Source organism: Mesorhizobium sp. f-mel (assembly GCF_053850215.1).
Window position 1 is genome coordinate 1 of sequence record NZ_JBSPTO010000024.1, and the last position, 57,671, is coordinate 57,671.

General features: G+C 63.5%; 47 protein-coding genes (1 of these 47 running past the window's edge). 22 read left to right on the plus strand and 25 right to left on the minus strand.

Annotation, left to right across the window (positions count from 1 at the left end; all coding sequences use genetic code 11):
• Positions 1-115: 115 nt before the first annotated feature.
• A complete protein-coding gene (gene cueR, locus ACWUKX_RS23650) occupies positions 116-601 on the minus strand; it encodes a Cu(I)-responsive transcriptional regulator (RefSeq protein WP_456009317.1) in 486 nt (161 codons plus the stop codon).
• 162 nt (positions 602-763) lie between these two features.
• Here cueR and ACWUKX_RS23655 point away from each other — a divergent pair, with 162 nt between their 5' ends.
• Positions 764-1,381 carry a L,D-transpeptidase gene (locus ACWUKX_RS23655; RefSeq protein ID WP_029347736.1) on the plus strand — a complete coding sequence of 206 codons (618 nt, stop codon included), beginning with the start codon at positions 764-766 and terminating at the stop codon, positions 1,379-1,381.
• 195 nt (positions 1,382-1,576) lie between these two features.
• Here ACWUKX_RS23655 and ACWUKX_RS23660 read toward each other — a convergent pair whose 3' ends face one another.
• From ACWUKX_RS23660 to ACWUKX_RS23680, 5 genes are all read right to left on the minus strand, one after another.
• Positions 1,577-2,146, minus strand: coding sequence for a NifU family protein (locus tag ACWUKX_RS23660; protein WP_029347737.1), 570 nt, complete (start codon positions 2,144-2,146; stop codon positions 1,577-1,579).
• 367 nt (positions 2,147-2,513) lie between these two features.
• Complete coding sequence (locus tag ACWUKX_RS23665) at positions 2,514-3,005, minus strand: universal stress protein (RefSeq protein WP_029347740.1); 492 nt, start codon at positions 3,003-3,005, stop codon at positions 2,514-2,516.
• Positions 3,006-3,094: 89 nt separating this feature from the next.
• Positions 3,095-4,207, minus strand: coding sequence for a tryptophan--tRNA ligase (gene trpS / locus ACWUKX_RS23670; protein ID WP_456009318.1), 1,113 nt, complete (start codon positions 4,205-4,207; stop codon positions 3,095-3,097).
• 496 nt (positions 4,208-4,703) lie between these two features.
• Positions 4,704-6,317, minus strand: coding sequence for a murein biosynthesis integral membrane protein MurJ (murJ, locus tag ACWUKX_RS23675; RefSeq protein WP_456009319.1), 1,614 nt, complete (start codon positions 6,315-6,317; stop codon positions 4,704-4,706).
• A 46-nt stretch (positions 6,318-6,363) separates the two neighbouring features.
• Positions 6,364-9,165: a [protein-PII] uridylyltransferase gene (locus tag ACWUKX_RS23680; RefSeq protein ID WP_456009320.1), complete on the minus strand. Its 2,802-nt coding sequence runs from the start codon at positions 9,163-9,165 to the stop codon at positions 6,364-6,366.
• A 242-nt stretch (positions 9,166-9,407) separates the two neighbouring features.
• On the opposite strand from ACWUKX_RS23680, the gene ACWUKX_RS23685 reads away from it, so the two are divergent.
• From ACWUKX_RS23685 to ACWUKX_RS23695, 3 genes are all read left to right on the plus strand, one after another.
• Entirely contained in the window at positions 9,408-11,912 is a 2,505-nt protein-coding gene (locus tag ACWUKX_RS23685; RefSeq protein WP_456009321.1) for a heavy metal translocating P-type ATPase, read from the plus strand.
• Positions 11,913-11,955: 43 nt separating this feature from the next.
• Complete coding sequence (gene copM, locus ACWUKX_RS23690; protein WP_095521043.1) at positions 11,956-12,357, plus strand: CopM family metallochaperone; 402 nt, start codon at positions 11,956-11,958, stop codon at positions 12,355-12,357.
• 79 nt (positions 12,358-12,436) lie between these two features.
• Entirely contained in the window at positions 12,437-13,282 is an 846-nt protein-coding gene (locus ACWUKX_RS23695) for an aldo/keto reductase (RefSeq protein ID WP_456009322.1), read from the plus strand.
• 51 nt (positions 13,283-13,333) lie between these two features.
• Here ACWUKX_RS23695 and mutS read toward each other — a convergent pair whose 3' ends face one another.
• Entirely contained in the window at positions 13,334-16,084 is a 2,751-nt protein-coding gene (mutS, locus tag ACWUKX_RS23700) for a DNA mismatch repair protein MutS (RefSeq protein WP_456009323.1), read from the minus strand.
• Between the two features lie 141 nt (positions 16,085-16,225).
• Here mutS and ACWUKX_RS23705 point away from each other — a divergent pair, with 141 nt between their 5' ends.
• Positions 16,226-18,505, plus strand: coding sequence for an NADP-dependent malic enzyme (locus tag ACWUKX_RS23705; protein WP_456009324.1), 2,280 nt, complete (start codon positions 16,226-16,228; stop codon positions 18,503-18,505).
• Positions 18,506-18,563: 58 nt separating this feature from the next.
• Here the strand turns inward: ACWUKX_RS23705 and ACWUKX_RS23710 are convergent, their stop codons facing one another.
• Positions 18,564-19,556, minus strand: a complete 993-nt coding sequence (locus tag ACWUKX_RS23710; protein WP_456009325.1) for an adenosine kinase — start codon at positions 19,554-19,556, stop codon at positions 18,564-18,566.
• A 195-nt stretch (positions 19,557-19,751) separates the two neighbouring features.
• Between ACWUKX_RS23710 and ACWUKX_RS23715 the strand changes: the two genes are divergently transcribed.
• Entirely contained in the window at positions 19,752-20,447 is a 696-nt protein-coding gene (locus tag ACWUKX_RS23715) for a sulfate transporter family protein (RefSeq protein WP_456009326.1), read from the plus strand.
• A gap of 133 nt (positions 20,448-20,580) precedes the next feature.
• Here the strand turns inward: ACWUKX_RS23715 and ACWUKX_RS23720 are convergent, their stop codons facing one another.
• The 6 genes from ACWUKX_RS23720 to ACWUKX_RS23745 all read right to left on the minus strand — a co-directional run bounded on the left by ACWUKX_RS23720 (position 20,581) and on the right by ACWUKX_RS23745 (position 25,089).
• Positions 20,581-21,576, minus strand: coding sequence for a proline racemase family protein (locus ACWUKX_RS23720; RefSeq protein WP_456009327.1), 996 nt, complete (start codon positions 21,574-21,576; stop codon positions 20,581-20,583).
• Entirely contained in the window at positions 21,573-22,376 is an 804-nt protein-coding gene (locus tag ACWUKX_RS23725) for an isocitrate lyase/PEP mutase family protein (protein ID WP_456009328.1), read from the minus strand. Before ACWUKX_RS23725 ends, ACWUKX_RS23720 begins: the two co-directional genes overlap by 4 nt.
• A 69-nt stretch (positions 22,377-22,445) precedes the next feature.
• The gene (locus ACWUKX_RS23730) at positions 22,446-23,294 is read right to left on the minus strand and encodes a hypothetical protein (RefSeq protein WP_456009329.1); all 849 of its coding nucleotides are present in this window, start codon (positions 23,292-23,294) and stop codon (positions 22,446-22,448) included.
• A gap of 85 nt (positions 23,295-23,379) precedes the next feature.
• Entirely contained in the window at positions 23,380-24,036 is a 657-nt protein-coding gene (locus tag ACWUKX_RS23735) for an HAD family hydrolase (protein ID WP_456009330.1), read from the minus strand.
• Positions 24,037-24,048: 12 nt separating this feature from the next.
• Complete coding sequence (gene dut / locus ACWUKX_RS23740; RefSeq protein ID WP_065006001.1) at positions 24,049-24,534, minus strand: dUTP diphosphatase; 486 nt, start codon at positions 24,532-24,534, stop codon at positions 24,049-24,051.
• An 84-nt stretch (positions 24,535-24,618) separates the two neighbouring features.
• The gene (locus ACWUKX_RS23745; protein WP_456009331.1) at positions 24,619-25,089 is read right to left on the minus strand and encodes an Lrp/AsnC family transcriptional regulator; all 471 of its coding nucleotides are present in this window, start codon (positions 25,087-25,089) and stop codon (positions 24,619-24,621) included.
• Between the two features lie 112 nt (positions 25,090-25,201).
• Between ACWUKX_RS23745 and ACWUKX_RS23750 the strand changes: the two genes are divergently transcribed.
• From ACWUKX_RS23750 to ACWUKX_RS23760, 3 genes are all read left to right on the plus strand, one after another.
• Positions 25,202-25,456 (plus strand): DUF6356 family protein, encoded by a 255-nt coding sequence (locus ACWUKX_RS23750; protein WP_456009332.1) that lies wholly within the window; start codon positions 25,202-25,204, stop codon positions 25,454-25,456.
• A gap of 14 nt (positions 25,457-25,470) precedes the next feature.
• On the plus strand, positions 25,471-26,271 hold the full coding sequence (locus ACWUKX_RS23755; RefSeq protein WP_127208567.1) for a class II glutamine amidotransferase: 801 nt from the start codon (positions 25,471-25,473) through the stop codon (positions 26,269-26,271).
• A gap of 169 nt (positions 26,272-26,440) precedes the next feature.
• The gene (locus ACWUKX_RS23760) at positions 26,441-27,814 is read left to right on the plus strand and encodes an amidase (RefSeq protein ID WP_456009333.1); all 1,374 of its coding nucleotides are present in this window, start codon (positions 26,441-26,443) and stop codon (positions 27,812-27,814) included.
• Here ACWUKX_RS23760 and ACWUKX_RS23765 read toward each other — a convergent pair.
• Positions 27,808-28,884 carry an NAD(P)/FAD-dependent oxidoreductase gene (locus tag ACWUKX_RS23765; RefSeq protein ID WP_456009334.1) on the minus strand — a complete coding sequence of 359 codons (1,077 nt, stop codon included), beginning with the start codon at positions 28,882-28,884 and terminating at the stop codon, positions 27,808-27,810. The genes ACWUKX_RS23760 and ACWUKX_RS23765 overlap by 7 nt on opposite strands.
• Positions 28,885-29,005: 121 nt before the next feature.
• On the opposite strand from ACWUKX_RS23765, the gene ACWUKX_RS23770 reads away from it, so the two are divergent.
• On the plus strand, positions 29,006-30,613 hold the full coding sequence (locus ACWUKX_RS23770; protein WP_095521055.1) for a peptide chain release factor 3: 1,608 nt from the start codon (positions 29,006-29,008) through the stop codon (positions 30,611-30,613).
• Positions 30,614-30,796: 183 nt separating this feature from the next.
• On the opposite strand, the gene ACWUKX_RS23775 is transcribed toward ACWUKX_RS23770, so the two are convergent.
• A complete protein-coding gene (locus tag ACWUKX_RS23775) occupies positions 30,797-31,270 on the minus strand; it encodes a VOC family protein (RefSeq protein ID WP_095521056.1) in 474 nt (157 codons plus the stop codon).
• A 272-nt stretch (positions 31,271-31,542) separates the two neighbouring features.
• Between ACWUKX_RS23775 and ilvD the strand changes: the two genes are divergently transcribed.
• The 4 genes from ilvD to ACWUKX_RS23795 all read left to right on the plus strand — a co-directional run bounded on the left by ilvD (position 31,543) and on the right by ACWUKX_RS23795 (position 36,446).
• A complete protein-coding gene (gene ilvD / locus ACWUKX_RS23780) occupies positions 31,543-33,387 on the plus strand; it encodes a dihydroxy-acid dehydratase (protein ID WP_456009335.1) in 1,845 nt (614 codons plus the stop codon).
• 232 nt (positions 33,388-33,619) lie between these two features.
• Positions 33,620-34,912: an amidohydrolase family protein gene (locus ACWUKX_RS23785; RefSeq protein WP_455839910.1), complete on the plus strand. Its 1,293-nt coding sequence runs from the start codon at positions 33,620-33,622 to the stop codon at positions 34,910-34,912.
• Positions 34,913-35,024: 112 nt separating this feature from the next.
• Positions 35,025-35,279 (plus strand): hypothetical protein, encoded by a 255-nt coding sequence (locus tag ACWUKX_RS23790; protein WP_292183716.1) that lies wholly within the window; start codon positions 35,025-35,027, stop codon positions 35,277-35,279.
• Between the two features lie 246 nt (positions 35,280-35,525).
• Complete coding sequence (locus tag ACWUKX_RS23795; protein ID WP_456009336.1) at positions 35,526-36,446, plus strand: DMT family transporter; 921 nt, start codon at positions 35,526-35,528, stop codon at positions 36,444-36,446.
• 121 nt (positions 36,447-36,567) lie between these two features.
• On the opposite strand, the gene ACWUKX_RS23800 is transcribed toward ACWUKX_RS23795, so the two are convergent.
• A complete protein-coding gene (locus ACWUKX_RS23800; protein WP_456009367.1) occupies positions 36,568-37,470 on the minus strand; it encodes a phosphotransferase in 903 nt (300 codons plus the stop codon).
• Positions 37,471-37,628: 158 nt separating this feature from the next.
• Between ACWUKX_RS23800 and ACWUKX_RS23805 the strand changes: the two genes are divergently transcribed.
• Positions 37,629-38,261 carry a class I SAM-dependent DNA methyltransferase gene (locus ACWUKX_RS23805; RefSeq protein WP_456009337.1) on the plus strand — a complete coding sequence of 211 codons (633 nt, stop codon included), beginning with the start codon at positions 37,629-37,631 and terminating at the stop codon, positions 38,259-38,261.
• A 263-nt stretch (positions 38,262-38,524) separates the two neighbouring features.
• On the opposite strand, the gene ACWUKX_RS23810 is transcribed toward ACWUKX_RS23805, so the two are convergent.
• The 3 genes from ACWUKX_RS23810 to ACWUKX_RS23820 form a co-directional block, all read right to left on the minus strand.
• On the minus strand, positions 38,525-39,517 hold the full coding sequence (locus ACWUKX_RS23810; RefSeq protein WP_455839913.1) for a class I SAM-dependent methyltransferase: 993 nt from the start codon (positions 39,515-39,517) through the stop codon (positions 38,525-38,527).
• A 394-nt stretch (positions 39,518-39,911) separates the two neighbouring features.
• Positions 39,912-42,365: a GcvT family protein gene (locus tag ACWUKX_RS23815; protein ID WP_456009338.1), complete on the minus strand. Its 2,454-nt coding sequence runs from the start codon at positions 42,363-42,365 to the stop codon at positions 39,912-39,914.
• Positions 42,362-43,246, minus strand: coding sequence for a phosphotransferase family protein (locus tag ACWUKX_RS23820; protein WP_127318217.1), 885 nt, complete (start codon positions 43,244-43,246; stop codon positions 42,362-42,364). Before ACWUKX_RS23820 ends, ACWUKX_RS23815 begins: the two co-directional genes overlap by 4 nt.
• A gap of 435 nt (positions 43,247-43,681) precedes the next feature.
• On the opposite strand from ACWUKX_RS23820, the gene ACWUKX_RS23825 reads away from it, so the two are divergent.
• The 7 genes from ACWUKX_RS23825 (at position 43,682) to ACWUKX_RS23855 (ending at position 51,387) form a co-directional block, all read left to right on the plus strand.
• Positions 43,682-44,458, plus strand: coding sequence for a DeoR/GlpR family DNA-binding transcription regulator (locus ACWUKX_RS23825; protein ID WP_065005987.1), 777 nt, complete (start codon positions 43,682-43,684; stop codon positions 44,456-44,458).
• A 76-nt stretch (positions 44,459-44,534) separates the two neighbouring features.
• Positions 44,535-45,461 carry a LysR substrate-binding domain-containing protein gene (locus ACWUKX_RS23830; protein ID WP_065005986.1) on the plus strand — a complete coding sequence of 309 codons (927 nt, stop codon included), beginning with the start codon at positions 44,535-44,537 and terminating at the stop codon, positions 45,459-45,461.
• A gap of 126 nt (positions 45,462-45,587) precedes the next feature.
• Positions 45,588-46,739 (plus strand): ABC transporter substrate-binding protein, encoded by a 1,152-nt coding sequence (locus tag ACWUKX_RS23835; RefSeq protein ID WP_456009339.1) that lies wholly within the window; start codon positions 45,588-45,590, stop codon positions 46,737-46,739.
• Positions 46,740-46,925: 186 nt separating this feature from the next.
• Positions 46,926-47,924, plus strand: coding sequence for an ABC transporter ATP-binding protein (locus tag ACWUKX_RS23840; RefSeq protein ID WP_287087537.1), 999 nt, complete (start codon positions 46,926-46,928; stop codon positions 47,922-47,924).
• Between the two features lie 235 nt (positions 47,925-48,159).
• On the plus strand, positions 48,160-49,125 hold the full coding sequence (locus ACWUKX_RS23845; RefSeq protein WP_456009340.1) for an ABC transporter permease: 966 nt from the start codon (positions 48,160-48,162) through the stop codon (positions 49,123-49,125).
• Positions 49,115-49,930, plus strand: a complete 816-nt coding sequence (locus ACWUKX_RS23850) for an ABC transporter permease (RefSeq protein WP_456009341.1) — start codon at positions 49,115-49,117, stop codon at positions 49,928-49,930. Before ACWUKX_RS23845 ends, ACWUKX_RS23850 begins: the two co-directional genes overlap by 11 nt.
• Before the next feature lie 29 nt (positions 49,931-49,959).
• Positions 49,960-51,387, plus strand: coding sequence for a gamma-aminobutyraldehyde dehydrogenase (locus ACWUKX_RS23855; RefSeq protein WP_456009342.1), 1,428 nt, complete (start codon positions 49,960-49,962; stop codon positions 51,385-51,387).
• Positions 51,388-51,546: 159 nt separating this feature from the next.
• Here ACWUKX_RS23855 and ACWUKX_RS23860 read toward each other — a convergent pair whose 3' ends face one another.
• The 5 genes from ACWUKX_RS23860 to ACWUKX_RS23880 all read right to left on the minus strand — a co-directional run.
• Entirely contained in the window at positions 51,547-51,729 is a 183-nt protein-coding gene (locus ACWUKX_RS23860; protein ID WP_456009343.1) for an alpha/beta fold hydrolase, read from the minus strand.
• A gap of 475 nt (positions 51,730-52,204) precedes the next feature.
• Positions 52,205-52,519, minus strand: a complete 315-nt coding sequence (locus ACWUKX_RS23865; protein ID WP_455839921.1) for a formate dehydrogenase subunit delta — start codon at positions 52,517-52,519, stop codon at positions 52,205-52,207.
• Positions 52,509-53,339, minus strand: a complete 831-nt coding sequence (gene fdhD / locus ACWUKX_RS23870; protein ID WP_455839922.1) for a formate dehydrogenase accessory sulfurtransferase FdhD — start codon at positions 53,337-53,339, stop codon at positions 52,509-52,511. Before fdhD ends, ACWUKX_RS23865 begins: the two co-directional genes overlap by 11 nt.
• 2 nt (positions 53,340-53,341) lie before the next feature.
• Positions 53,342-56,254 (minus strand): formate dehydrogenase subunit alpha, encoded by a 2,913-nt coding sequence (gene fdhF, locus ACWUKX_RS23875; RefSeq protein ID WP_456009344.1) that lies wholly within the window; start codon positions 56,252-56,254, stop codon positions 53,342-53,344.
• A gap of 12 nt (positions 56,255-56,266) precedes the next feature.
• Positions 56,267-57,671 carry the 3' portion of a formate dehydrogenase beta subunit gene (locus ACWUKX_RS23880; protein WP_456009345.1) on the minus strand. Its footprint extends 152 nt past the window's final position, so 1,405 of the gene's 1,557 nt are visible here — the last part of the coding sequence; the start codon falls outside the window, past its right edge — the gene reads right to left on this strand; its stop codon occupies positions 56,267-56,269.

Consider the following 57,671-nt stretch of genomic DNA (forward strand, 5'->3'; position numbering starts at 1 on the left):
TCCTAAGCGTCGAAGAGACGATGCAAGCGCTTGGGAAGGCAAAGTCGATCCGGTATCGCCCGCCGGGGTCGTAAGGCCCCCTTTGCGGCCTCGCGGAGTGTCGGAGGCTAGTCGCTCATGCCGCCGCGGAAGCGATTTTATCTCCAGCCTGCGCAGCCCCCGCAATATCCTCCAGGATCGGGCAGTCCGGCCTGTCATCGCCGTGGCAGGCATGGATCAGCTTCTGCAAGGTCGAGCGCATCGACTGCAGCTCGCGCACCTTCTCCTCGATTGCCGTCACATGCGCGGCGGCGATCTCGCGCATGTCATGGCTGGCGCGGCTACGGTCGTGGTAGAGCGCCATCAGCTGGCGGCAGTCGTCGATCGAAAAGCCGAGATTGCGCGCGCGGCGCAGGAAAGTCAGCCGGTGGATGTCGTCGCCGCAATAGTCGCGGTAGCCGTTGCCGGCGCGCGCCGGACGGATCAGGCCGATCTCCTCATAGTAGCGAATGGTCTTGGCCGGCAGGCCGGAACGCTGGGCGGCATCTCCGACATCATGATGAGTTCCTTGACTTCCGGCGGCTTGGTGGGCCGCCCCATTGAATTTCCTACATAATCTCATGATCGCCGTTGCCGAAAGGCCACAGTTGAGGACTTACCGGCATGTAAGCCCCTGCATATAGGCATCGCGCGCTTGGCAAGCAAAGCAAATGCCAGCATGAATGATGGCGACAAAGCGGCCGTCTCGAGCCGCTCTATTTCGGGCGGGGCATCGGACCTTTTCATGCGCATGAAGTCATTCGCAATCGTCGCCGCACTTGCGCTGTCGACGGCTATTGCTGGTTGCAGCACCATCGGCTCGCAGATATTCACTAACAACTATGGCCCGATGACCGATGCGGGCTATCAACTGCCGCGCATTCCGATCGAAAAGGTGCCGTTCAAGTATCGCCGGCAGGTCGTTAGCTACGACACCGATGAAAAGCCGGGCACCATCGTGGTCGATACGCAGAACAAGTTTCTCTATTATGTCATGGGCGGCGGCGAGGCGATGCGTTACGGGATCGGCGTCGGCCGCGAGGGTTTTGAATGGCGCGGCACCGCCCGTATCGCGGTGAAGCGCGAATGGCCGACCTGGACGCCGCCTTCGGCGATGATCAAGCGCCAGCCGGAGCTCGCCAAGTTTGCCGGCGGCATGGAGCCCGGATTGACCAACCCACTCGGTGCGCGCGCCCTATATCTGTTCAACAAGGGCGGCGATTCGGGCTACCGGCTGCATGGCAGCCCGGAGTGGAACTCGATCGGCAAGGCGATGTCGTCGGGCTGCATCCGGCTGATGAACCAGGATATCATCGACCTCTACGACCGCACCTCGGTCGGCGCTAAAGTGATAGTCTTGTAACAACTTTCATACGCGGACCGTCTAGGCAACAAATGGACGTCGCAGAACAGAAAACCGGGCAGTTTGGCCCGGTTTTTTGTTATCGCGCCAGAGCAATCGCTTCAGACAAAAGACCAATTGTCGATCCCGGCGCAACCCGAAGCGATTGCCCTGGCTATCGCGTGAAGGCGGATTGGCGTTCTTTGAGCCGAGTCTCTAAGAGACCTGTTCGACCTGCTGCACCTCGGGCACAAAATGCCGGAGCAGGTTCTGGATGCCGTGCTTCAGCGTCGCCGTCGATGACGGGCAGCCGGCGCAGGCGCCCTTCATGTGCAGGAACACGGTGCCGTTCTCGAAGCCGCGGAAGGTGATGTCGCCACCGTCCTGGGCGACGGCCGGGCGCACCCGCGTGTCGAGCAGTTCCTTGATGGTGATGACCAGTTCCTCGTCGGCCTTGTCGTAGAATTCGCCGGTCTGGCTGGTCTCGGCAGCGGGGCCGGCCTTGGCCATCACCGGCGCGCCGGACATGAAGTGCTCCATAATGGCGCCGAGGATCGCCGGCTTCAGATGCTGCCAGTCGGGCCCGTCCTTGGTCACGGTGATGAAATCATAGCCGAAGAAGACGCCGGTGACGCCGGGGATCTCGAACAGCCGGCCGGCCAGCGGCGAAGCCGTAGCGGCGCTGTCGGCATCGCGGAAATCGGCGGTGCCTTCGACAAGCACTTCCTTGCCGGGCAGGAACTTCAATGTCGCCGGATTCGGCGTCGATTCGGTCTGGATGAACATGGATATCTCCGTGCCCATTCGGGCAGATAGTTTGGAATAATTCTAAATAGGCCTTATCGGCGGGACATTCAAGCCAAAGGCATCGCCGGAACGGCCGCCCGAGAGAATGAATTTTCTTCTACCGCGCCGCGCGTTCAATTGGACGCGCAAAGGACGCTCAGCACTTTGATTTTGCGTCAGGTTAGGGATTTTGCCCCAAGGTGTGTTGAGATTCGGGTCAGGCCGCGTCGGAGACGAAGACGCGCGCGAAGCGACCAGACTGGGTGGCTTCCGAGAACCGCAGCGGAGCGTACTTTTGGGTACGTGAGCACCGGAAGCGCAGGAAACCGCCATTCGCACTCCGGCATCACCTTAATATCAACATACCTTAGGCCAGGCTGTCGATCTCTTCGTCCGACAGGTTCTGCGGCACCACCGTCACCGGGATGGGAAAGGCGGCGCCCTTGCCGGCGACCGCGCCGACCAATGGCCCCGGGCCCTCTTTACCGGCGCCGGCCGCCAGCACGAGGATGGCGATATCCTGGTCTTCCTCGATCAATTTGTGGATCTCTTCCGTCGGCTTGCCTTCGCGCACCACCAGTTCCGGCTCGATGCCGAGCTTTTGGCGCACCTTGTTGGCGTACGCATCAAGCGCCGCCCGCGCGGTGGCGGTGGCCTCCTCGCGCATGATCTTCTCGACACCCAGCCAATGCTGGAAATCGTCCGGTTCGATCACATAGAGCAGCACCAGCACGCCGCTGGTGCTCTGCGCGCGCTTCGAGGCGTAGGCGACGGCCCGCTCGCATTCGGGCGTGTCGTCGATGATCGCCAGGAATTTGCGGCGATGGCCGGCTTCGCGGCTGAGGCGTTTGGAGACCATGTTCACCCTGTTCCTGGTTTCGATCGCAATCTGCCACCGCCACAGCCCGGCCGCAAGCGACCCGCGGGTGCAGCGATGTTGGGTGCAGATCAGCCTTGCAGCAGGCCGATGATGTCGCGCACGGTCTTCATCGTCGCTTCGGCCAGTGTGCCGGCGCGTTCGCCGCCATCCCCCAGCACTGCGTCGACATATGCGCGGTCGTCGGAAATGCGGCGCATCTCGCCGGCGACCGGCGCCAGCTTTTCCACGGCAAGGTCGGCCAGCGCCGGCTTGAATACCGAAAACTGCTGGCCGCCGAACTCTTTCAGCACCGCCTCCTTCGATACCTCGGCCAGACCCGCATAGATGCCGACCAGGTTTTCGGCTTCCGGCCGGCCGGCAAGGCCGTCCAATTCACTTGGCAATGCCTCGGGGTCAGTCTTGGCCTTGCGGATCTTCTTCGAGATGCTGTCGGCATCGTCGGTCAAATTGATGCGCGACAGGTCCGACGGGTCCGACTTCGACATCTTCTTGGAGCCGTCGCGCAGCGACATGATGCGCGCCGCCGGTCCGCCGATGATCGGCTCGGTCAGCGGGAAATAACCGTTCACCGTCTCCTCGCCGACCTTCATCTCGACGCCGACGCCAAGGCCGGCGATGCGGTCCGAAAAGTCGTTGTTGAATTTTTGCGCGATGTCGCGTGTCAGCTCCAGATGCTGCTTCTGGTCATCGCCGACCGGCACGTGGGTGGCGCGGTAGACGAGGATGTCGGCCGCCATCAGGCTCGGATAGGCAAGCAGCCCGAGCGATGCATTCTCGCGGTCCTTGCCGGCCTTGTCCTTGAACTGCGTCATCCGGTTCATCCAGCCGATGCGGGCCACGCAGTTGAAGATCCAGGCAAGCTCGGCGTGTTGCATGACCCGCGACTGGTTGAAGACGATGTGCTTCTTCGGGTCGATGCCGGAGGCGAGAAACGCCGCGGTGATCGAGCGTGTCTGGTCCTTGAGATCGTCATGGACAAGCTGCGCGGTCAGCGAATGCAGGTCGACGACGCAATAGATGCAATCGGAGGTGTCCTGCAGGGCGACGAATTTCTTGATGGCGCCGAGATAGTTGCCGAGATGCAGATTGCCGGTCGGCTGGACGCCGGAAAAGACAAGTGGCTTGAAGGCAGGCTGATTGAAGGCAGGCTGATTGAAGGCGGGCTGATTGGAGTCAGTCATGGTGTTTCCCGGGCTTGTGGAGGGCCGTTTCGCACGCGGCGAAAGTCTTTCGACGGCGCGCTTATGGACGAGAGCGGGGAGCGGATCAAGAGGTTGTCGGCTAGCACGGCGGGGCAAATCGCTTCGGGCCAGATTGCTTGTTCCATACTGTTTGAGGCATCGCGCTTGTTGCGCTTGTCGCTCGGCTTGACAGGCCGACGCTGCCCCTCATTGTCCTGCCGGACATTTCTCCCCGTAAAGAGACGGGGAGAAAGACGCCGTCATCGCCGGTTTCACCGGTCGCTAACGTTGCAGGAAGGCCGCCGGCATTTGCGGCCAGCTACTTTCCCCCCGTAAAACGGGGAGATTGCCATGCGTGAAGCTCTGGAGCGCCGGCGCAATCGTGAGACGCCGCTGGAACGGCGGCACGGCTTCGGGCCGAGTTCGGGATTGAGCTTAGCAAGCAAGCACGCAACCCGCTGCCGCGCTCGGTCTATGACACAACTGTCCTGTGAGACTAATGCTTGTCGACAGAGCCGCTATCGTTCGGCTCACTGACAGGCGGCGATCCCTTCCGCCTGACATTGCGCCGGATCATGCCGAAATCGGCGCCGCCGGTGGCGAAGGCGGTGACGAAATAAAGCAACGCTCCGCCGGCAACCAGCGCGAGAAGCGTCGTAGCCTTGACGACCAGCGGTGAGCCCGAGGCCAGTTGGGCGGCAAACCAGTGCTCGGCAAAATAGAGCGCCGCCCCCATCACCGCCGCCGACAGCACCAGCCGTGGGATGCGTCTCATGAGTGGTACGTCGCGGCCCCAGTGACCGCGCCGGATCAGCACGCCGAGCAGCATCAGCGCATTGACCCAGCCGGCGACGGCCGAGGCGACGGCGATGCCCGGCGCGCCCATCTGCGGAAACAGCGTCAGCGCGGTGGTGATGTTCACCGCCACCGAGATGGCGGCGAAGATCATCGGCGTGCGCGTGTCTTCGCGGGCGAAATAGCCGGGCGTGAACGCCTTGATCAGCACAAAGGCCGGCAAACCCAAGCCGAAGATCGCCAGGATTGCCGCCACGATTGGCGTCGAGTTGTTGGCGGCAAATGCCCCGCGTTCGTAGACCAGCCCCACGATCGGCTCCGACATGACCAGCAGTGCCGCCGCCGCCGGCAACGTCAGGAACAAGGTGAACTCCACCGACCGGTTCTGCAGATTGGCCGCTTCGATCAGATTGCCTGACTTCAGCGCCCGCGACAGCTCGGGCAGAAGCACGATGGCGACGGCGACGCCGACGACGCCGAGCGGCAGCTGGTAGATACGGTCGGCATAGGCGAGAGACGACACCGCACTGTCCTGCGCCGAGGCGATCGCGGTGCCGATCAGCTGGTTGATCTGAGTGATGCCGCCGGTGATTGCCGCCGGCAGCGCCAGGATCAGCAGCCGCTTGACATTTCGCGTCATCTTTGGCCTGCGGAAACCGATCGAGATGCCGGCATGGCGCACCGCCACCCAGACGATCGCCAGTTGCACCAGCCCCGCCGCCAGCACGCCCCACGCCAACGCGAAGCCGACGGTGCGCGCGTCCGATCCCTTGTGCCAGGAATAGGCGAGCACGCCGATCAGGATGATGTTGAGGAACACTGGCGCCACCGCCGCGGCGAAATAGCGGCGCAGCGAATTCAGCATGCCGGCCATCATGGCGCCGAGCGACATGCAGATCAGGTAGGGAAACATGATGGTCGCAAGCCGGACCGTCATCTCGAACTTTCCCGGCGTGTCGGCAAAGCCCGGCGCCACCAGGTAGCGCACGATCAGCGGCATCGCCAGTTCCATGGCGATGGTCAGCGCCAGCAGCGCCGTGAACAGCACGCCGAACACCTCTTCCGAAAAGCGCTTGGCGCCATCGGTGCCGTGGGTCTCGATTTCTTTGGCGAACAGCGGCACGAAGGCGGCATTGAAGGCGCCTTCGGCAAACAGCCGGCGAAAGGTATTGGGAAACTGGAACGCCGCGTTGAAGGCGTCGGCAATCGGCCCGGTGCCGAGTGCGGCCGCCATCAGCATCTCGCGGCCGAAGCCGAGGGCACGGCTCATCAGCGTGCCGGAAGCGACCGTCGCGAACTTTTTGACAAGGCTCATGCGTCTGGAGACTGCCTGCAGGATTGGGACAAATAAATGGTGGTTTTCACTCGGCCGCGGCCTTGGCCTTGCCGCCGCGCTCCGGCACGGTGCCTTCGAGAACCGCGATCAGCCTGTTTTGGATGGCGGCCATGCGCGTCGGGCTGTCGATCTTCTGGCCGGTGAGATCGGTTACATAGAAGGTATCGATGACCTTTTCGCCGAAGGTGGTGATGTGTGCCGACGCGATGTCGAGCGACAGGTCGGACAACGCCCCGGTGATCTCGGACAGCAGGCCCGGCCGATCCAACCCCTCGACCTCGATCACCGAGAACCGGTTCGACAGCGTATTGCGGATTTCGGCGCGCGGCGGGATGCGGAAGACCTTGGCGCCGCGCCGCGGCTTGGTGCGCTTCTCGATCATCTCCGGCAGCCAGCTCTTGCCCGACAGCACATCCTCGATCAGGCGGCCGACGCGCCCGGCGCGGCGGCGTTCGTCCTCGTCGCGGTCGAATTCCCTCGAGATCAGGATGGTGTCCAGCGCGCGGCCATCGGCGGTGGTGAAGATCTGAGCGTCGACAATGTTGCCGCCGGCCGCCACACATGCCCCGGCAATGACCGAAAGCAGGCGGGGATGGTCCTGCGCCAGCACGGTGATCTCGGTCACCGCCTCGAACTGATGGGTCTTGATCATCGTGGTGAGCTTCTTGCCCGCCGCATCCGCCTCGCGGATGAATTCGGCGTGGCGAAGCTGGTCGGCGAGATCGACCGTCAGCAGATAGTTCTCGTAGTGCAGGCCGACATAGCGCTTGCGGGCTTTTTCGGACCAATCGGCAAGCGCTTCGGCCAGCCGCTCGCGTGCCGCCGCCGTTCGCTCGGCGCGCGACACTTCCGAAAATCCCCCGGTCAACAGCAATTCGGTCTCATAGTAGAGCGTGCGCAGCAATTGGCCTTTCCAGCCGTTCCAGACGCCCGGCCCGACGCCTCTGATATCGCAGACGGTAAGGATGAGCAGCAGCTTCAGCCGTTCGACCGACTGCACGATCGCGGCGAAATCCTCGATTGTCTTGCGGTCGTTGAGATCGCGGGTCTGTGCCGTCATCGACATGACGAGGTGGTTCTCGACCAGCCAGGCAACTGTTTCGGTGTCGGCCGCCGACAGCCCCATATGCGGGCAGATGCGCCGCGCGATCCGGGCACCCACTTCGGAATGGTCCTCGGGCCGTCCCTTGGCGATGTCGTGCAAAAGCACCGCGACGTAGAGCGCCTCGCGGCTTTTCTTCAGCCCCGGCATCAGCGTGTGGGCAAGCGGGTGGATCTTTTCACCGTCGCCACGCTCGATCTCGGCCAAAACGCCGATACAGCGGATCAGGTGCTCGTCCACCGTATAGTGGTGGTACATCGAGAACTGCATCATGGCGACGATCTTGCCGAAATCCGGGATCAGCTTTGCCAGCAGTCCCGCCTCGTTCATGCGCCTGAGATTGAGTTCGGCATTGCGGTCCGACGTCAATATGTCGAGGAACAGCCGGTTGGCTTCCTCGTCGCGCCTGAGCGCCTTGCCGACGAGGCCGAGCGAACGGGTCAGCAGCTTCAGCGCATCGGGGTGAAATTCCAGCCCGTGCTTGTCGGCGAACCAGAACAGCCTCAAGAGATTGACCGGATCGCGCTCGAACACCAGGTCGTCGGCGACGTTGATGCGGTGGTTGTCGATAATGAAATCGGACGTGCCGGCAAGCTTGCGCTTGCGGCGCGAGAAGGTGAGGAAGATGCGGTTGAAGCCCGGCACATGCTTGGCCTGCTCTTCCTCGAGTGCAGCGCAGAAGATGCGGGTGAGATCCCCGACATCCTTGGCGACGAGGAAGTAATGCTTCATGAAGCGCTCGACCGCCGACAGGCCTGGATGTGTGGTGTAGCCCAGCCGCTCGGCGATCTCGCGCTGGATGTCGAAATGCAGCCGTTCCTCGGCTTTGCCGGTGAGGAAATGCATGTGGCAGCGCACCGCCCACAGGAAATCCTCGGCCTTCTGGAACTCCCGGTATTCGGTGCCGGTGAAGACGCCCTTGTCGACCAGCTCCTCGCCGGTGCGCACCCGGTAGAAATACTTGCCGATCCAGAACAGCGTCTGCAGGTCGCGCAGGCCGCCTTTGCCGTCCTTGACGTTGGGTTCGACCAGATAGCGGCTTTCGCCGGCCTTGGCATGGCGCTCGTCGCGTTCGGCAAGCTTGGCCTGCACATATTCGGGCCCGGTCGTGCGCACCACCTCGCGGTCGAAACGCTGCAAGAGCTCGTCATAGAGCTTCTGCTCGCCCCACAGGAAACGCGCTTCCAGGATCGAGGTGCGGATGGTGATGTCGGTGCGCGACAGCCGCAGGCATTCGTCGATGTTGCGGGTGGCGTGGCCGACCTTCAGCCCCAGATCCCAAAGTATGTAGAGCATGTATTCGACGATTTGCTCGCCCCATGGCGTCTGCTTGTAGGGCAGCAGGAAGAGGAGATCGATGTCGGATCCCGGCGCCAGCGTGCCGCGGCCATAGCCGCCGACCGCGACGACGGCCATGCGTTCGGCCGATGACGGATTTTTGACGCGATAGACATGGGTGGCGGCGAAATCGTAGAGCGCGCGGATGATCTCGTCCATGAGATGCGACAGCCGGGCGGCGCAGGCGGTGCCACTGCCGTCGTCCATCAGCATGCGTTCGGCGATGCTGCGGCCGGCGGTCAGCCTGCCCTTGAGAAGCTGGAGAACACCGGCGCGCGCAGCCTTGCCGGAGCCGTCGCCTGCCGTGGCCGCGGTCAGCGCCGTCATCTCGCAGCGCAAGGCTTGGCTGTCGATCAGTTCATCGAGCTTTAGAGAGATTCTTGCCATAAGTGCCGTTCGGCCTCGCCGTTTTGGCGGCGTCTATAGCGCGTTTTCGCGGCGCTGGGTATGGGTCGGACGGACACGCTCTCCACGGAGTCGTCGATGGCATGCGGCGGCGGCTGGATGCGGGATTGTCCGCCGGCGGTTTGGCGCGTGCCTCGGCAAGAAAAACAGAAATTGGTCCTTGACCTTCCAGTCACTGGAAGCACTACCTCCGTTTCAGAACCGAGACACAGGGGCATTTCCGCATGACGCATTCCGACCATGACCATCACGCCCATAGCGGCTGCTGCGCGGCAAAAGCTGTTCCGTCCGTCGCCGACGCCGTCATTCGCGATCCGGTCTGCGGCATGACCGTCGATCCGGCCGCCGGCAAGCCGACAGCCGAGCATGGCGGCCATCTCTATCATTTCTGCAGCGAGCGCTGCCGTTCAAAATTCACGGCCGAGCCGGAAAAGTACCTTAGCGCCACCGACCCGGTCTGCGGCATGCGTGTCGACCGTGCCGCCGCGAAGCACTTTTCCCGGCATGAAGGCCAGGGCTTCTATTTTTGTTCGGCCGGCTGCAAGGTGAAATTCGAGGCGGAGCCGGCAAAGTATCTTGGCGACAAGCCAGAGCCGCAGGCGATGCCGAAAGGCACGCAATACACCTGCCCGATGCATCCCGAAATCGTCCGCGACAAGCCGGGCGCCTGCCCGATCTGCGGCATGGCGCTGGAGCCGATGGGCGTGCCGACCGGCGATGAGGGGCCGAACCCGGAACTGGTCGACTTCACGAGGCGGTTCTGGGTGAGCGCCGTGTTGTCGGTGCCATTGCTGATATTCGCCATGGCGCCAATGCTCGGCGTGACGTTTAGCGCCTTCATCGAGGATTCGGCGAAGATCTGGGTGGAATTGGCGCTGGCCAGCCCGGTTGTGCTGTGGGCGGCATTCCCTTTCTTCCATCGCGGCTGGGATTCGGTTCTCAACCGCAGCCCCAACATGTGGACGCTGATTTCGCTCGGCGTTGGTGCCGCCTATCTCTACAGCGTCGTCGCCGCGCTGTTCCCGGATATTTTTCCGCACCAGTTCCGCGGTCATGAGGGCACGGTGCCGGTCTATTTCGAGGCGGCCGCCGTCATCGTGGCGCTGGTTTTCCTCGGCCAGGTGCTGGAGTTGCGCGCCCGTGAGAAAACCGGCTCGGCGATCCGCGCGCTGCTCGACCTCGCGCCGAAGACCGCGCGGCTGATCGGCGAGGACGGTTCCGAAAACGACGTGCCGCTCGACACGGTCAAGGCCGGCGATCGCCTGCGCATCCGCCCCGGCGATGCCGTGCCGGTCGACGGCATCGTGCTGGAAGGCCGCTCTTCCATCGACGAATCGATGCTGTCAGGCGAGCCGCTGCCGGTCGAAAAGACCGAAGGCGACCCGCTCACCGGCGGCACGCTCAACAAGAACGGTTCGCTGATCATGCGCGCCGAGAGGATCGGCGCCGAAACCACGCTGGCGCGGATCGTCGAGCTCGTCGCCAAGGCGCAGCGTTCGCGCGCGCCGATCCAGGGTCTGGCCGACCGCGTCTCCTTCTATTTCGTCCCGGCCGTCGTGGTGGTTGCGATCGTTGCGTTCATCGCCTGGGCGATCTTCGGGCCGCAACCCAGCCTGATCTTTGCCATCGTCTCTGCGGTCTCGGTGCTGATCATCGCCTGTCCTTGCGCGCTGGGGCTTGCCACGCCTATGTCGATCATGACCGCCACGGGGCGCGGCGCGCATGCCGGCGTGCTGATCAAGGATGCCGAGGCGCTCGAACGCTTTGCTTCGGTCGACACGCTTATCGTCGACAAGACCGGCACATTGACCGAAGGCCGGCCGAGATTGACCGACCTCGTCGCGGCCGAAGGCATAACGCAGGATGATCTGCTGGCATTTGCCGCCGGGCTCGAAAAAGGCTCGGAGCATCCGCTGGCCGAGGCGATCGTCGAAGGCGCCCGTGAACGCGGGGTAAAGATTCCCGACGTCGGCGGTTTCGAGGCGGTGACCGGCAAGGGCGTTTCCGGCACGGTGTCGGGAAAGAACGTCGCGCTCGGCAACGCCGCGATGATGGCCGATCTCGGCATCGATATCGCATCCATCTCGACCAGCGCCGAAGCGCTGCAGGCCGAAGGCAAGACCGCGATGTTCGTCGCCGTCGGCAAGAAACTGGCCGGCATCGTCGCCGTCGCCGACCCGATCAAGGCAACGACATCAGAAGCGATCAAGGCGCTGCACGACCGCGGCCTCAAGATCATCATGGCGACCGGCGATAACGAACGCACGGCGAAAGCCATCGCCAGCAAACTCGGCATCGACGAGGTGCGTGCCGGCCTGCTGCCGGAACAGAAGAGTGCGCTGGTCGAGGAGTTGCGCGCCAGGGGCGCCGGCGTCGCCATGGCCGGCGACGGCGTCAACGACGCGCCGGCGCTGGCCGCCGCCGATGTCGGCATCGCCATGGGCACCGGCGCCGATGTAGCGGTCGAAAGCGCTGGGATCACGCTGGTCAAGGGCGATCTCAACGGCATCGTCCGGGCCCGCACGCTCGCCCAGGCGACGATCCGCAACATCCGCCAGAACCTGTTCTTCGCCTTCCTCTACAACGTGCTTGGCGTGCCGGTTGCCGCCGGCGTGCTCTATCCGCTCACCGGCACGTTATTGTCGCCGATGATTGCGGCAGCGGCGATGAGCCTGTCCTCGGTTTCGGTCATCACCAACGCGTTGCGGCTCAGGACGTTGAGACTCTGAGCCAAGCCTCCAGATAGAAATTCGTTCAAAAAGGAGATCACGAATGACCTTGGCCAAGAAGATCGTGCTGCTGCTGATGGCGGCCGGAATGCTGCTTGCCGTTTTCCTCGAAAGCATTCCGTCGCAAGCCCAGGAGATGAAACACGACAAGGGGGCGCACGACATGGGCGCGATGGGCGCGCAAAGCCCCTCGACCAACGGGTACAAGGCGGCGATGGACAAGATGCACACCGCCATGATGGCGATCGAACCTTCCGGCAATACCGATGTCGATTTCGCCCGCGGCATGATCCCGCATCATCAGGCCGCAATCGACATGGCCAAGATCGAGCTTGCCAATGGCAAGGATCCGGAAATGCGCAAAATGGCCGAAGCGGTGATCGCGGCGCAGGAAGCCGAGATCAAGCAGATGCAGGATTGGCTGGCCGCCCATCCGGTGGAGTAGCACCAGGCAGCTCGCGGGAAATCCGGGGTGGATTTCTCCCGAAGGGTGTGCTGCCATCGGGCGTCGATTGGAGCGCGCCATGCCATCAACGATAAGAACCACCACATTGCCCTCGGGCGAAGCCCTTCCCGTGCTGGGTCAAGGCACGTGGAGGATGGGCGAGGATTTCAGCCGCCATGACGATGAGGTCAACGCGCTGAAGCTCGGGCTCGATCTCGGCATGACGCTGATCGACACCGCCGAAATGTATGCCAGCGGCGGGGCCGAGGAGGTGGTGGCGGATGCCATTGCCGGGCGCCGCGACGAGGTGTTCCTGGTCTCCAAGGTGCTCCCGTCCAACGCCTCGCGCATCGGCGTTCCGGCGGCCTGCGACAGAAGCCTCAGGCATCTGCGCACCGACCGTATCGATCTCTATCTGCTGCACTGGCCCGGCAGCCTGCCTCTGGCGGAAACGGTCGAGGCCTTCGACGCGTTGAAAAAGGCCGGCAAGATCCGCCACTGGGGCGTCAGCAATTTCGACACTCATGAGATGGAGGAACTGGTCAGCCTGCCGGCCGGCGACAGCGTCCAGACCAACCAGATCCTCTACAATCTGTCCCAGCGCGGCCCCGAATTCGACCTTGCGCCCTGGAGCCGGCAACGCGGCATTCCGCTGATGGCCTATTCGCCGGTCGATCAGGGCGTATTGGCGCGCAATACCACGCTCGAAGCCATCGCCGCCCGCCACAATGCCACGGCGGCTCAGTTGGCGCTGGCCTGGCTGATGGCACAGGACGGCGTCATCGCCATCCCAAAGGCCGGCAGGCAAGAGCATGTCCGCCAGAATGTCGCTGCGTTGGACATCGAGCTCACCTCGGAAGATTCCGCAGAAATCGACCGTGCCTTCCCGCCACCGACCCGCAAGCGCGGGCTGCAGATGATTTGAGGTGGCGCAGGACCTAGGGTCGCGTTCCCTGCGCTATCGTACGAAGCCTGACTACTTCCCCGCCATTCCCTTCAGCCGATACAGCGCTTCCAGCGCCTCCCTCGGCGTCATCTCGTCGGGATTGATCTCCCCTAGCGCCGCGCTTAGTCCATCGCTCTTTGCCGGCTTCGGCGCCTCTCGTTTCACCGCCACCGAAAACAGCGGCAGATCGTCGACCAGCCGGTTTGCCTTGCCCGAAACCTCGCCCGCTTCCAGCTGGTGCAGCACTTCCCTGGCCCGCCCGACCACCGCTTCCGGCAAGCCGGCCAGACGCGCCACCTGCACGCCGTAGGAGCGGTCGGCGGCACCCTTGCCGACCTCGTGCAGGAAGACCACGTCGCCCTCCCATTCCTTGACCCGCATGGTGACGTTGTGCAGCCGAGCGAGTTTGCTGGCCAGCGCCGTCATCTCGTGGAAGTGGGTGGCGAAGATCGCCCGGCAACGGTTCTTCTCGTGCAGATACTCGACCGCCGCCCAGGCGATCGACAGGCCGTCGAAGGTAGCTGTGCCGCGGCCGATCTCGTCCAGGATCACCAGCGCGCGTTCGCCGGCCTGGTTGAGGATCGCCGCCGTTTCGACCATCTCGACCATGAAGGTCGAGCGGCCGCGCGCCAGATCGTCCGAGGCCCCGACACGTGAAAACAGCCGGTCGACGACGCCGATATGGGCTGATGCCGCCGGCACGAAGGAGCCGGTCTGGGCGAGGATGGCGATCAGCGCGTTCTGCCTGAGGAAGGTCGATTTGCCGCCCATATTGGGGCCGGTCAGCAGCCAGATCGCGCCGTTCTTGGCATCGCCTTCCGGCGATAGATCGCAATCATTGGCGACGAACGATCCTTCGCCCGAACGCCGCAGAGACTGTTCCACCACCGGATGCCGTCCGCCCGAAATTGCGAAGGCGAGGCTGGCGTCCACCACGGGCCGGCACCAGGCTTCGCTTTCGGAAAGCAGCGCAAGTGCCGCCGACACGTCGAGCACGGCAAGCGCTTCTGCGCCGCCGCGGATCTTGTCCGCCTGGCCGACCGCTTCCGCCGTCAGCCTGTCGAAGGCGGCAAGCTCGATCGCCAGCGCCCGGTCGGCGGCGTTGGCGATCTTGGATTCCAGCTCGGCGAGTTCGGTCGTGGTGAAGCGCATGGCATTGGCCATGGTCTGACGATGGATGAAGCGCGCCCTCGCTCCATCGCTGCTCGTCATGATCGCATGGTGGTTGGCGGTGACTTCGATATAATAGCCAAGCACATTGTTGTGCCGGATTTTCAGCGAGCGGATGCCGGTTTCCTCGATCAGCGAGCGCTCCAGCCCGGCAATCACCTTGCGCGATTCATCGCGCAGTGCCCGCATTTCGTCGAGCTCAACGTGGTAGCCGCTGCGGACGAAGCCGCCGTCGCGCTTGAGCAGCGGCAGCTCGTCACTGAGCGCCTGCGTCAGATGCTCGGCCAGCGGACGTGGCAGCGCCTCGATCGCCGCCAGCGCCGCCGCCAGTTCTTGCGGAAGGGCGGTCGCCCCGAACAGTTCGGCAATAGTGCCGGCAGCCTCGAACCCGGCACGCAGCGCGCCGAGATCGCGCGGGCCGCCTCGGTTGAGCGCCAGCCGCGACAGGGCGCGAGGCATGTCGGCGACGCTCTTCAGGCTCGCCCGCACCGCCTGGCACAGTCGTGTCTCCGACCGGAAGAACGACACCGAATCCAACCTTGCACCAATTGCTGCCGGATCGGTCAGCGGCGCCATCAGCCGGTCGGCGAGCAGTCGCGCCCCACCGCCGGTCACCGTGCGGTCGATCGCCTTGAACAGCGAGCCCTCGCGGCTGCCGGAAAGGGTGCGCAGCAGCTCCAGATTGGCGCGTGTCGCCGGATCGATGAACAGCGTCGAACCCTGCTCCTCGCGCTCGGGCCGCGACAGCGGCGGCCGCTCGGCCTTCTGCGTTTTTTCGACATAAGCGATAGCGCCTGAGATCGCCGATAGCTCGGCGCGGGAAAACGTGCCGAAACTGTCCGGCGTCGCCACCTCGAAGAAACGGGCGATGCGCCCGGCGGCTGATGCCGAGTCGAACAGGCTCGGCGGCTGCGGATTGGCGACCCGGCCGAGCACGTCGAACACCGGTTTCAGCTCGGGATCGTAAAACACCGGCTCGGCGACAATCAGCTCGCGCGGGTCGACGCGAAAGACATCGGCGAGCAGCCGGTCTGCGGTGGTCTCGGCAACGCGGAAGGCGCCGGTCGAGATCTCGATCCAGGCCAGCGCAAAACTTCCTTGGTTCCCTGTCGCGCTGCCGCGCTCCCCGCCTCTTGGCTCGGCCCCGCCCTTGACCCGGCCAAGCGCCATCAAAAAGCTCGATTCTGACGGCGCCAGCAACTTGTCCTCGGTGATGGTGCCGGGCGTCACCAACCGCACCACGTCGCGGCGCACCACCGACTTGCCGCCGCGTTTCTTCGCCTCGGCCGGATCCTCGATCTGCTCGCAGACGGCGACGCGGAACCCTTGTCCGATCAGCTTCTGCAGGTAGTCGTCGGCGGCATGCACCGGCACGCCGCACATCGGGATGTCGAGGCCCTGGTGCTTGCCGCGCTTGGTCAGGACGATGCCGAGCGCCCGGCTCGCCTTCTCGGCGTCGTCGAAGAACAGCTCGTAGAAATCGCCCATGCGGTAGAACAGCAGCGAATCCGGGTCCGCCGCCTTGATCTCGATATACTGCTCCATCATCGGCGTCGCCGGCGCAAAGGCCGGCGTAGCGCTGTCGCTGCGAATGGGCGTTTCGTCGTTCAAGAAGCTGCTTCCAAAATTCCCGAGCTATCTGCTTGGCGGTTTACAGCGGCGAAGTGTAGCCTTAATCCCGAACGTTCCACAAAAGAAAGCATTGCGCCCGTCTCGACGAGGTGCTGCACGGGTGAGGAAATCGAAAGCATCATGGCCAGGAAAACCGAAAACCCCGGGCCCTCCGTCAGTGCGCAGGAGGCGCTGGAATTCCACGCCATGGGCCGTCCCGGCAAGCTGGAGATCGTCGCCACCAAGCCGATGGCCACCCAGCGCGACTTGAGCCTCGCCTATTCGCCGGGCGTCGCGGTTCCGGTCCTCGCCATCGCCGAGGATCCCAGCCGCGCATTCGACTACACGGCGCGCGGCAACATGGTAGCGGTCATTTCCAACGGCACCGCCATCCTCGGCCTCGGCAATCTCGGCGCGCTGGCCGCCAAGCCGGTGATGGAAGGCAAGGCGGTGCTGTTCAAGCGCTTCGCCGATGTCGATTCCATCGATCTCGAGGTCGACACCGAGGATGCCGACGAGTTCATCAACTGCGTGCGCTTCCTCGGGCCCTCCTTCGGCGGCATCAACCTGGAAGACATCAAGGCGCCGGAATGCTTCATCATCGAGCAGCGGCTGCGCGAACTGATGGACATACCGGTCTTCCACGACGACCAGCACGGCACCGCCATCATCTCGGCCGCCGGCCTGATCAACGCGCTGGAAATCACCGGCCGCGACATGAAGACCACGAAAATGGTCTGCAACGGCGCGGGTGCGGCTGGCATCGCCTGCATCGAGCTGATGAAGGCAATGGGCTTTGCGCCTGAAAACATCATTCTGTGCGACACCAAGGGCGTCGTCTTCCAGGGCCGCACCGAAGGCATGAACCAGTGGAAGTCGGCGCACGCCGTCAAGACCGACGCGCGCTCGCTAGCCGAGGCGCTGGACGGCGCCGACGTGTTTCTCGGCCTGTCCGCCAAGGGCGCACTGACCACCAAGATGGTGCAGTCGATGGCCGAGAAGCCGATCATTTTCGCCATGGCCAATCCCGATCCGGAGATCACGCCGGAGGAAGTCGCCGAAATCCGCACCGATGCCATCATGGCCACCGGCCGTTCGGACTATCCGAACCAGGTCAACAACGTGCTCGGCTTCCCCTACATCTTCCGCGGCGCGCTGGACGTGCGGGCGACCACCATCAATGATGACATGAAGATCGCCGCGGCGCGGGCGCTGGCCGAACTGGCGCGCCAGGATGTGCCCGACGACGTCGCCGCCGCCTACCAGGGCATGCGGCCGAAATTCGGCCCCAACTACATCATCCCGGTGCCGTTCGATCCGCGCCTGATCTCGGCCATTCCGATCGCGGTCGCCAAGGCAGCGATGGAGTCCGGCGTCGCGCGCAAGCCGATCCTCAACCTCGACCGCTACGCGCAGGAGCTTTCCGCCCGCCGCGATCCGATCGCCTCGACGCTGCAGCGCATCTACGACCGCGTGCGCCGCCAGCCCAAGCGCATCGTTTTCGCCGAGGGCGAGGAGGAGCAGGTGATGCGCGCCGCCGTCTCCTACGTGAACCAGCGGCTCGGCACCGCCATCCTGCTCGGCCGCGACGACATCATCAAGGAGAACGCCAGGAACGCCGGCATCGAGCTGAACAAGCAAGGCATCGAGATCATCAACGCCAGGCTGTCGCGCCGCAATGGCGTCTACACCGACTATCTCTACGAGCGCATGCAGCGCAAGGGCTTCTTGTTTCGCGACTGCCAGCGCCTGATCAACAACGACCGCAACCATTTCGCCGCCTGCATGGTGGCGCTGGGTGATGCCGACGGCATCGTCACCGGGGTCACCCGCAACTACTCCACGGCGCTCGACGACATCCGCCGTGTCATCGACGCCAAGCCCGGCCACCGCGTCATTGGCGTTTCGATCGTGCTGGCGCGGGGCCGAACCGTGATCGTCGCCGATACCGCCGTGCACGACATGCCCAATGCCGAACAGATCGCCGACATCGCCGAGGAAGCCGCCGGCTTTGCCCGCCGCATGGGTTATGAACCAAGGCTCGCCATGCTCGCCTATTCCACCTTCGGACATCCGCAGGGTGAGCGCTCAGAGCGCGTCCAGGAAGCGGTGCGCATCCTCGACAAGCGGCGCGTCGATTTCGAGTATGACGGCGAGATGGCCGCCGACGTGGCGCTCAATGCGCGCGCCATGGCGCAATACCCGTTCATCCGGCTGACCGGCCCTGCCAATGTGCTGATCATGCCGGCCTTCCACTCGGCCTCGATCTCGACCAAGATGCTGCAGGAACTCGGCGGCTCGACGGTCATCGGCCCGCTGCTGGTCGGATTGGACAAGCCGGTCCAGATCGTCTCGCTCAACGCCAAGGACAGCGACATCGTCAACATGGCGGCGATCGCGGCGTATACGGCGGGGGCGTGAAGAGCGGACGTCTCTGCCTTCTCCCATAACGGAGAGAAGGAAGAGACGACGTCGAGCCCTACAGCAGCCCTGCCTGCTCAGCCTCGTGGCGCAAATTCTGCCGCGGCCTTGGCCCGATCTGCTGGATGACCAGTCCGGCCGCCAGCGAGCCGAGGTCGCCGCAATCCTTCAGGCTGCGCCCTTGCGTGTAGCCGTAGAGGAAGCCGGCCGCATAGAGGTCGCCGGCGCCGGTGGTGTCGACCAATTCGCGGATTTTGGTCGCATCGATGGCGACGGTCTCGTCGCCGCGCACGATTACCGAGCCCTTTTCCGAGCGGGTGACGGCGGCGATCTTGCAGTCCTTGCGGATCTGCGCCAGCGCCTCGTCGAAGGAGGCGGTCTGGTAAAGCGACTTGATCTCGTGGCTGTTGGCGAAGACGATGTCGACGGTGCCTGAGCGCATCAGCTCCAGAAACTCGTCGCGATAGCGGTCGACGCAGAACGAATCCGACAGCGTCATCGACACTTCGCGCCCGGCGGCATGGGCGAGCTTCGCCGTCTGCCGGAACGCTTCCTTGGCGCGCGGCGGGTCCCACAGATAGCCCTCGAAATAGGTGACGGCGGCGCCCGAGGCCTTGTCGGGCTCGACATCCTCCGGCCCGAGCTCGACGCAGGCGCCGAGATAGGTGTTCATCGAGCGCTCGCCGTCCGGTGTGACGAAGATCATCGAGCGCGCCGTCGGCGGTTCGCCGTTGAGCGGCCTGGTGTCGAAGGCGACGCCCTGCGCATGCATGTCGTGGGCGTAGATTTCGCCGAGCGTGTCGTTCGAGACCTTGCCGAAGAAAGCGGCGCGACCGCCGAAGCTGGCGACACCTGCCGCTGTGTTGCCGGCGCTGCCGCCGGAGGCTTCGATGGCCGGGCCCATGCGGCTGTAGAGGAGCTCGGCGCGCCTCGTGTCGATCAGGTTCATCGCGCCCTTGATGATGCCGTTCGTTTCCAGAAATGCCTCGTCGCACTGGGCGATGATGTCGACGATGGCATTACCGATACAAAGCACGTCATAGTTCGGCATCAATGATGTCTCCGCGAAAACCACCGGCTTTCTGGCACGCCGGCCGCGGGCGGGTCTAGCGATTTGATGCGGCTTTGCCTAGGGTCGGGATCTATTAATCTGGTCGAACGGCGGATGCACTGCAACACGCTGTCCGCCTGTGTCTTGCCTGTCTCCGCCTGCCTCGGAGATACCAGCCATGGAATTGGAAACGCCGTGATCTCTAGCGCCGCCCGCGCCGCCGCCAGCCGGCTGTTTTCGCCCGAATTCCGCTCGGTGTTCGCAAAAACGCTGAGCCTGACCTTGTTGGCGCTCGCCGCGCTGTGGTTCGCCATCGAGGGCCTGTTCGAATGGCTGGCCTGGCCATGGATCGACGCATGGCTGCCCAGCCTGCCGTCCTGGGCCGGATGGCTGGGCTTCATCGTCGCCGGCATCGGTCTCGCGCTGGGGCTGGCGCTGCTGATCGCGCCGGTGACGGCGATCATCGCCGGCCTGTTCCTCGACGACGTCGCCGAAGTGGTCGAGCGCACCGACTATCCCAATGACCCGCCCGGCCGCGCCATGCCGGCACTGCGCTCGATGGTGCTGGCGATAAGATTCTTCGGCGTCGTCATCGTCGGCAACATCGTGGCCTTGCTGCTTCTGCTGGTACCGGGCATCAACATCGCTGCCTTCTTCATCGTCAACGGCTATCTGCTGGGGCGTGAGTTCTTCGAGTTCGCCGCCATGCGTTTTCGCCCGGAGGCCGAGACACGGGCGTTGCGCAAAAAACATGCCGTCACGGTGTTCCTCGCCGGCCTGGTTATCGCTGCCTTCCTCGCCGTGCCGCTGCTCAACCTTCTGACGCCGCTCTTCGCCGCCGCCATGATGGTGCATTTGCACAAGGCGATCAGTGCGCGGGAAGCGGCTTAGGGGTGCTGATATTCGGGTGATGCCGGCTTGCGCCTGTGCTTCCGGTAAGCACCCAAACGTTACGCTCCGTTCCGGTTCTCGGAACCCACCGTTCTCAGCGCGGGCTGACCCGAATCTCAGCACACCCCCGGCGCTAGCGTAAAAGAAAACCGCGTCCCAACTCGTCGTCGGGTTCGACGATGAATTCGGCCCGGCCGCAGTAGTAGGCGCGGCCGCCGACTCGGGCGATAATGGCGTCATGCAGCCCGGCTTTCGCGGTCCTCGCCACGCTGCCGGAAAAGCGCGAGCCTGCAACACTCTCGAACAGCCGCGTCTGGCCGGCGATTTCGCCCTTGGCATGCATTGCCGCCAGCCGCGCAGTGACGCCCGAGCCGGTCGGCGAACGGTCGACCTCGGCCTCGGCGAAGACGCAGATGTTTTTGGTCGGGGTATCGGAAAATGCGTCCTGTCCGTCGGTCAGGATGGTGCCGTAGAGAAAGGCAAGGTCGGCATGGTCGGGATGCGACAGCGGAAACTCGGCCTTCAGTTTCCCGGTCAGCATTGTCGCCGCATCGACGAAATCGCGCACGCGGTTCCTGCCGAATTCCAGCCCGAACTGGCGGCAATCGGCGAGCGCATAGAAGGCGCCGCCATAGGCGATGTCGAAGCCGATCGAACCGAAGCCCGGCAATTCAATCTCCTGGTCGCGGGCGAACAGAAAGGCCGGCACGCTTTCGAACGACACCGCGCCGGCCTTGCCGTCCTGCACCTCGACCGAGGCGACGACCAGCCCGCACGGCGCTTCGATATTGACTGTCGTCACCGGCTCCTGCCGCGCCACCAGCCTCTCGTCGACGGCGTAGCGGCCGAGCGCGACGATGGCGTGGCCGCACATCGTCGAATAGCCCTCATTGTGCATGAACAGCACGGCGAGGTCGGCGCCGGGCAGGTCGGGTTCCACCAGCAGCGCGCCATACATGTCGTAGTGGCCGCGCGGCTCGAACATCAGGATCTTCCTGAGATGATCGAGGTGGTCGCGCACATAGGCGCGCTTTTCCAGGATCGTGCCTGCGGGGATCTTGGGATAGCCGCCGGTGACGATCCGCAGCGGCTCGCCGCCGGTGTGCATGTCGACGACGGTGAGCGTCATGCGTGGGGTTCGGCAAACAACGCCTGCAGCTTGCCGAAAGGCATGGCGGTGCGGGTGAAGCCGAAGGTGCCGTCCTGCTGGATCTCGCGCGCCGCCGTCTCCAGCATGCCGAAGGCGAAATTGGTCAGCCAGGGCCCGAGCGAAATGCGCTTGACGCCTGCCAGGGAAAGATCGGCGATGGTGAAGCCGGGCCTCACCATGACGTTGACCGGCTTGGTCAGCGCCGAGCAGACGGTTCGCACCGTTTCGATGTCACTGATGCCCGGCGCGTAGAGCACGTCGGCGCCGGCCTTCTCGAAGGCCTGCAGCCGCTTGATCGTGTCGTCGATGTCGGGCTTGCCCCATAGAAAATTCTCAGCCCGCGCGGTGAAGACGAAATCGTGCTTCAGCGCCCGTGCCGCCTCCGCTGCGGCGGCGACGCGCTCGACGGCATGCGAAAAATCATAGATCGGCTTGTCGGGCTCGCCGGTGTGGTCCTCGATCGAGCAGCCGGCGAGGCCCGCGGCCTCGGCCGCGAAGATGGTTTCGGATGCACTTGTCGCGCTGTCGCCCTTGCCCTTTTCGAGATCGGCCGAGACCGGCAGGCCGGTCGCCGCCGCCACCTCGCGGCAGTGGTGGATCATCGCCTCGAAGGTCACCGCGCCGTCGGGCAGGCCGCGCGAAAAGGCAAAGCCGGCGCTGGTCGTCGCCAGCGCCTTGAAACCGAATGAAGCCAGCAGTTTCGTCGTGCCGACGTCCCAGGGATTGGGCATGACGAAGATCGAGCTGTGCAGGTCGCGAAAGATTTTGCCCTTGTCCATGGATGCTCCCCAGAGTGCGAAGCGCATTTTATCCCGCCACTGCCCGCCGGGCAAACGAATGCGATTGGCTCAGAAGCGATTGGCGTTCTCTCCTGCCAATTTGTCCAGTGCGTCGGACCCCTTGACGTATGCGGTCCCATCCCAATGGTAGGTGACGGAGATGTCGCGCGAGGAAGGCTCGGGCGCCGGTTCGTCGCAGCTTTCGCCATTCGGCACGGTGGCATCGGTCACCGTCGCCTTGATGGCCGCATAGGGCTGGCCGTCCGCAATGGTCTGAAACGCCAACTCCTGCGTGCGCTTGTAGGCGCAGGGTGACTCGTCGAACGTGTAGATCATGTCGATCAGTTCGAACCTGTCGTCGCGGACCAGGATCAGCGGCGTGCTCACATAGCCCTGGCTCGAATTGAAATGCGTGCTCAGGGTGATGATGGCGTCATCGCTGGGCCCGATCGGCAGCTTGCCCGGATCGCGGAAATAGGTGCTCCGGTCGACGGCGACATTGACAGCGTCGAGCAGTCTCGGCCTGCTGGCAAGATCGTAGAGCGCCAGCACCGCAAAACCCTCGGCGCTGTCGGAGGAGCTCCCGAGGTCGAACAGCATGGCCAGCCGATCCTTGCCGCCTGCCTTGATCTGGAGCACGCCAGCATCAGAAAAGCCCGACGTTACGGGCGGCGAGCCACCGCTATCCGGACCCTCGATATGGCGCATCTCGATCGGCATGGAGCCCCGATAGAAGCCGTCCTTATCCGCCGCGAGATCGGGAATGACCATCCTGGCGAGGTCGAGATAGATCGTGTCTTTGCGGCCGGGAACGGCGCTGCCAAGGTCCGGGAAACTGACGCCTTGGGCGCCGGCCGCAGTCCACAGGCACGGCAGCAGCAAACAGGCGAGAATGAAGCGAAGCAGGATGGAATTCATATGCTGGCGCCTCCCACTGTCGAACGTTCGCAAACTAGCACGGGCGACCGAGGCATCCAGCCGGATGGGAAGCCTGAAGATCAGATCAGTGGATCGGCACCAGCCCGGCAAGGTTGCGCATGTCGTCGAACAGGATGCCGCCGGCCTCGGTCAGGCCGTCGCGGTCGGAATGCGGGTCGCCGTAGTAGGAAAATACGCGCATGCCGGCGGCAATGCCGGCTAACGTCCCGGCGACGCTGTCCTCGATGACGATGCAATCGGCGGGCGCGAAGCCCATCGTGCCTGCAGCATGCAGGAACAGGTCGGGAAAGGGCTTGCCGCGCGAAACCATGGTCGAGCTGAACAGCGCATGCTCGAACAGCTGCAGCAGCCCGGTCTGGCCGAGCGTGATGTGCATTTTCGAAACCCGTGCCGATGAAGCGACGCAAGTTGCGATGCCGGCAGCGTGCACGGCTTCGATGAACTCCTTGACATAGGGGACGGCTTCGACGCCATGCGCGAACAGGTCCGGCAGGCCGGCGTTCCAACGCTCGACGAAATCGGCGCCGAGGCTCACGCCGGTCGCCTCGACCTCCTTTTGCACCGATACCATGGAGCGGCCGGAGAAATTCTTACGGCAATATTCGAAGCTGGCCGGGTAGCCGGCAGTGCTGAGCCATTCGGCGAGGCGTCGATTGGCCAGGTTCTCGGTGTCGACCAGAACCCCGTCGCAATCGAAGATGACGAGTTTGGGTATTCTCATTCACTATGCTCATCAGGCCGTGCCGGTCGATCCGAAGCCGCCCGAGCCGCGCGCCGTGCCGCCGGCCAATGTGCGCTCCTCGACCGTCGCCTGCATCACGGACGCAAAGACAATCTGGGCGATCCGCATGCCGCGCGTCACTGCGAAATCTTCGTCGCCGAGATTGATCAGCAGCACCTTGACCTCGCCGCGATAGTCGCTGTCAATGGTGCCCGGCGTGTTGAGACAGGTGAGGCCATGCTTGAAGGCCAGGCCCGAGCGCGGCCGGACCTGACCTTCCACGCCCTCCGGGATCTCCAGGATCAGTCCGGTCGGCACCAGCGCGCGTTTTCCCGGCAGGATCAGCAGCGGCCGGTCGTCCGGCACCGCGGCGCGCAGATCCATGCCGGCGGCGCCCGGGCTTTCATAGGCGGGAAGCGGCAGGCCCTCGCCATGCGGCAGCCTGACGAAGCCGACGGCCGGACCGATGACGGAGGAAGTGTAGAGGGCTGCGCGCATGAGGCTGATCCTATCGCTACCAACGCCGATTCGGTCAACTCGGCGGCAATGCTATCAACGGCTTTCTTTCAGCGCAGTTCCACTTCAGCGCAGTTCTACGGGAACGACCGTCGTTTCCTTGATCTCCTCCATGACGAAGGAGGCCGAAACATCCGACAGCGCCACCTTGGCGATCAGTCGCTGATAGAGCCGGTCATACGCCTTCACGTCGGCGACGCGGGCACGCAGCACATAATCGAGGTCGCCGGACATCCGGTAGACGCCGGTGATCTCGGGAAAACCGGTGACTGCCGCCCGGAATTTTTGCAGCCAGTTCGGATCGTGATTGGAGGTCCGGATCAGGACGAACACCGAAAGGCCGAAGCCGAGCTTGTCCGCATCGACCAGCGCCACCCGGCCGGTAATCACGCCGTCTTCTTCCAGCCGCTTGACCCGGCGCCAGCAGGCGTTGCGCGACAGCGACACCCTTTCCGACAGTTGGTCGACCGACAGTGTACCGTCGCGTTGCAGCTCGGCCAGCAATCTTCGGTCGATCTCATCGATTTCCAGCGGCATATGGGATGCTTGTCCCAATGATTGGCAAAATACAAGGATCTTTTGGGACCGATGAACCAAAGGCTCGTGCCAGAATACTCAGCATCGGGGCTTTTCCCGGTAGGAGGGCACCATGACGATACGGCTTGCAAGGCTCTTTACCTCGCACCCGGCCAAGGTGGGCGAGACCTATTTCAGCCATATGGCCTTCGCGGCGTGGTTCTGCTCGCGCCTGTTCATGGCAGCGTTCGCCGCGCTCATTCACGCTTTCTTGCCGTTTCTGTTTGAGACCACGGCCAGCCGAATCGTTCGCGAGCTCTATGAGCGCACGCACAAAAGAGGCACACACGCGATCAAGGAGCCTGCGGCTTTCATGGATCGCGCCTGAAGGAAGATTAAGCGATGTGCCGCTGGGCGGCCTATCTTGGCGAAGCGGTTTTCCTCGAAGACATCGTCACGGCGCCCTGCCATTCGCTTATCGCCCAGAGTCATTGCGCCCAGGAAGCCAAGTCGCCGACCAATGGCGATGGCTTTGGCCTCGCCTGGTACGGCGACCGGCCCGAACCGGGTCTCTATCGCGACATCCTGCCGGCCTGGTCCGATCCCAATCTGAAGAGCCTGTGTCGCCAGATCAGGTCCAGCCTGTTCCTTGCCCATGTGCGGGCCTCGACCGGCGGCGCCACCAGCCGCATGAACTGTCATCCCTTCACTGCCGGCCGCTGGTCGTTCATGCACAACGGCCGGATCGGCGGCTTCGAAACAATCCGCCGCGCGCTGGAAAATTCGCTCTCTGACGCAGTCTTCGCCCAGCGCGAAGGCACCACCGATTCCGAACTCTTCTTTCTCCTGATGATCGACGAGGGGCTGTCGGGTGATGCGGAGGGCGCTGTTCTCCGCGCCACCAGCCGCGTTATGGACGCCTCGCGCCGCGCCGGCTTCGAACCGGCGCTGAGACTTACCGCCGCCTTGTCGGACGGCGAATCGCTCCATGCGGTGCGCTATGCGACCGATGCCCACGCGCCGACGCTCTACACCTCCGTCTTCGGCAATGGCGGCGGGCGATGCCTTATGTCGGAGCCTTTCGACCGTGATGGCGGCGACTGGCAGCCGATCCCGCCCTCGAGCTTCGTCACCATCACCAGAGACGGCATGACCATTCGCCCGTTTGCGCCGGAGCCGGTAAGACTGGCGCTGGCCGTGTAGATCCCTCGCTATCGCGGCAATATCGCAGGACGGCGCCGACCTCAGCAGACCCTTGCAGCGCAATTCCGATCAAGCACCGCCTGTTCTGGAATGCTGAACTCGGCTTGAAGACGCGCCGTAGCCCGCCATTTGGTGAGGCTGGCGCCGCTAGCAAGCCGGAGCATTGGTCATGGATCTCGTCTTTTCCTCCACCAGAGAATTGGCTGCCGCGATCAGCGACCGCAAGATTTCCGCCGTGGAAGCGCTGGACGCGCATTTGGCTGAGATCGACAAGCAAAATGAGGCGCTCAACGCCGTCGTCACGCTCGACAGGGAAGCGGCTCGCGCTCGAGCGAAGAAAGCCGACGAAGCCCAGGCGCGCGGCGACGCTGTCGGGCCGCTGCACGGTGTGCCGTTCACGCTGAAGGACACGCACGAAACGTCAGGCATAAAGACCACGGTCGGCTTCCCGGACTTTGCCGACTATGTGGCGAGAAAAGACAGCCCGGTCGTTCTCAGGTTGAAGGCGGCCGGCGGCGTGCTGATCGGCAAGACAAATGTCGCAACGATGCTGGGCGACTGGCAGTCGAACAATCCGCTGTTTGGCCGCACCAGTAATCCCTGGGATCTATCGCGCACCGCCGGCGGCTCCAGCGGCGGCGCCGCGGCAGCGCTCAGCACCGGCATGACACCATTCGAGATCGGCACCGACATGCAGGATTCGATCCGCCTGCCTGCAGCCTTTTGCGGCGTCTACGGCCTCAAGCCGACCGAGCACCGCGTCTCCCTGGCCGGCGCCTTTCCCGATCCCACCGGTGCGCCGCGCAGCGTGCGGCTGATGTCCTGTATCGGTCCGCTGGCCCGCAACGTCGAAGATCTGGCGCTGATCCTGGGGATCATAGCAGGGCCGGATGGCAGCGACACAGATCTTGCGCCGGTTCCGGTCGAGGACATGCCGGAGGTTGATCTCAAGACCTTGCGCATCGCTTTCGCGCCGGCCTTTCCGGGTTTTCCGGTGGCCGGCGAAATCAGGGCCGCGGTCGAAAGTCTGGCCGAGCAACTCAAGTCTGCGGGGGCAGCCGTCGAGGAAGCAAGACTGCCGACGCTCGACCTGCATGACGATCTGACGCAAGGTGGTGCGCTGATCGGCATGATGCTGGAGGCTGCGCAGCCGAAGCCGCCGGAAGAACCGACACCGGTCTCGCGCTGGTTCGAGGCGCTCACCCGCCGCGACCAGTCAATTCTTGCCTGGGACCGTTTTTTCGAAGGTTGCGATGTCTTGCTTTGCCCCGTCGCCATGACCACGGCCTTCCCGCATTGCGAGCCGGGAACACCGATCAAGGTCGATGACAGGGAGCAGAGCTACTGGATGCTGCCGGCCTACGGCGCGGTGTTCAACTACAGCGGCCACCCGGCACTGTCGATGCCCTGCGGGCAGGACCGCGACGGCCTGCCCATCGGCCTGCAACTGGTCGGCCGCCGCTGGTCGGAAGCGCGGCTGCTCGGCGTCGCCAGGGCAATAGCGCTGCTGAGCGGCGGTTTTCGCCGTCCGCGCGGCTATTGAGCAAACCGCGTCAGCCCATACGGCTCAAGCAGCGGGTCGCGCGCGTCGTCGAGGATTTCCCGGGCGGCGAACATGCCGACGGCTGGGGCCAGTGTGATGCCGGAATGCATGACCGCGACATAAAGGCCGCTCAGGCCTTCAGCCCGTCCGATGATCGGAAAGCCGTCGATCGGCGTCGGCCGATAGCCGACGGTGTGGAAATCCAGTTCCAGCCGGTCGGCGTCGCGCAGCATGCTCTTCATCGCCGCAAACAGCTCGCGACCGGTGGCTGCGGCATCCATTCCCGGATCGGCGCCGCCGAAATCCGAGCCGGCAATGATGCGGCCTTCGGCAGTCTGGCGCATGTGCAGCCGATCGCCGATCACCAAGCCGTTGAGCAGCTTTTCGTAGGGGCGTGAATGGACGATCAGGCCGGGCGGCGTCTCGATCGGCAGTTTTAACCCGGCCGTCGCCGCAATTGCCGGAGAGCCGGCGCCCGCTGCGATCACCACCTCGTCGGCAGCGATCCGTCCGCCTGACATATCCACGCCGGTAATCCTGCCATTGGTCTGCACCAACGCGGTCACGGCCGTTCCGCCCATCACCCGCAGGCCGCGCTGCTCGGCATCCACCAGCAGCGCCTGCGTGGCCGCGACCGGCTCGGCGACGCCCTCCTCTGTCACGTGAAGGGCGAAATCGGGAAGCTTGGTCAAATTGGGCTCTATACGTGCGGCTCCCATGCGGTCGACGCGCTCGATGCCGTAGCCCCAGGCAGAGTGCTCGACTGCATAGGCTTCCAACTCGGCCGGCGGCAGGTCCCAGCACAGGCCGCCGCACCATTCCAACGGAATGCCGGGCACGTCATGCGCAAGCCGCGTCCATTCGGCCATCGAACGGGTACGCAGCCGGAAATACGGCTCTGGATTGCCCCAACTGGCATTGATCCAGGAAAAGGAATTCGGCGTGGCGACGCCGCCGGCGCCGCTGTCGGCAACCACCGTTACGTTCGCGCCGGCCTTCGCCAGATGCCAGGCGACAGACGCGCCGATGATGCCGGCGCCGACGACGATGACTTGCTTGGCTGCGCTCATGGATGGTCCTTTGTCGAATCGGGTCTTCTGATGTCGTTGCGGCGACCCTATCTCAAGACCGGCCATCCGCCCAAAATTGTTCGACAGGCTGCAAAACCGCTGCTAGAAGCCCGCGCACCACATGGGATTCCATAAATTGGCTGAAGACATCACGAACGCGGTGGCGCGCCGCCGCACTTTCGCGATCATCGCGCATCCGGACGCCGGCAAGACGACGCTGACCGAAAAGCTGCTTTTGTTCGGCGGCGCCATCCAGCTTGCCGGCGAGGTCAAGGCCAAGAAGGATCGCATCCAAACCCGGTCGGACTGGATGAAGATCGAGCGCGAGCGCGGCATTTCGGTCGTCACCTCGGTGATGACCTTCGAGTATGAGGACAACGTCTTCAACCTGCTCGACACGCCCGGCCACGAGGATTTCGCCGACGATACCTATCGCACGCTGTCGGCAGTCGATGCGGCGGTCATGGTCATCGACGCCGCCAAGGGTATCGAGCCGCGCACGCTGAAACTGTTCGAGGTCTGCCGGCTGCGTGACATCCCGATCATCACCTTCGTCAACAAGATGGACCGCGAAAGCCGCGATCCGTTCGAGATCCTCGACGAGATCGAGCAGAAGCTGGCGCTGGACACCGCGCCGATCACCTGGCCGATCGGCCGCGGCAAAACCTTTTCCGGTACCTATCATCTGGCGCTGAACGCGGTACGCAAGGGCGACGCCGAGAAGGACCGCACGCCGGTCAACGGTCCCGATTCCAACCGCGTCGCCGGCCTGTTGCCGGAAAACGAGCGCGAAGGCTTTATCGAGGAGCTGGAGCTGGCGCGCGAAGCCTGCCGTCCGCTCGACATCGATTCCTTCCGAGAGGGTCATTTGACGCCGGTCTATTTCGGTTCGGCGCTGCGCAATTACGGTGTGCGCGACCTGATCGAGGCGCTTGGCGCCTACGGGCCGCCGCCGCGCGCGCAGGAGGCAGATACCCGCAAGGTCGAGGCGACCGAGGACAAGATGACCTCGTTCGTCTTCAAGATTCAGGCCAACATGGATCCCAACCACCGCGACCGCATCGCCTTCGTCCGCGTCTGCTCGGGCAAGCTCGAGCGCGGCATGAAGGCCAAGCTGGTGCGCACGGGAAAACCGATGAGCCTGTCGGCGCCGCAATTCTTCTTCGCTCGCACCCGCGTCACCGCCGACGAGGCTTTCGCCGGCGACGTCGTCGGCATCCCCAATCACGGCACGCTGCGCATCGGCGACACGCTGACCGAGGGCGAGGAGATCCTGTTTCGCGGCGTGCCGAACTTCGCGCCGGAAATCCTGCGCCGCGTTCGCCTCGGCGACGCGATGAAGGCCAAGAAGCTGAAGGAAGCGCTGCACCAGATGGCCGAGGAAGGCGTCGTGCAACTGTTCTCGCCGGAGGATGGTTCACCGGCCATCGTCGGCGTTGTCGGTGCACTGCAGCTCGACGTGCTGAAGGAGCGGCTGAACTTCGAATACACGCTGCCCGTCGATTTCGAGATGTCGCGCTTTTCCGTCTGCCGCTGGATATCGGCTGACGACAAGGCCGAGGTGCATCGCTTCATCGAGGCGCATCGCGGCGACATTGCCCGCGATCTCGACAACGACCCGGTGTTCCTGGCCCAACACGCCTTTTCGCTCAACTACGAGGCCGAGCGCTGGAAAGCGATCCGCTTCGCCGCGGTCAAGGATTACCAGGTCCGCGACAAGGCGGCCTGAACTAGACTCAGCGCCTTCCCTTCCCCCTTGCGGGGAAGGTGGATCGGCACGGAGCGCCGAGCCGGAGGAGGGGTGTTGGACAGAGTGCCGGCGGCGCCAAGCTGGAACACCCCTCATCCGACCGAGCTTCGCTCGGCCACCTTCTCCCACAACAAGGGGAGAAGGGAAGATCGGACGGCTCGATCACCCCCTGGCCGCCTCTTCGATCTTGGCGATGTCGATCTTGGTCATCTGCATCATCGCCTGCATGACACGGCCGGCCTTTTCCGTGTCGGGGTCCTGCAGCAGCCTCGGCAACTGCTCGGGAACGACCTGCCAGGAGACGCCGAATTTGTCCTTCAGCCAGCTGCACTGGCTGGGCTCGCCACCGCCCTCGATGAGCCTGTCCCAGAAATAGTCGACCTCCTCCTGCGTCTTGCAGTCGATGGACAGCGAGACTGCCTCGGTGAACTTGAATTGCGGCCCGCCGTTGAGCGCCTGGAACTGAACGCCGTCGAGCTCGAAATAGGTTACCAGCACTTTGCCCTCACGATCGCCGCTGCCCTTGGGCCAGCGCATCACGCTCAGCACCTTCGAGTTCTTGAAGATGGATATGTAATGGTTCATGGCCTCCTCGGCCTGGTCGTCGAACCACAGGCAGGGGGTGATCTTTTGCATTTGCTTGCTCCTCGGGCTGGTTTTTGTTGTCACTCGTAAAACGGCCGGCTGGCGATTGATGCCCGTCCGCGCCGTCTGCCCAAGGACGCTCGGGCAAAACATGATCCGACAGCACCTCTGACTTTTTTACTGCCTGGGCCGGCTTACCGTCTTGGCTCAAGAACGCGGCGCATCGCAAAACCGTGGCCAGACCAGACCGCGGCGTATATAACGCCGCTCAATTCCGGTTTTCCGCGCCTGTCCGGGCGCGGCGCAGACAGCAAGGACAGTCTATGCCCGCCTATCGCTCCCGCACCACCACCCATGGCCGCAACATGGCCGGCGCCCGCGGCCTGTGGCGCGCCACCGGTATGAAGGATTCCGATTTCGGCAAGCCGATCATCGCGGTGGTCAATTCCTTCACCCAGTTCGTGCCGGGCCACGTCCATCTCAAGGATATCGGCCAGCTGGTCGCCCGCGAGATCGAAAAGGCCGGCGGCGTCGCCAAGGAGTTCAACACCATCGCTGTCGACGACGGCATCGCCATGGGTCATGACGGCATGCTCTATTCGCTGCCGTCGCGCGAGCTCATCGCCGACTCGGTCGAGTACATGGTCAATGCCCACTGTGCCGACGCGATGGTCTGCATCTCCAATTGCGACAAGATCACGCCGGGCATGCTGATGGCGTCGCTGCGTCTCAACATCCCGACCGTCTTCGTCTCCGGCGGCCCGATGGAAGCCGGCAAGGTGGTGCTCGCCGGCAAGGCGCAGGCGCTCGATCTGGTCGACGCCATGGTCGCGGCTGCTGATGACAAGGTCTCCGACGCGGACGTCAAGACCATCGAGCGCTCGGCCTGCCCGACCTGCGGCTCCTGCTCAGGCATGTTCACCGCCAATTCGATGAACTGCCTGACCGAGGCGCTCGGGCTTTCGCTGCCCGGCAACGGCTCGACGCTGGCCACCCATGCCGACCGCAAGCGGCTGTTCGTCGAGGCCGGCCATCTGATCGTCGATCTCGCCCAGCGCTACTACGAGCAGGACGACGACACCGCGCTGCCGCGCAGCATCGCCTCGAAAGGTGCCTTCGAGAATGCCATGACGCTCGACATCGCCATGGGCGGCTCGACCAACACCGTGCTGCACATCCTGGCTGCCGCGCATGAAGGCGAGATCGATTTTGATCAGGACGACATTGACGCACTGTCACGCAAGGTGCCGGTGTTATGCAAGGTTGCCCCCGCCAAGGCGGATGTGCACATGGAAGACGTCCACCGCGCCGGCGGCATCATGGCGATCCTCGGTCAGCTCGATAACGCCGGACTGATCAACCGCGACCTGCCGACCGTACATACGCGAACGCTCGGCGAAGCGCTCGACCATTGGGATATCTCGCGCACGTCAAGCCAGAATGTCCGCGACTTCTTTCTGGCGGCCCCGGGCGGCGTGCCGACGCAGGTCGCCTTCAGCCAGGATCGCCGCTGGGACGAACTCGATCTCGACCGGGAGAAGGGTGTCATCCGCTCGGCCCAATATCCTTTTTCAAAGGACGGTGGCCTGGCCGTGCTGAAGGGCAACCTTGCGCTGGACGGCTGCATCGTGAAGACCGCGGGCGTCGATGAATCGATCCTGAAATTCACCGGCCCGGCCAGGGTGTTCGAAAGCCAGGACGCCAGCGTCAAGGCGATCCTGTCCAACGAGGTCAAGGCCGGCGATGTCGTCGTCATCCGCTACGAAGGGCCACGCGGCGGCCCCGGCATGCAGGAAATGCTATACCCGACCAGCTATTTGAAATCGAAGGGCCTCGGCAAAGCTTGCGCGCTGGTCACCGACGGCCGCTTTTCCGGCGGCACCTCGGGCCTGTCGATCGGCCATGCCTCTCCCGAGGCGGCGGAAGGCGGGCTGATCGGGCTGGTGCATGAGGGCGACACGATCGAGATCGATATCCCGAACCGCACCATCCGGCTTGCCGTCGACGATGCCGAACTGGCCGCCCGCCGCGCAGCGATGGAGGCCAAGGGAGCTGCCGCCTGGAAACCAGAGGAAAAGCGCAAGCGCAAGGTGACGATGGCTTTGCGCGCCTATGCATCAATGGCGACCAGTGCTGCCAAGGGTGCGGTAAGGTATGTGCCGGAATAGGTTCGCTTTTCCTTCTCCCCCTTGTGGGAGAAGGTGGATTGGCGCGTAGCGCCAAGACGGTTGAGGGGTGCTGGACGGAGTGCCGTCGGTGCCAAGCTGGAACACCCCTCATCCGGCCGCTTCGCGGCCACCTTCTCCCACAAGGGGAGAAGGAAGAACCGCGCCTGGAGGGTCCGCCTTGCGGCAGCACGCTGCACGGAAAGAAACGGCTTTTTGAACGAGGTGGCTTCAGATGGATTTCGACCTTATCGTCCGCGGTGGCATGCTGCCCAACGGCACGATCGCCGATATCGGCATCGTCGGCGAGACGATCGCGGCCATCGAGCCCGAGCTGAACGTTACCGCAGGCACGGCGATCGACGCCCATGGCAATCTGGTCTCGCCGCCTTTCGTCGATCCGCATTTTCACATGGACGCCACGCTCTCGCTGGGCATCCCGCGCATCAACGCGTCGGGCACACTGCTGGAAGGCATTTCGCTGTGGGGCGAACTGAAGCCGCTGTTGACGCACGAAGCGGTGCGCGAGCGCGCGCTCGCCTATTGCGACTGGGCTGTCACCATGGGCCTGCTCGCCATCCGCACCCATGTCGATGTCTGCGATACCAGGCTGCTGGCGGTCGAAGCCCTGCTCGATGTGAAGAAAACGGTCGCGCCCTATATCGACCTGCAACTGGTCGCCTTCCCGCAGGACGGGTTTTATCGCTCGCCGACGGCGCGCGATAACACCATCCGCGCGCTCGACATGGGGGTCGATATCGTCGGCGGCATTCCGCACTTTGAGCGCACCATGGCCGACGGCACGCGTTCGGTGACGGAACTGTGCGAAATCGCGGCAGAACGCGGCCTCATGGTCGACCTGCATTGCGACGAGACCGACGATCCGCTGTCGCGCCATATCGAACAACTGGCCTATGAGACGCAACGCCTCGGCCTGCAGGGCAGGGTCGCCGGCTCGCATCTCACTTCGATGCACTCGATGGACAATTACTATGTCTCGAAGCTGTTGCCGCTGATCGCCGAGGCAGGCGTCTCGGCGATCCCCAATCCGCTGATCAACATCATGCTGCAGGGCCGGCACGACACATTCCCCAAACGCCGCGGCCTGACGCGGGTTAAGGAAATGCTTGCCCACGGCATCCGCGTCGGCTGGGGCCAGGATTGCGTGCTTGACCCCTGGTATTCGCTAGGCACCGCCGACATGCTCGACGTCGCCTTCATGGGCCTTCACGTCGCCCAGATGTCGAGCCCGGCCGACATGGCGCGCTGCTTCGACATGGTCACCAACGTCAACGCCGCCATCATGGGCCTCGACCATCTCGGCCTGGCGGTCGGCAAGCGCGCCAGTCTCGTCGTCCTCGATGCCGGCGACCCGGTCGAGGCCTTGCGCCTGCGTCCCGAGCGCCTCTGCGTCATCGCCAGGGGCAAGGTGGTGGCCGAGCGGGCCAGGCAGGAAACTCGGCTTTCGATTGCGGGACGGCCGGAAACGGTGAACCGGAGGCATCGCCCGCCACTTCATGTCCAATAATTGGCAGGCCCAATAAGACGTTGGACCTGCATCAGGCCGCGCATCGATCAGATTGATAGGTCCTGACCGCAAGTCTACAATCAACCTCCAGTTTTATGTCGAGGAGGCCATCATGTGGTACAAGACGGCTACGGTGGTCGCGTTGGCGGCGACCTGTGCAGGCTGCATGACGGCCGAAGACCGTCGTGCCGCGGACGAGGCGAAATGCCGGTCCTACGGCTTCGTCAGAAAAAATGATGCCTTCGCCGAATGTCTGCAGCGCATCGATCTGGCGCGCCGCGCTGAGCTGAGAAGTGCGTCGGTTTTCGATCCCTGGGACCGGCCGGTGATCTATCGTCCGGTCATCATTCGGTCACGGCCAAAGTAGGCCGTTCAAGCGGCGATCTAGAGCATCGCACCCAAAAGTGGGTACCGGGTTTTGGGAAAATTCGATGCTCCAATAAAAAGATGGAGCGGCGGTACGATTCGATTTGAAAGTCCGCCGCCCTAGTGTAGGCCCAGCCGATTTCCGGCTCTGGTCCGGCCGGGGTTTCCGATTTCCGCTCGTCAAAGCGGCTGCTTGCGTCTACGACGCTGCTTACCGAGCTTTCATGCGGGAGGAAGCGACATCGGCATGGCACAGCCACCAGCCCAGAATTCGACGATCAGGAATGTGCTTTTGGCCGGCATTCCGCTGATGCTGGCCGGCGATTTCCTGTTTGCGTTGAACGATGCGATGGGCAAATGGCTGGTCACCAGCTTTTCCGTCGGCCAGGTCGTGCTGATCCGTTCCATCGGCGCGTTTTTCGTGCTCGGCCCGATGATCGCGCGTCAAAGTGCGGCCAATCTGTTCCGCATGGAGCGCCTGGAACTGCAGGTCTTGCGCGTCGTCATGACCACGCTTGACACGGCGCTGTTCTATGCCGCCGTCGTCTACCTGCCGCTCGCCGACGTCATGAGCTTCTACATGGCCGGACCGATCTACGTGGCGGCGCTGTCGCACCTGTTGCTCGGTGAAAAGGTCGGCTGGCGCCGCTGGATGGCGATCCTGGTCGGCTTCTGCGGCGTGCTGATCATGCTCAAACCGTCCTCGGCCGCGTTTTCGCTGTCGTCGACCTTCGCGCTGGCCGGAAGCATTTCATTCGCCTTCGCCATCATCCTCAACCGGCGGTTGCGTGGCACCAGCGACACCTCGTTGGTTACCTGGCAAACCATCGGCACGCTGCTGGTCGGCGGGTTTCTCACCATCGGCAACTGGCAGACGCCGTCCTCGCTCGATTTCGGCGCCATGCTGCTTCTTGGCATCGTCTCCTGCGGCGCGCATCTGATGATCACCAGGGCGCTGAAGCTGGCGCCGGCGTCGACGCTGGCGCCGTTGCATTACAGCCTGCTGCTGTGGGCCGTGATCTTCGGGCTGGCCTTCTTCGGCGACATGCCCGGTCCGCGCATCCTGATCGGCTCGGCCATCATCGTACTGGCCGGCCTGTTCATCTTCCATCGCCAGAAGGTGGTGGACACTGTGCCGCCGGAAAACGTGCCGAAAGGCGTCAACTAATGCATGTCGCCCAAAAGTGCGCAGCGGTTTTGGGGCAACGACATGCATAAAAACAAGGACTTAAAGCACACCGCGTGAATCCCATCACGTGGCGTGCTTTAAGGTTCCAGATTTCTGGCGCCTAACCCGCGCGCACCGCCGTCAGATGCCTTGAGAAATCGGCCGTCTCCATTAGTGCTCTGCAGCGTGAAAAGCGATCGTCGGCATAGGCGCGGAAATCGTCGGCCGGATTGCTGTTGGCAAGCTGGATCAGCCCCCACAGCGTCCACAAGAGATCGCACATCGCCTTGTAGATGACGACGCGGCCCCGCTCCGCCGGCGTCGGCTCGCCACCGAAATAGGCGTGCATCATCTCTTCCTCCTGCGCGATGTCGAATTGTCCTTCGACGCTGAGGTCGCCGAGATCCCAGAGCGGATCGTTCATTCCGGAATATTCCCAATCGACGATCCACATCCTGTCGCCCGTATCAAGGAAGTTTTCGCACAGCGGATCGCAGTGGCAGGCGACAAGAGGCAGCGGATGCGCGGCAAGCGCCGAGCGCACGGTTTCCGCCTCGCGTACCACGTCGTGATAGCCGGCGGGCAGGGCAACGGCCTTGGTCGACAGCACCTTCAGGTAGTCGTCGATCATCGCAAACAGCTCGAAGCGGAAGGGAAACACCGCGCCGGATGTGTGCAGCATGCGAAAGGCCTTGCCAGCGCGCGCCGGACTGCCCGTCCGCGTCTTGAATTTTTCCGGCGACATCGTCTCGGCGCCGGCGATGAAGCGCGTCACCATCACACCTGTTTCGCCGTCGACATGCAGCAACTCGGGGCTGACGCCGGCCTTGGCGGCTTCCCGCGCCGCCACCGCCTCGTTGGCGCGATTGATATACTCCTCGGTGCCTTTGCCGGGAATCCGCAGGCAGACATCTCCAGCCCTGAAGACGAGGTTGGTGAGGCCGCCAAGCCGCTCCAAGGGTCCCTCGTAACCGGCCAGCCCCGGAATGACTGCAAGCGCCGCACGTGCTTCCTCGTCCACCATCGCTTCCGCCCTCTTTGCGTCTTTATTTGTGGCCACGACGGTTCCACAAATTTCGCCGTTTGGCTATCATCGGCGGCATGCGATTCACTCCAGCGCCGCACGGTCCTATCGGACGCGGAAGGACGCTGCTGCACTTTGATTTTGCGGACGGGACTGCGATGGCGGACAGGAAAAATGAAGGCGCGCTCGCCGCGGCCTATGCAGCGAAGCGGCCTGAAGAAGTGGCGGCGCTCTACGACCGCTGGTCCGACACCTACGACGCCGACATGTCGGCGGCCGGTTATCGCCATCCGACCATCTGCCTCGCCCTGCTTGCCCGCCACTTGCCGCGCGGCGCGGCACCGCTCCTCGATGCCGGTGCCGGCACCGGGCTCATCGGCGAGTGGCTGAAGATCGCGGGCTATCCGCAGGTCGAGGCACTCGACATCTCGGCGGGCATGCTGGCCAAAGCGGAGCGCAAGGGCGTCTATTCGGCGCTTCACTGCCTGGCGCTCGGCGGCCCGCTGCCTTTCGCCGATAATGCCTATGCCGGGATCATATCGGCCGGCGTCTTCACCTCGGGCCATGTCGGCGCCGAGGGGCTCGACGAACTGATCCGCATTTGCCGGCCGGGCGGGATAATCGTGCTGACGGTCAAGAAAACGCTGTGGGACGCCGGTTTTGCCGCGCGGATCGCCGACCTCGATGCGAAGGGCGTCGTCACACGTGCCGAGGAGACGTCGCCCTATGTCTCCATGCCGGGCGAGGCGGACACCGTGCCGAGCCGCGGCCTCGTTCTGCGCGTGAACTGATCATTCTTCCATTCCCCTCGTTAAGGTTCCCGTGCGCTCGATGTCACCAAAAGTGATACTGCTGGCGAAGCCAATTTGGCCGCGGCTAGACAATTGACAGCCCGAGTTTACAAGCAACATGTTGCCCCCGAACTGGGCTTATTTCCGACTTCGCCAGCAGTATCAAAAGTGCCCAAGAGCCGACCTCCTTTACGCCTCCGGGGAAGTCAGGCGGCTTGCAGCCGTCGGTGAAGGTGCGTCAACGCCGGCGTCTGTCCGACATTTCATTGGATTATCCTCCTCAGCACTGCCTTCACAGGGCCGGGCAGGAACCTGCTCAATCGCGACCGCAGACCTCTCGACCTTCTGCGCACTCCGGTAATGCACGGGAGCTGCTCGATATACTCTGGCCTTTCGGGGCGATCGATCTCGGGCGATGCGTCCGTAATGGGCGAGGAGAGCAGTGGCTGACTCCGCCCTTTGATAGCAACCAGGGTGATGCGATCCCTCCAGACGACATGCCTGTCCCCTTCTGCAGCCAGCGGCCATTTGGGATTATGATACTCGTAGGGGTTCAAGCACTCGTAGACGGACGTGAAGCCCACGTGTCGGAGTAGGTTGCAGAGCGATGCACGCGTGAAGAGGAAGGCCTTCGGGTTGTCGAGCGAGTTCCAGAGCGCTGCCAGCTTCTCCTCGGAGGTCGCATCAGTATCGTGTTCCTTGCTATACCTGCCCCAGTAGGTCTTCCCCTTCCAAGTGTACGACGCTTCGTCGCTGAGGCTGATATGGGTATCGATGATTGATATTTTTCCGCAAACCTTCGAGATTCTCTCCACGAAGTCCATGACATCCGGAGTATCCAAGTGGTAAAGGATCCCCAAACATAGAACAACATCGAAACGACCATGGCGCTCCTCGTCGAGGTTGCGCACGTCATTTAGGGCGAGTTCGAGGTTGTCCAGGGAGAGTACCTCCTTAGCGAAGTGCACCTTCTCAAGGTTCGCCTCCCGACCCTCGATGGCGAGCACGTCGGCCCCATGGAGCGCGAACTCGATCCCGTATTGCCCCTCGAGACACGCCAGGTCCAGAACGCGAAGCTTCTCCAACGGCTTCCCCGCAAGATCTGCAGCGATCTGCACGAAGCGCCTCAATCGGGCGTCCCAGTGCGGCTCATCGAACGTGTCAATTTGATCGGCCAGATGGATGGAACCTGCCGTCCAGGGGCCGAACCTTTCGATAATCTTCTGCTTTTTCTCCTTGATTTCGTTTATTTGCATATTGTGCCCTCGTCATAGAAAAACAGTCTCGAATGTGTAGAATCCAGGTGAAACGCTAGACAAGTTTCAGGAAAAGTGAATAGCGTTTTATCTCAGTAACCCTAGAGCGGTTCTCGATCTGACGTACGGACTCAAGCTCGGTGCTTATAGGCGCCGGTTTTGCCGCGCGGTCGCCGACCTCGAGACGAAGCGCGTCGTCACGCGTGCCGAGGAGACGTCGCCCTATGTCTCCATGCCGGGCGAGGCGGACACCGTGCCGAGCCGCGGCCTCGTTCTGCGCGTGAGCTGGTCTAAAGCGCGTCGCATTTGAACGGATTCATGCGACGCGCTTTAGGTTCTTGTTTTTATGCGTGTCGTTATCGCAAAACCGCTGCGCACTTTTGCGCGACATGCATTAGGCTCTGATTCTTGCTCCCGCCGGATCGTAAAGCGGCTCGAGATGGATTTTTGCCGGCGTCCGCTCCATCGCCACCACCAGCTCGTAGTCGCCGGAGGCGAGGAAATCGTCGCTGACGCCATCGGCGTTGCGCACATAGCCGTAGCCGATGTTCTTGCCGACCGTGTAGCCATAGCCGCCGCTGGTCAGGTAGCCGACCGGCTCGCTGTTGCGCAGGATCGTTTCGCGCCCGAGCAGCACGATCTCGCAATCTTCGACCGTGAAGCCGGCAAAGCGTTTTTTCAGCGCAGCGCCGCTGATCTTTTCCAGCGCCCGCCGTCCGAGAAAATCGGTATTCTTGCGAAGCTTCACCGCCCAGCCGAGGCCGGCCTCCTGCGGCGTGTCATTGGGCGTGATGTCGGAGCCCCAGGCGCGGTAGCCTTTTTCCAACCGCAGCGATTCCAGCGCCCGGTAGCCGACCGGGCGAATGCCGTGCTTCTCGCCCGCCGCCATCAGCGCGTCGAAGATTTCGCCCGTCGCCGCGATCGGCACATGCAGCTCCCAGCCGAGCTCGCCGACATAGGTGACGCGCAGCGCCCGAACTGTGTGGCCGGCGATGGAGATTTCCCGCACATGTCCGAACGGGAAAGCGGTGTTCGACACGTCCGCATCGGTCACCGCAGCCAGCACGTCGCGGGCGCGCGGTCCCATCAGCGAAAGCGTGCCGAAATCCTCGGTGACATCGGTGAGCGTCACGTCGAGCTCGCTGCCGACATGGTCGCCGATCCACGAGAAATCATGCGTCCTAAAACCGGTGCCGGTGACGACGTAGAATCGTTCTTCGCCGAGCCGCGCCACGGTCAAGTCGGCCTCGATACCGCCGCGCGTGTTGAGAAGCTGCGTGTAGGTGAGCCGGCCGACCGGCTTGGCGACGTCGTTGGCGCAGATCCAGTCGAGCGCCTTCAGCGCATCCGCACCGGTCATTTCGTATTTGGCGAAGGACGACTGGTCGAAAATACCGACGTTCTCGCGCACGTGCCGGTGCTCGTCGCCGACCGGCGCAAACCAGTTTTGCCGGCCCATCGAATAGATGTCCTTCGGCTCGACGCCTTCGGGCGCAAACCAGTTCGGCCGCTCCCAACCGAGTTTGGAGCCGAACACGGCGCGGTGCTTTTGCAGCCGTTCATAGAGCGGCGACACGATCCGCGGCCGGCCCGTGACATACTCCTCATGCGGGAAACCGATCGTGTAGTGCTTGCCATAGGCTTCCAGCGTGCGGTCGCGGACCCATTGCCGGTCGCGGTGCAGGTCGGAAAAGCGTCTGATATCGACCACCCACAGGTCGAGTGGCGCCTCGCCGTCGACCACCCATTGCGCCAGCACCCAGCCGGCGCCGCCGCCCGCCGCGATGCCGAAGGCGTTGAAGCCGGCGCCGACGAACATGTTGGCGCATTCGGGCGCCACGCCGAGAATGAAATTGCCGTCCGGCGTAAAACTCTCCGGCCCGTTGATCATCTGCTTGACGCCGACGGTTTCGAGCGCCGGAACCCGCGCGATCGCTTGGTTCATATGCTGCTCGAAATGATCGTAATCGTCGTCGAACAGCCGGAACGCCCAGTCATCAGGGACATCGTCGCCGGGAAGACCGGTCGTCCAGGCTTGCGGGTTCGGCTCATAGCCGCCCATCACCAGCCCGCCGACCTCCTCCTTGAAATAAATGCGGCGGTCGGGGTCGCGGATCGTCGGCGCATCGCTCGCCAACCCGTCTATTCTTTCGGTGACGATGTACTGGTGCTTCACCGGCTGCAGCGGCACGTTGATGCCGGCAAGGGCGCCTACCTGCCGCGCCCATTGTCCGGCACAGTTCACCACCTTGCCGCAGGCGATATCCCCCTTGTTGGTCTTTACCGCGGTGATGCGGCCATCCTTCATGTCGAAGCCGGTAACGCGGACATCCTCGAACAGTCTGGCGCCATGCATGCGCGCGCCTTTGGCCAGCGATTGCGTGATGTCGGAAGGGCTTGCCTGCCCGTCGGTCGGCAGCCAGCTGGCGCCGACGAGATCGCCGGCCTCCAGCAGCGGCCACATTGTCTTGACCTCGGCCGGTGACAGCAACTGCATATCCATGCCGAAGCTTTTCGCCGTCGTCGCCAGCCTCTTATACTCGATCCAGCGGTCGGCATTGATAGCGAGCCTGAGGCACCCGGTCATCTTCCAGCCGGTGGCCAGCCCGGTTTCGGCTTCCAGCCCCTTGTAGAGATCGACCGAATATTTGAGCACGCGGGTGATAGAGGCCGAAGACCGCAACTGGCCGACCAGCCCCGCCGCATGCCATGTGGACCCCGAAGTGAGTTTGCCCTGTTCCAAAAGCACGACATCGGCCTTGTGGTCACGCGCCAGATGATAGGCCGTTGAACAGCCGATGATGCCGCCGCCGATGACGACGATCTCGGCGTGAGCGGGCAATGTCATGATTTCTGTCCGTATTTCGTTCGGTAGTTTTCCAGCGCGGCATCGAGCCGCGTCAGGTTTTCGTCGGTATAGGCAACGTAGTCGATGCCGGGCGCGTCGAGATAAAGTTCGGAAACCATGCTCCACATCGCCTCGCGCAGCAGCGATGCGCATTGCATGGCCGCATGCGAGCGGCGGATCGCCTCGTCCGGCTCCTTCATGAAATAGGCAGTCAGGAAGGCGAAGGACTCCTCGTCGTTCATGCTGGCGTTCGAGGCGACGCCGGCGAGGTCGAACATCGCCGTGTTGAAGCCGGCATATTCAAAGTCGATCAGCCACAGTCTATGGCCGTCGTCGAGAATATTAGCCGGCAAGAGATCGTTGTGGCCAAAGACGATCGGCAGCAGTTTCTGCGCCCGTTCGAGTTCGTCCGCTAGCGTCAGCAGCCGCGGCAACTCGCTTCGCATGCGGCTGCCGGCTTCCTCCAGCGTGCGCGCATAGTCGCGGATGACATGGAACACCCAGAACATGAAGCCGGCGCCGGAGACATGATTGGGCATCTCTCGATGGAAGCCGCGCATCAGGGCGGCGACGCGGCCGATATTGGCGCGTACGTCTTCCGCGACATAGGTCTTGGCGCCGAGAAATTCCGTCACCAAGATCCCGGGCTCGGAATGGTGGACCGCAGGCGCGAAGCCGGCGGCGTGCGCCGCGCGCGCGGTCATCACCTCGCGCTCGCGAAAGACGTGGTGGAATGGAAAGTCCTGGCCAAAGCGCACGACATGCCGCCCAGCTGCGTCCTTGACCAGATAGTTGGCGTTGCTCAGGCCGCCCGGCAGCGGCGCGATCTCGATGCTGCCGGTCCAGCAGGGCAGGGCGCGGATGCGGTCTTCGGCGGTCACAGGTTCATCCCTCGTTGGGCGGGGTTCAAGACGCCACGGGCGAGACAAAGATGGCGGCCGGCAGGAGGGAGCAATGCGAAAATCTCGTCGGTGCGGGATGCCAGGATCGGTATCCCGCACCGCACCGACGAGTCCCTGTGCCGGGTTCTTCGACACCGGCATCCGCCCCCGCGGATTCGAAACAGTCCTTTTCCCTTACGTCAGACGATTTTCCAGACGTTCGGGCAGGCGAAATTTGGTGCGGCTCTGCCATCGTTCTCCCGTGGCAGTTCCGAGCCTGTCACGAGCCAGTGTCACGCCATGTGATCCGGCCTGTCAACGAAAACTTGTGGCTTTTTTTGTCTTCTTGCCCGAATCCTTTAGGATTCCTTATGAACTGTGGCCGATTTGCCTTAGAACCGGTCAGCAGCGCAACAACCCGATTGGGCGAACCCGATGATCCATTCCAAGCGGCATGGCGAAATCCTGCGTCTCCTGCAGGAAGAGGGCACCGTCACCATCGCCAGCCTGGCCGACCGGCTGGGCGTCTCGCTGGAGACCGTGCGCCGCGACGTCAAGCCGCTGACCACTGACGGTTCGATCCTGAAGATGCATGGCGCCGTCGGCCTGCCGTCGATGGCCGGCGAGGCGCCATTCGAGCGGCGCATGCGCGAGAATGCCGATGCCAAGCGCGCCATTGCCCGCATGGTTGCCGCAACCATCCGCGACGGCGAATCGATCATGCTCGACACCGGCACCACCACATCTTTCCTAGCCCGCGAGCTGCTCGGCCACCGGCGGTTGACGGTGGTCACCAACTCTTCGGATATCGCCCGCACGCTGGCCACCGTCAACGGCAACAAGGTCTATATGGCCGGCGGCGAACTGCGCAGCGATTCGGGCGCCGCCTTCGGCGTCTCGGCCATCGAATTCGTCAGCCGCTTTTCCGTCAGCCATGCGGTGATCTCCACCGGTGCGGTCGATGCCGTCACGGGCGTGATGGACTATGATCTGGAAGAGGCGGAATTCGCCCGCATGGTGCTGTCGCGCGGCCAGCGCTCGCTCGTCATCACTGACCACACCAAGTTCGGCCGCCAGGGCCTCGTCCAGGTCTGCGGCCTCGACGGTTTTTCCGAACTCGTCACCGATCGGCCGCCGCCGCGCGCCATCGCCTCCGCCCTTGGGCAAGCGGGCGCACGGCTCAGCATTGCCGGTGACGATAGCGGGACCTGACCTGGCCAGAGCAGTAAAGCGGTGAGCCTGAGATCGGCGGCTTTTCTTCCTTGCTGTCCCGGTGTTTAGTTCGGCGATGGCCTTCACAATCCGCCAATTGCAATTCTTCATCGCCGTCGCCGAGCAAGGCACGGTGTCGGGTGCTGCGCAGAATCTGTCCATCTCGCAATCATCGGTCACCGAGGCGATCAAGGAGCTCGAAGGCGATCTCGGCGTCGAACTGTTCGAGCGCCATCCGCGCGGCCTGAACATCACCCACAAGGGCCATCAGTTCCTGCGCCACGCGACAAAGATACTTGCCGACGTTTCCGACGCGCGCCGCGCCTTCTTCGGCGAGCAAGCGGCGGCGGGCGGCCGGCTGCAACTCGGTGTCACTTCGCTGGTCGCCGGCTATGTGCTGTCGGACCTTCTCGCCCGCTATCGCCGCGCCTATCCGGGCGTTGAGATTTCGGCCATCGAGGACAATGGCGATTACCTCGAACATCTGCTGATCGGCGGCAAGCTCGACATCGCCGTCATGGTCACCTCGAACCTGCGCGACCGCACCGCCCTGCAGTCCGAAATTCTCGAAGTCTCGGCCTATCGGCTATGGCTGCCGCTTGGCCATCCGCTGTCCGGCGCCGACATCATCGGCATTGGCGATATCGCCTCGGAGCCGCTGATCATGCTGACCGTCGACGAGATCGAGGAGAATACCGGAAAACTGCTGGCGGCGATCGGTGCCAAGCCGCACGTCGCCTTCCGCACCCGCTCGGTCGAAGCGGTGCGCAGCCTAGTCGCTACCGGCGCCGGCGTGGCGCTGCTGCCCGACCTCGTCTACCGGCCATGGTCGCTCGAAGGCGACCGCATCGAATCGCGCGATATTTCGGGCTCCTTGCCGGTTGTTCAGGTCGGCACGGTCTGGCGGCGCGGCTCCGGCCTGCCCCAGGCCGCGCGCGACTTCATCGGGCTTGCACAGTCGCAGCGGATGGTCCGTCAGCGGCCGGAGAAGATTGGTCGTTAATCTATCGGAAAAATCGATATCGCCATTCTGATAAATGAATTTGCGAAACCGGAAATTTCACAGCACTTTCACAATCAGGGACCAAAGCCGCCGCGACAGTGCGGCCCCTCAAATGGGAGATCGATGATGAACTCATTCCTGAAGTCGTGCACTGCATTGACGGTCGCGCTGGCCTTCTCCGGCCAGGCGATCGGCCAAGTCAAGGAACTCGGCAAGGGCGAAGGCCAGGTCAACGTTGTCGCCTGGCCTGGTTACATCGAACGCGGCGAAACCGACAAGAACTATGATTGGGTCACGTCTTTCGAGAAGAACACAGGCTGCAAGGTCAACATCAAGACCGCCAACACCTCCGACGAGATGGTCGCGCTGATGAATGAGGGCGGCTTCGACCTCGTCACCGCCTCGGGCGACGCTTCGCTGCGCCTCGTCGCCGGCAAGCGGGTCCAGCCGATCAACACCGATCTCATCCCGAGCTGGAGCACGGTCGACGACCGGCTGAAGGATGCGCCGTGGTTCACGGTTGGCGGCGTCCACTACGGCGCCCCCTACCAGTGGGGACCGAATGTGCTGATGTACAACACCGAGGTGTTCAAGGAAGCGCCGAAGAGCTGGAACGTCGTCTTCGAGGAGATGACCTTGCCTGACGGCAAGTCGAACAAGGGCCGCGTCCAGGCCTATGACGGGCCGATTCACATCGCCGACGCTGCCAATTATCTGATGTTCCACAAGCCGGAGCTCGGCATCAAGGATCCCTACGAGCTGACCGAGGATCAGTACAAGGCCGCCCTCGATCTGCTGCGCGTCCAACGCACGCTGGTCGGACGCTACTGGCATGACGCTGCCATCCAGGTCGATGACTTCCAGAACGAAGGCGTCGTCGCCTCCGGTTCATGGCCCTATCAGGTCAACACGCTGATTGCCGCCAAGAAGCCCGTCGCTTCGACCATTCCCCAGGAAGGCGTCACCGGCTGGGCCGACACGACCATGTTGGCGGCCGACGCAGCCCACCCGAACTGCGCGTATATGTGGATGGAGCACTCGCTGTCGCCGAAAGTGCAGGGCGATGTCTCCGCCTGGTTCGGTTCGCTCCCAGTGGTGCCGGCTGCCTGCAAGGGCAACGAATTGCTCGGCGACGAAGGCTGCAAGACCAACGGCTACGACAACTTCGAAAAAATCAAGTTCTGGAAGACGCCGGTGTCGAAGTGCGCCACCCAGGACCAGTGCGTGCCTTACTATCGCTGGGTGTCGGACTATATCGGCGTCATCGGCGGGCGGTGAGTCCGTCTCGCTCGTTGTGAGAGCGCAGCCCTGCCGTCACCCTTACCCTCTCCCCGTGAAGAACGGGGAGAGGGGGATCGCGAGCGTTGCGGCTAGCCCCTTCTCCGTCACTATACGGGGAGAAGGTGCCGGCAGGCGGATGAGGGGCAGCGCCGTCGCCTGAATTTGATCAGCCTGGGACAGCCCATGACCTCCGCCGTTTCGTTCGCCAGAGTCTCGCGCCATTTCGGCAGCGTGCGCGCCGTCGACGTGGTCGACCTCGATATCGCGCCGGGCGAGTTCTTCGCCATGCTTGGACCTTCGGGTTCCGGCAAGACGACCTGCCTGCGGTTAATCGCCGGCTTCGAACAGCCGACATCGGGGTCGATCTCCATTTTCGGCGAACGCGCCGAAGGCGTCCCGCCCTATCGCCGCAACGTCAACACCGTCTTCCAGGACTACGCGCTGTTCCCGCATCTGAACGTGCTCGACAACGTCGCTTACGGCCTGATGGTCAAGGGCGTCGGCAAGCCCGAGCGGCAGAAGGCGGCGGAGGAGGCGCTCTCGCTGGTCCGGCTTCCCGGCTACGGCGCCCGCCGTCCCAGCCAGCTTTCTGGCGGACAGCGCCAGCGCGTCGCGCTCGCCCGCGCGCTGGTCAACCAGCCCAAGGTGCTTCTGCTCGATGAGCCGCTTGGCGCGCTCGACCTCAAACTGCGCGAGAACATGCAGGAGGAGCTGAAGTCGCTGCAGAAGGCGCTCGGCATCACCTTCGTCTTCGTCACCCACGACCAGGGCGAGGCGCTGTCGATGGCCGATCGCGTCGCCGTCTTCAACGACGGCAAGATCATGCAGATCGGCACACCGGAGGACATCTACCAGCGCCCGAAGACGCGCTTCGTCGCCGATTTCGTCGGCTCGTCCAATGTGCTGCCGCCGGATTTCGTCCAGCGTTATTCCGGCCAGCATCGCTGGGGCAGCCTGCGCCCTGAATCCATTCGCATCGGCCGGGCGGCGAAGGGCGATGGCGTTGCCGCTCGTCTCGTCTCGACCAATTATCTCGGCGCCACGACCAGACTGGCGCTCGACGCCGACGGCTTGCGCCTGCACGCGATCGTGCCGGCCGGTGCCGCCTTGCCGAAGGAAGGTGAGGCGGTCGTGCTCACCTTCAACCGCGAGCATTTGCATCTTATGGACGAGCCGGCATGATGGCGCTTTCGGCAACTGTCGCTAATAGCCAAGACAAGGCGCTTCACGGCGCCCCCCTCTGTCCTGCCGGACATCTCTCCCACTTGGGGGGAGATCGGCAGCTTCGCCAGTGGCGCCTCTTCTGCAACGTTGGTGATTGGCGAAAGTGGTCGCGAGATCCGATCTTCCCCCTTGTGGGGGAGATGTCCGGCAGGACAGAGGGGGGCGCGAAGGAACGCAACCGGTCGAAGAAACCATGACTCTGACCGCTGCCCAGGCAAAACCTGCCCCAGCCCTCCTTCCTCGCGCGCGCGGCTTGCGCGGCGCGCTGTCGGACCTGTTCTGGCGCAGGCCCAAGCTCCTGCTGCTGTTGATGCTGCTGCCGCCGGTACTGTGGCTCGGCATCGTCTATATCGGCTCGCTGTTCGCACTGCTCTTGCAGAGTTTTTTCTCGATCGACGAATTCTCCGGCCTCATCGACCGTGAATTCACGCTGAAGACCTATGGCGATCTGCTGCAGGCCGCAAATCTCGACATCATCTTGCGCACGGTGACGATGGCGGCCCTGGTCACGTTCGCCTCCGCGATCATCGCCTTTCCCATCGCCTATTACACGGCGCGCTATGCGCGCGGCCGCTGGAAGGCGCTGTTCTATCTCGGCATCATGCTGCCGCTGTGGTCGAGCTATCTGGTCAAGATTTACGCCTGGAAGCTCATCCTCGCCAAGGAAGGCATCCTGACCTGGCTGCTCGCCAAGCTGCATCTTCTATGGCTGCTCGATGCCTGGCTGTCGCTGCCGATCGTCGGCGGTAATTCCCTGTCGGTGTCGTCCACCGGCACCTTCATCGTCTTCGTCTACGTCTGGCTGCCCTTCATGATCCTGCCGGTGCAGGCGGCACTCGAGCGCGTGCCCGGCAATCTGGTCGAGGCCTCGTCCGATCTCGGGGCCTCGCCCGGCCAGACCTTCCGCAACGTGCTGTTCCCGCTGGCGCTCCCGGGCATCGTCGCCGGCTCGATCTTCACCTTCTCGCTGACGCTCGGAGATTACATCATCCCGCAGATCATCGGCACCTCGCGGCTGTTCATCGGCCAGGCCGTCTATTCGCAGCAGGGCACCGCCGGCAACATCCCGCTCGCCGCCGCCTTCACCGTGGTGCCCATCGTCATCATGGGCTTCTACCTCTGGGGCGCCAAGCGCATGGGGGCCTTCGATGCGCTCTGATGGCTCACCATCCGCTCCTCTCGGCCTGAAGATCGCCGCTGCCTGCGGCTTGCTGTTCCTGCATCTGCCGATATTCCTGATCTTCATCTATGCCTTCACGACCGAGGAAAGGAGCTTCGTCTGGCCGCCGCCGGGGCTGACGACGCAATGGTTCGCCGTCACCTGGAACCGCCCGGACGTGTGGCAGTCGCTGTCGCTGTCGGTGCGTGTCGCCGCTATCTCGACGCTCGTCGCCCTGGTCCTCGGCACGCTCTGCGCGGCCGCCGTGTCGCGAACACAGTTCTTTGGCCGCGAAACCATCTCGCTGCTGGTCATCCTGCCGATCGCGCTGCCCGGCATCATCACCGGCATCGCGCTGCGTTCAGCCTTTTCGCTGGCCGAGATTCCGTTCTCGTTCTGGACGATCGTGCTCGGCCACGCCACCTTCTGCGTCGTCGTTGTCTACAACAACGCTGTCGCCCGCTTTCGCCGCACCTCCGGCTCGATGATCGAGGCATCGATGGACCTTGGCGCCGACGGCTTCCAGACCTTCCGCCATGTCGTGCTGCCCAACATCGCCACCGCCCTGCTCGCCGGCGGCATGCTTGCCTTCGCGCTGTCGTTTGACGAGGTCATCGTCACCACCTTCACCGCCGGCCAGCAGCAGACGCTGCCGATTTGGATGCTGGAAGAACTGATCCGTCCGCGCCAGCGCCCGGTCACCAATGTCGTCGCCATGGTCGTCGTGCTGGTGACGCTGCTGCCCATCCTCGTCGCCTATTACCTCACCCGCGACGGCGACCAGATCGCCGGTTCGGGCAAATGACGTCAAGAATCCATAAGGGAGAGACTTCCATGGACACCAAGATGCTGATCGGCTCGAAATTCGAGAAGGGCACCGAAACCGAGGAACCAATCCTCAATCCGAAGACTGGGGCAACCATCCTCAACCTGCCCGAAGCGAGCCAGGCGCAGATCGAGGCAGCGGTGCTGGCGGCCGAAAAGGCCTTCGTCACCTGGTCGCGCACCACACCGGCGCAGCGCTCCGGTTATCTCCTAAAAATCGCCGATCGCGTCGAGGCCGCGGCACAAGATTTCGCTGCCCTCGAGGCGCTCAATTGTGGCAAGCCAATCAATGCCGTGCTCAACGACGAGATCCCGGCGATCGTCGACTGCTACCGCTTCTTTGCCGGCGCTGTCCGCTCGATGCCCGGCCAGGTCGCCGGCGAATACATCCCCGGTCACACTTCGATGGTCCGCCGCGATGCCATCGGCGTCGTCGCCTCGATCGCGCCCTGGAACTATCCGCTGATGATGATGGCCTGGAAGCTGGCGCCGGCGATTGCCGGCGGCAACACCGTCGTCTTCAAGCCTTCGGAGCAGACGCCGCTGACCTCGCTGAAGCTGGCGAAGATCCTCGCTGAAATCCTGCCGGAAGGTGTCGTCAACGTTGTGCTCGGCCGCGGCGACAGCGTCGGCAACACGCTGATCAACCACCCGAAAGTCAACATGATTTCGATCACCGGCGACGTCGCCACCGGCAAGAAGGTGCTGCAGGCGGCAGCCAAATCGGTCAAGCGCACGCATCTCGAACTCGGCGGCAAGGCGCCGGTCATCGTCTTCGAAGATGCCGACCTCGGCGCGGTGATCAATGGCCTGCGCGCCTTCGGCTACTACAATGCCGGCCAGGACTGCACTGCCGCCTGCCGCATCTATGCCGGCAAGAAGATCTACGACAAGCTCGTCGCCGACCTTTCCTCCGCCGTCTCGACCATCAAATACAACCGCTCCGACGACACCGAGAACGAGATCGGGCCGCTCATCTCACGTCGCCAGCGCGACCGCGTCTCGAGCTTCGTCGAGCGCGCCTCGGAACTGAAGCACATCGAGATCACCACCGGCGGCAAGCCGGGCGAGGGCTCCGGCTTCTTCTACCAGCCAACCGTCGTCGCCGGCGCGCTGCAGGAAGACGAGATCGTGCGCCGCGAAGTATTCGGGCCGGTTGTCTCCGTTACCCGCTTTTCCGAGGTCGACGAGGCGGTGAACTGGGCCAATGACAGCGACTATGGCCTCGCGTCCTCGGTGTGGACCAAGGATGTCTCGCGCGCCATGGCGACAGCCGCTCGGTTGCAATATGGCTGCACCTGGATCAACACCCATTTTATGCTGACCAATGAGATGCCGCATGGCGGGCTGAAACAGTCCGGCTACGGCAAGGACATGTCACTATATGCCTTGGAAGACTACACGGCCGTCCGCCATGTGATGGTTGCGCACGGGTAGTCTCCCTTCTTCCCGTTGACGGCCAGGATGTTGCCGCGGGCGGCCTGGGCGGCGAGCTGCATCGTCACGCGCGCGGTCAGCCCCGTTGGCGGCCCGCGCGATTCAATCTCGCCAACATGCACGCTCTGCGCGCTGGCCACGCCGATCCCCTGTGCCGCATCACGCAGCGCCACCGCGCAGCGTATGGCGCGCGCTGGTCCGTCGAAGCTCGAGCACCAGCGCCCGCATCCGCTCCGGATAGGTGGCGGCGAACAGCATCGCCATCGGCGCGCCTTCCGAAGCACCGAGTAATGCCGCACGCCTGCTGCCGGCGGCGACCATCACCGCGCGCACGTCGTCCATGCGTGTTTTCAAGGCTAGGTAGGTGATTAGTATCGATGCGGTCCGACAGACCGGTGCCGCGTTTGTCGAGCAGGATCAGCCGCGAGAAGGCTGAAAGCCGCTTCAGCAGCCGGCTCTAGCCTTCGTCTTCCCAGTGCAGGTCGAGATTGGAAATGAAGCCCGGCACGAAAACGAGATCGAACGAACCCGGCCGACCACCTGATAGGCGATCCGCACGTCACCGCTACGGGCATATCTGGTCTCGATCGGCCTCACGCAACGACCCCGCCCGGCCAGACGATTTCCTATCGTCAACCATAGCAGAGCCAAGCCGTTTGCGGCAGCCAAAGTTTAGAGGACTGGAATATAGGACCCTTTGGCGGCTCCTAGTGCATGTCGCGCAAAAGTGCGCAGCGGTTTTGCGATAACGACATGCGCCAAAAACAAAAAGTTAAAGCGCGTCGCATGAATCTGTTCAAATGCGACGCGCTTTAGGCTATTTCAGCGGGCCCGCGCTTTCGGCCTGCGTAGGCTGGGTGTAGCCAAGGCTCATGTCAGCCTGCTCGGGCGTCTTTGGTCGCTTGATCCTGGCCGAAGCGGCCACCACGAGCTCGTCGAAATTCTCGGTGCCGCTGTCCAGCATCTCGAAGAACTGCTGCCGCATCCTCGGCTCCCAGAACTTGTTGATGTGCTCGGCCACGCCGGCAATGCCTTCTTCGCGCGGTTTGGAATGGAAAAAGGCCGCGATCTGGTTGGCCATGCGCACCAGCTTTTCCCTGGTGCTGGTGATGTGGTCCTCGTCATGCGACATGCTTGGCAACTCCGCAAACCACCCGGTCAGGGTGGGTGAAAATATCGAAATCATCGCCGCGCACCAGCGCCACCAGCGTCATTCCGGCGGTCTCGGCCGTGCGGATGGCAAGGGCGGTCGGCGCCGAAACGGCGATGATGATGGCAGCACCGATGGCGGCCGTCTTCTGCACCATCTCCACCGAGACACGCGACGTCACCACGACCGCGCCCGACGCGCCTGAGATACCGGCTTTCGCCAGCGCACCGGCGAGTTTGTCCAGGGCGTTGTGGCGGCCGACATCCTCGCGCGCCATGACGATGCCCTTGCCGGGCACGTAGAAGCCGGCGGCATGTACCGCTCCGGTCTCCGTGTGCAGAGGCTGCACCTTCGACAAGAGCTTGACCGAGCGGGTGATGTCCTCGACACCAAGCGTAAGCTTGGACGAACCGACCGCATCGACCGAACGCATCGCTTCCTCGATCGACTCGATACCGCATAGCCCACAGCCGACGGGGCCGGCGAGCCGTCTGCGCCGCGCCTGGAAGCGCGCGTTGGCCCGGTCCTTCAACCGGATCTGGATGTCGATCCCGGCGCCGAGATCCTCGACCTCGATCGCCTCGATCTCTTCTGGCGCAGCGATAATGCCCTCGGTGAGCGAGAAGCCGAGCGCGAAATCTTCGAAGTCGGCCGGGCTCGCCATCATCACCGCATGCGTGGTGCCGGCGAAGGAGAACGCCACCGGCGTCTCTTCCGGCACCATGCGGTTGACGGCCGCAGTGCCGCTGGCGCGGTGTGCCAGCCGCGATATCTGCGTCGTTGCTTTGCGGCGCGCGGCCAAGACTACTCCGCCGCTTCCAGCGGGGCGATGCGCCGGCTCTGGCGGGCCTGCTCGTTATAGTCCCTCTGCCAGTCGGTCGGGCCATTGGACGGCGCCACCTGCACGGCGGTGACCTTGTATTCCGGACAGTTGGTTGCCCAGTCCGAGAAGTCGGTCGTGATCACATTCGCCTGCGTGTCTGGGTGATGGAAGGTCGTATAGACGACGCCCGGCGACACCCGGTCGGTGATCAGCGCGCGCAGCGTCGTCTCGCCGGAACGGCTCGCCAGCCGCACCCAGTCGCCTTCGCGGATGCCGCGGTTCTCGGCGTCGTGCGCATGGATCTCCAGCCGGTCCTCGGCGTGCCACATTACATTCTCGGTGCGCCTCGTCTGGGCGCCGACATTGTACTGCGAGAGGATCCGGCCGGTGGTGAGCAGCAGCGGATAACGCGGCCCGGTCCGCTCATCCGTCGCCACATATTCGGTGCGGATGAACTTACCCTTGCCGCGCACGAAACCATCGACATGCATGATCGGGGTGCCGAGCGGCGCCTTCTCGTTGCAGGGCCACTGCACCGATCCGACACGGTCGAGCAGCTCGAAGGAGACGTTGGCGAAGCTTGGCGTCGTCTTGGCGATTTCCTCCATGATCTCGGAAGGATGCTGATAGTTCCAGTCCAGCCCGATCGCGCGGGCAAGCTCCTGCGTCGCCTCCCAGTCGGCGTAGCGCGCCTTTGGCTCCAGAACCTTGCGCACCATGTTGATGCGGCGCTCGGCATTGGTGAAGGTGCCGTCCTTCTCGAGGAAGGTCGAGCCCGGCAGGAACACATGCGCATAGTTCGCGGTCTCGTTGAGGAAGAGATCGTGCACGACGACGCATTCCATCGCCGCAAGACCGCCCGCGACATGCTTGGTATCAGGGTCGGACTGCAGAATGTCCTCGCCCTGGATGTAGATGCCCTTGAAGCTACCGTCGACGGCGGCATCCAGCATGTTGGGAATGCGCAGGCCCGGTTCATCGTCCAGCTTCACGCCCCACAGGCTTTCATAGATGTCGCGCACGGCTTCGCCGGAGATATGGCGATAGCCGGGCAGTTCGTGCGGGAAGGAGCCCATGTCGCACGAGCCCTGCACATTGTTCTGGCCGCGCAGCGGGTTCACGCCGACGCCCGGCCGGCCGATATTGCCGGTGGCCATGGCGAGGTTGGCGATCGCCATCACCGTGGTTGAGCCCTGGCTGTGTTCTGTCACACCGAGGCCGTAATAGATCGCGCCATTGCCGCCGGTGGCATAGAGACGCGCCGCGCCGCGGATCAGCTCGGGATCGACGCCGGACAATCTGCCGACGGTTTCTGGGCTGTTTTCCGGCAAGGCGACGAAAGAAGCCCAGTCCTGGAACTCCGCCCAGTCGCAGCGTTCGCGGATGAAGGCTTCGTTGAAAAGACCTTCGGTGACGATGACATGCGCCAGCGCCGTCAGCACCGCCACATTGGTGCCGGGCTTCAGCGGCAGGTGATAGGCCGCTTCGATATGTGCCGACTTGACCATCTCGGTGCGACGCGGATCGAGCACGATCAGCTTGGCGCCCTGGCGCAGCCGCTTCTTCAGCCGCGAGGCGAACACCGGATGGGCGGAAGCGGGATTGGCGCCGATGATGACGGCGACGTCAGTGTAATCGACGGAGTCGAAATCCTGCGTGCCGGCCGAGGTGCCATAGGTCTGGCCGAGCCCGTAGCCGGTCGGCGAATGGCAGACGCGCGCGCAGGTATCGACATTGTTGTTGCGGAAGCCTTGCCGCACCAGCTTCTGGACGAGATAGATTTCCTCGTTCGTGCAACGCGAGGAGGTGATACCGCCGATCGCGGTGCGTCCATACTGGTACTGGATACGGCGGAATTCCTTGGCCGTATGGGCGATCGCCTCTTCCCAACTCACCTCCCGCCAGGGGTCGGTAATCTTTTCCCGGATCATCGGCGACAGGATGCGATCCTTGTGGGTCGCATAGCCGTAAGCGAAACGGCCCTTCACGCAGGAATGTCCGTGGTTCGCCTTGCCCTCCTTGTAGGGCATCATGCGAATGACCTCGTCGCCCTTGACCTCGGCCTTGAACGAGCAGCCGACGCCGCAATAGGCGCAGGTGGTGACGGCCGAGCGCTCCGGCAGGCCCTTGGCAAGGACCGTTTTCTCGCGCAGCGCATCGGTCGGGCAGGCCTGCACGCAGGCGCCGCAGGATACGCATTCGGAAGCGATGAAATCCTCGTGCATGCCGGCGACCATGCGTGATTCGAAGCCGCGGCCCTCAATGGTCAACGCGAAGGTGCCCTGCACCTCCTCGCAGGCCCGCACGCAACGCGAGCAGACGATGCATTGCGCGGGATCATAGGTGAAATAAGGATTGGATTCATCGCGGGCGATGTAGTCGACAGCCAGCGAACCATGGCCGGGCGCTACGCCGTTCTCCTGCTTGACGTGGTTGCGGCCGTCAACGCCATAGCGGTTCTCGGTCAGACCGACCGTGTTGGCGACCTTGTCGAACTCGCTGGCGCCTGTGCCGGCCTTCTCGTTCCAGCCGGTCGGGTGGTCGGAGACATAGAGTTCCATCACGCCGCGGCGGATGGCGTTGAGGCGGTCGGTTTGCGTGTGCACGACCATGCCTTCGCCGACCGGCGTCGTGCAAGAGGCCGGCGTACCGCCGCGTCCATCGATCTCGACGAGGCAGACCCGGCAGGAGCCGAACGAGTCCAGCATGTCGGTCGCGCAGAGTTTGGGGATTTCGACGCCCGCTTCCATCGAAGCGCGCATGATCGAGGTCCCCGCCGGCACGGTCACCGACTTGCCGTCGACCGTCAGCGTCACCTGCTGTTCCGCTTCCAAAGCGGGCGTGCCGTAGTCGATTTCCTGGACCAGCGATTTGATGTCGAATGCCGCGTTCATACCTGTCCGCTCCTATTCCGCTGCTTCGGCGACCGGCGTCGGCCGAAAGTCGTCGGGGAAATGGTTGAGTGCACTCATCACCGGATAAGGGGTGAAGCCGCCCAGAGCGCAAAGCGAGCCGAACTTCATCGTGTTGCAAAGGTCGGTGACCAGCGCGATCTGCTTCTCGGGTTCGATGTTCTGGGCGAGCCGGTCCAGCACCTCGACGCCGCGCGTCGAGCCGATGCGGCAGGGCGTGCACTTGCCGCAGCTTTCGATGCTGCAGAATTCCATGGCGAAGCGCGCCTGCTTCAGCATGTCGGCGCTGTCGTCGAACACGACGATGCCGGCATGGCCGATCAGTCCATCCTTGGCGGCGAACGCTTCGTAGTCGAACGGCGTATCGAACAGCGCGCGCGGGAAATAGGCGCCGAGCGGGCCGCCGACCTGCACGGCCTTGACCGGACGTCCTGTCGCGGTGCCGCCGCCGATATCATCAACGATCTCGCCCAGCGTCATGCCGAACGCAGCCTCATAGAGACCGGGATATTTGACGTTGCCGGCGATCTGGATCGGGATGGTGCCGCGCGAACGGCCCATGCCGAAATCCTTGTAGAAGGCTGCGCCCTTATCCATGATGACAGGCACCGAAGCCAGCGAGATGACGTTGTTGATCACCGTCGGCTTGCCGAACAGGCCCTTGTGCGCCGGCAGCGGCGGTTTGGCTCGCACCTGCCCGCGCTTGCCTTCGAGGCTGTCGAGCAGCGAGGTTTCCTCGCCGCAGACATAGGCGCCCGCACCGACACGGACTTCCATGTCGAAGGTATTTGGAGAACCCAGCACGTTGAGGCCGAGCAGGCCGGCCTTGCGGGCGATCTCGACGGCTTTCTGCATGGCGGCTACCGCGTGCGGATATTCCGAGCGGATATAGATGAAACCCTTGGTAGCGCCCGTCGCGATGCCGGCAATGGTCATGCCTTCGATCAGCACGAACGGATCGCCTTCCATGATCATGCGGTCGGCGAATGTGCCCGAATCACCCTCGTCGGCATTGCAGACGATATATTTGCGGTCGGCCGTGGTATCGAGCACCGTCTTCCATTTGATGCCGGTCGGGAAGCCGGCGCCGCCACGTCCGCGCAGGCCGGACTCGGTCACTTGGCTGACGACATCGGCCGGCGTCATGGCCACCGCGTTTTGCAGGCCCTTCAGCCCGCCATGCACCTTGTAATTGTCGAGCGACAACGGATCTGTGACGCCGCAACGCGCGAAAGTCAGGCGCGTCTGCTTGGCCAGGAATGGGATCTTGTCGGGTGCGCCCAGCCAGCGCTTGTGGTAGCCGCCGGCGAGGAAACCGCTGTCGAACAGGCTTTTGACGTCGGAAGGCTTCACCGGCCCGTACGCGACGCGGCCCTTGTCTGTCGCCACTTCGACCATC

Coding starts and splice junctions, on each gene's coding strand:
- ACWUKX_RS23735 (WP_456009330.1), bottom strand. CDS start 24,036: ATGAGAATACCCAAACTCGTCATCTTCGATTGCGACGGGGTTCTGGTC.
- ACWUKX_RS23790 (WP_292183716.1), top strand. CDS start 35,025: ATGTGGTACAAGACGGCTACGGTGGTCGCGTTGGCGGCGACCTGTGCA.
- ACWUKX_RS23795 (WP_456009336.1), top strand. CDS start 35,526: ATGGCACAGCCACCAGCCCAGAATTCGACGATCAGGAATGTGCTTTTG.
- ACWUKX_RS23860 (WP_456009343.1), bottom strand. CDS start 51,729: ATGGACGACGTGCGCGCGGTGATGGTCGCCGCCGGCAGCAGGCGTGCG.
- ACWUKX_RS23850 (WP_456009341.1), top strand. CDS start 49,115: ATGCGCTCTGATGGCTCACCATCCGCTCCTCTCGGCCTGAAGATCGCC.
- ACWUKX_RS23720 (WP_456009327.1), bottom strand. CDS start 21,576: ATGACGCTCACCGTCGTCGACATGCACACCGGCGGCGAGCCGCTGCGG.
- ACWUKX_RS23665 (WP_029347740.1), bottom strand. CDS start 3,005: ATGGTCTCCAAACGCCTCAGCCGCGAAGCCGGCCATCGCCGCAAATTC.
- ACWUKX_RS23815 (WP_456009338.1), bottom strand. CDS start 42,365: ATGACATTGCCCGCTCACGCCGAGATCGTCGTCATCGGCGGCGGCATC.
- ACWUKX_RS23805 (WP_456009337.1), top strand. CDS start 37,629: ATGGCGGACAGGAAAAATGAAGGCGCGCTCGCCGCGGCCTATGCAGCG.
- ACWUKX_RS23660 (WP_029347737.1), bottom strand. CDS start 2,146: ATGTTCATCCAGACCGAATCGACGCCGAATCCGGCGACATTGAAGTTC.
- ACWUKX_RS23755 (WP_127208567.1), top strand. CDS start 25,471: ATGTGCCGCTGGGCGGCCTATCTTGGCGAAGCGGTTTTCCTCGAAGAC.
- ACWUKX_RS23775 (WP_095521056.1), bottom strand. CDS start 31,270: ATGCAAAAGATCACCCCCTGCCTGTGGTTCGACGACCAGGCCGAGGAG.
- cueR (WP_456009317.1), bottom strand. CDS start 601: ATGAGATTATGTAGGAAATTCAATGGGGCGGCCCACCAAGCCGCCGGA.
- dut (WP_065006001.1), bottom strand. CDS start 24,534: ATGCGCGCAGCCCTCTACACTTCCTCCGTCATCGGTCCGGCCGTCGGC.
- ACWUKX_RS23845 (WP_456009340.1), top strand. CDS start 48,160: ATGACTCTGACCGCTGCCCAGGCAAAACCTGCCCCAGCCCTCCTTCCT.
- ACWUKX_RS23750 (WP_456009332.1), top strand. CDS start 25,202: ATGACGATACGGCTTGCAAGGCTCTTTACCTCGCACCCGGCCAAGGTG.
- ACWUKX_RS23825 (WP_065005987.1), top strand. CDS start 43,682: ATGATCCATTCCAAGCGGCATGGCGAAATCCTGCGTCTCCTGCAGGAA.
- ACWUKX_RS23760 (WP_456009333.1), top strand. CDS start 26,441: ATGGATCTCGTCTTTTCCTCCACCAGAGAATTGGCTGCCGCGATCAGC.
- ACWUKX_RS23695 (WP_456009322.1), top strand. CDS start 12,437: ATGCCATCAACGATAAGAACCACCACATTGCCCTCGGGCGAAGCCCTT.
- ACWUKX_RS23800 (WP_456009367.1), bottom strand. CDS start 37,470: ATGGTGGACGAGGAAGCACGTGCGGCGCTTGCAGTCATTCCGGGGCTG.
- trpS (WP_456009318.1), bottom strand. CDS start 4,207: ATGACTGACTCCAATCAGCCCGCCTTCAATCAGCCTGCCTTCAATCAG.
- ACWUKX_RS23730 (WP_456009329.1), bottom strand. CDS start 23,294: ATGAATTCCATCCTGCTTCGCTTCATTCTCGCCTGTTTGCTGCTGCCG.
- ACWUKX_RS23765 (WP_456009334.1), bottom strand. CDS start 28,884: ATGAGCGCAGCCAAGCAAGTCATCGTCGTCGGCGCCGGCATCATCGGC.
- ACWUKX_RS23810 (WP_455839913.1), bottom strand. CDS start 39,517: ATGCAAATAAACGAAATCAAGGAGAAAAAGCAGAAGATTATCGAAAGG.
- ACWUKX_RS23725 (WP_456009328.1), bottom strand. CDS start 22,376: ATGGACAAGGGCAAAATCTTTCGCGACCTGCACAGCTCGATCTTCGTC.
- ACWUKX_RS23705 (WP_456009324.1), top strand. CDS start 16,226: ATGGCCAGGAAAACCGAAAACCCCGGGCCCTCCGTCAGTGCGCAGGAG.
- ACWUKX_RS23840 (WP_287087537.1), top strand. CDS start 46,926: ATGACCTCCGCCGTTTCGTTCGCCAGAGTCTCGCGCCATTTCGGCAGC.
- ACWUKX_RS23855 (WP_456009342.1), top strand. CDS start 49,960: ATGGACACCAAGATGCTGATCGGCTCGAAATTCGAGAAGGGCACCGAA.
- ACWUKX_RS23655 (WP_029347736.1), top strand. CDS start 764: ATGCGCATGAAGTCATTCGCAATCGTCGCCGCACTTGCGCTGTCGACG.
- murJ (WP_456009319.1), bottom strand. CDS start 6,317: ATGAGCCTTGTCAAAAAGTTCGCGACGGTCGCTTCCGGCACGCTGATG.
- fdhF (WP_456009344.1), bottom strand. CDS start 56,254: ATGAACGCGGCATTCGACATCAAATCGCTGGTCCAGGAAATCGACTAC.
- ACWUKX_RS23745 (WP_456009331.1), bottom strand. CDS start 25,089: ATGCCGCTGGAAATCGATGAGATCGACCGAAGATTGCTGGCCGAGCTG.
- ACWUKX_RS23830 (WP_065005986.1), top strand. CDS start 44,535: ATGGCCTTCACAATCCGCCAATTGCAATTCTTCATCGCCGTCGCCGAG.
- copM (WP_095521043.1), top strand. CDS start 11,956: ATGACCTTGGCCAAGAAGATCGTGCTGCTGCTGATGGCGGCCGGAATG.
- ACWUKX_RS23770 (WP_095521055.1), top strand. CDS start 29,006: ATGGGATTCCATAAATTGGCTGAAGACATCACGAACGCGGTGGCGCGC.
- ACWUKX_RS23785 (WP_455839910.1), top strand. CDS start 33,620: ATGGATTTCGACCTTATCGTCCGCGGTGGCATGCTGCCCAACGGCACG.
- ACWUKX_RS23710 (WP_456009325.1), bottom strand. CDS start 19,556: ATGCCGAACTATGACGTGCTTTGTATCGGTAATGCCATCGTCGACATC.
- ACWUKX_RS23680 (WP_456009320.1), bottom strand. CDS start 9,165: ATGGCAAGAATCTCTCTAAAGCTCGATGAACTGATCGACAGCCAAGCC.
- ilvD (WP_456009335.1), top strand. CDS start 31,543: ATGCCCGCCTATCGCTCCCGCACCACCACCCATGGCCGCAACATGGCC.
- ACWUKX_RS23685 (WP_456009321.1), top strand. CDS start 9,408: ATGACGCATTCCGACCATGACCATCACGCCCATAGCGGCTGCTGCGCG.
- ACWUKX_RS23835 (WP_456009339.1), top strand. CDS start 45,588: ATGAACTCATTCCTGAAGTCGTGCACTGCATTGACGGTCGCGCTGGCC.
- ACWUKX_RS23865 (WP_455839921.1), bottom strand. CDS start 52,519: ATGTCGCATGACGAGGACCACATCACCAGCACCAGGGAAAAGCTGGTG.